The 56,503-nt window shown below is 64.7% G+C and carries 52 protein-coding genes and 1 pseudogene (2 of these 53 cut by a window edge); 30 read left to right on the top strand and 23 right to left on the bottom strand.

Going from position 1 to position 56,503, the window contains the following annotated elements:
• Together IVB23_RS25095 and IVB23_RS25090 are read left to right on the top strand one after the other, a co-directional pair.
• Positions 1-581: the final stretch of an ABC transporter substrate-binding protein gene (locus IVB23_RS25095; protein WP_194390000.1), read on the top strand. It extends 649 nt beyond the left edge of the window; the window shows 581 of its 1,230 coding nt (coding positions 650-1,230); its start codon lies off the left edge, out of view; its stop codon occupies positions 579-581.
• Between the two features lie 193 nt (positions 582-774).
• Positions 775-2,058 (top strand): glycerate kinase, encoded by a 1,284-nt coding sequence (locus IVB23_RS25090; RefSeq protein ID WP_247800427.1) that lies wholly within the window; start codon positions 775-777, stop codon positions 2,056-2,058.
• A gap of 73 nt (positions 2,059-2,131) precedes the next feature.
• Here the strand turns inward: IVB23_RS25090 and nuoB are convergent, their stop codons facing one another.
• The 8 genes and pseudogenes from nuoB to IVB23_RS25050 form a co-directional block, all read right to left on the bottom strand.
• The gene (gene nuoB / locus IVB23_RS25085; RefSeq protein WP_247800426.1) at positions 2,132-2,656 is read right to left on the bottom strand and encodes an NADH-quinone oxidoreductase subunit NuoB; all 525 of its coding nucleotides are present in this window, start codon (positions 2,654-2,656) and stop codon (positions 2,132-2,134) included.
• A 3-nt stretch (positions 2,657-2,659) separates the two neighbouring features.
• Positions 2,660-4,174, bottom strand: a complete 1,515-nt coding sequence (locus tag IVB23_RS25080; protein WP_247800425.1) for an NADH-quinone oxidoreductase subunit C — start codon at positions 4,172-4,174, stop codon at positions 2,660-2,662.
• A 3-nt stretch (positions 4,175-4,177) separates the two neighbouring features.
• A complete protein-coding gene (locus tag IVB23_RS25075; RefSeq protein ID WP_247800424.1) occupies positions 4,178-5,617 on the bottom strand; it encodes a hydrogenase 4 subunit F in 1,440 nt (479 codons plus the stop codon).
• Positions 5,614-6,276 (bottom strand): hydrogenase-4 component E, encoded by a 663-nt coding sequence (locus tag IVB23_RS25070; protein WP_028138582.1) that lies wholly within the window; start codon positions 6,274-6,276, stop codon positions 5,614-5,616. Before IVB23_RS25070 ends, IVB23_RS25075 begins: the two co-directional genes overlap by 4 nt.
• Position 6,277: 1 nt before the next feature.
• Positions 6,278-7,234 (bottom strand): NADH-quinone oxidoreductase subunit H, encoded by a 957-nt coding sequence (locus tag IVB23_RS25065; RefSeq protein WP_247800423.1) that lies wholly within the window; start codon positions 7,232-7,234, stop codon positions 6,278-6,280.
• A complete protein-coding gene (gene hyfB, locus IVB23_RS25060) occupies positions 7,231-9,231 on the bottom strand; it encodes a hydrogenase 4 subunit B (protein ID WP_247800422.1) in 2,001 nt (666 codons plus the stop codon). Before hyfB ends, IVB23_RS25065 begins: the two co-directional genes overlap by 4 nt.
• Positions 9,232-9,271: 40 nt before the next feature.
• Complete coding sequence (locus IVB23_RS25055; RefSeq protein WP_247800421.1) at positions 9,272-9,541, bottom strand: helix-turn-helix transcriptional regulator; 270 nt, start codon at positions 9,539-9,541, stop codon at positions 9,272-9,274.
• A gap of 130 nt (positions 9,542-9,671) precedes the next feature.
• Positions 9,672-9,982 (bottom strand): annotated as a pseudogene (locus IVB23_RS25050) (transposase); the annotation flags it as partial.
• A 296-nt stretch (positions 9,983-10,278) separates the two neighbouring features.
• Between IVB23_RS25050 and IVB23_RS25045 the strand changes: the two are divergent.
• A complete protein-coding gene (locus IVB23_RS25045; protein WP_247800420.1) occupies positions 10,279-11,232 on the top strand; it encodes an ABC transporter substrate-binding protein in 954 nt (317 codons plus the stop codon).
• Positions 11,233-11,441: 209 nt separating this feature from the next.
• Here the strand turns inward: IVB23_RS25045 and IVB23_RS25040 are convergent, their stop codons facing one another.
• Positions 11,442-11,963 carry a MarR family transcriptional regulator gene (locus tag IVB23_RS25040; protein WP_061881025.1) on the bottom strand — a complete coding sequence of 174 codons (522 nt, stop codon included), beginning with the start codon at positions 11,961-11,963 and terminating at the stop codon, positions 11,442-11,444.
• A 178-nt stretch (positions 11,964-12,141) separates the two neighbouring features.
• On the opposite strand from IVB23_RS25040, the gene IVB23_RS25035 reads away from it, so the two are divergent.
• The 3 genes from IVB23_RS25035 to IVB23_RS25025 are packed head-to-tail and all read left to right on the top strand — an operon-like array spanning position 12,142 to position 15,687.
• Positions 12,142-13,182, top strand: coding sequence for a branched-chain amino acid ABC transporter permease (locus IVB23_RS25035; RefSeq protein WP_247800419.1), 1,041 nt, complete (start codon positions 12,142-12,144; stop codon positions 13,180-13,182).
• Between the two features lie 7 nt (positions 13,183-13,189).
• Positions 13,190-14,959 carry a branched-chain amino acid ABC transporter ATP-binding protein/permease gene (locus IVB23_RS25030; protein WP_247800418.1) on the top strand — a complete coding sequence of 590 codons (1,770 nt, stop codon included), beginning with the start codon at positions 13,190-13,192 and terminating at the stop codon, positions 14,957-14,959.
• Positions 14,956-15,687 (top strand): ABC transporter ATP-binding protein, encoded by a 732-nt coding sequence (locus tag IVB23_RS25025; RefSeq protein WP_061881028.1) that lies wholly within the window; start codon positions 14,956-14,958, stop codon positions 15,685-15,687. The genes IVB23_RS25030 and IVB23_RS25025 overlap by 4 nt, the downstream gene beginning before the upstream one ends.
• Positions 15,688-15,871: 184 nt before the next feature.
• Here the strand turns inward: IVB23_RS25025 and IVB23_RS25020 are convergent, their stop codons facing one another.
• Positions 15,872-16,495, bottom strand: a complete 624-nt coding sequence (locus IVB23_RS25020; RefSeq protein WP_247800417.1) for a pyridoxamine 5'-phosphate oxidase family protein — start codon at positions 16,493-16,495, stop codon at positions 15,872-15,874.
• A 120-nt stretch (positions 16,496-16,615) separates the two neighbouring features.
• Here IVB23_RS25020 and IVB23_RS25015 point away from each other — a divergent pair, with 120 nt between their 5' ends.
• On the top strand, positions 16,616-17,500 hold the full coding sequence (locus IVB23_RS25015; protein ID WP_247800416.1) for a LysR family transcriptional regulator: 885 nt from the start codon (positions 16,616-16,618) through the stop codon (positions 17,498-17,500).
• A gap of 110 nt (positions 17,501-17,610) precedes the next feature.
• On the opposite strand, the gene IVB23_RS25010 is transcribed toward IVB23_RS25015, so the two are convergent.
• Together IVB23_RS25010 and pobA are read right to left on the bottom strand one after the other, a co-directional pair.
• The gene (locus tag IVB23_RS25010; RefSeq protein ID WP_197964847.1) at positions 17,611-18,030 is read right to left on the bottom strand and encodes a PaaI family thioesterase; all 420 of its coding nucleotides are present in this window, start codon (positions 18,028-18,030) and stop codon (positions 17,611-17,613) included.
• 233 nt (positions 18,031-18,263) lie between these two features.
• Positions 18,264-19,433, bottom strand: a complete 1,170-nt coding sequence (gene pobA / locus IVB23_RS25005) for a 4-hydroxybenzoate 3-monooxygenase (RefSeq protein WP_247800415.1) — start codon at positions 19,431-19,433, stop codon at positions 18,264-18,266.
• A gap of 264 nt (positions 19,434-19,697) precedes the next feature.
• On the opposite strand from pobA, the gene IVB23_RS25000 reads away from it, so the two are divergent.
• From IVB23_RS25000 to IVB23_RS24960, 9 genes are all read left to right on the top strand, one after another.
• A complete protein-coding gene (locus IVB23_RS25000) occupies positions 19,698-20,714 on the top strand; it encodes a TRAP transporter substrate-binding protein (RefSeq protein ID WP_061881033.1) in 1,017 nt (338 codons plus the stop codon).
• Positions 20,715-20,987: 273 nt separating this feature from the next.
• On the top strand, positions 20,988-21,497 hold the full coding sequence (locus IVB23_RS24995) for a TRAP transporter small permease (protein WP_028180703.1): 510 nt from the start codon (positions 20,988-20,990) through the stop codon (positions 21,495-21,497).
• A gap of 2 nt (positions 21,498-21,499) precedes the next feature.
• Entirely contained in the window at positions 21,500-22,819 is a 1,320-nt protein-coding gene (locus IVB23_RS24990; protein ID WP_197964844.1) for a TRAP transporter permease, read from the top strand.
• Positions 22,820-23,034: 215 nt separating this feature from the next.
• Positions 23,035-23,493, top strand: a complete 459-nt coding sequence (locus tag IVB23_RS24985) for a DUF3237 domain-containing protein (protein ID WP_247800414.1) — start codon at positions 23,035-23,037, stop codon at positions 23,491-23,493.
• Between the two features lie 251 nt (positions 23,494-23,744).
• A complete protein-coding gene (locus IVB23_RS24980) occupies positions 23,745-24,554 on the top strand; it encodes a crotonase/enoyl-CoA hydratase family protein (protein ID WP_197964843.1) in 810 nt (269 codons plus the stop codon).
• Between the two features lie 10 nt (positions 24,555-24,564).
• The gene (locus tag IVB23_RS24975; protein WP_247800413.1) at positions 24,565-26,448 is read left to right on the top strand and encodes a feruloyl-CoA synthase; all 1,884 of its coding nucleotides are present in this window, start codon (positions 24,565-24,567) and stop codon (positions 26,446-26,448) included.
• 233 nt (positions 26,449-26,681) lie between these two features.
• A complete protein-coding gene (locus tag IVB23_RS24970) occupies positions 26,682-27,443 on the top strand; it encodes an SDR family NAD(P)-dependent oxidoreductase (protein WP_061881038.1) in 762 nt (253 codons plus the stop codon).
• Positions 27,444-27,453: 10 nt separating this feature from the next.
• Positions 27,454-27,873: a thioesterase family protein gene (locus IVB23_RS24965; protein WP_061881039.1), complete on the top strand. Its 420-nt coding sequence runs from the start codon at positions 27,454-27,456 to the stop codon at positions 27,871-27,873.
• A gap of 91 nt (positions 27,874-27,964) precedes the next feature.
• Positions 27,965-29,116 (top strand): ABC transporter substrate-binding protein, encoded by a 1,152-nt coding sequence (locus IVB23_RS24960; protein WP_061881040.1) that lies wholly within the window; start codon positions 27,965-27,967, stop codon positions 29,114-29,116.
• A gap of 201 nt (positions 29,117-29,317) precedes the next feature.
• Here IVB23_RS24960 and IVB23_RS24955 read toward each other — a convergent pair whose 3' ends face one another.
• Together IVB23_RS24955 and IVB23_RS24950 are read right to left on the bottom strand one after the other, a co-directional pair.
• On the bottom strand, positions 29,318-30,046 hold the full coding sequence (locus IVB23_RS24955; protein ID WP_061881041.1) for a glutathione S-transferase family protein: 729 nt from the start codon (positions 30,044-30,046) through the stop codon (positions 29,318-29,320).
• Positions 30,047-30,084: 38 nt separating this feature from the next.
• Complete coding sequence (locus IVB23_RS24950) at positions 30,085-30,375, bottom strand: hypothetical protein (protein WP_197964840.1); 291 nt, start codon at positions 30,373-30,375, stop codon at positions 30,085-30,087.
• Between the two features lie 128 nt (positions 30,376-30,503).
• Between IVB23_RS24950 and IVB23_RS24945 the strand changes: the two genes are divergently transcribed.
• Together IVB23_RS24945 and IVB23_RS24940 are read left to right on the top strand one after the other, a co-directional pair.
• Entirely contained in the window at positions 30,504-31,202 is a 699-nt protein-coding gene (locus tag IVB23_RS24945; RefSeq protein WP_061881043.1) for a YafY family protein, read from the top strand.
• Between the two features lie 5 nt (positions 31,203-31,207).
• Complete coding sequence (locus tag IVB23_RS24940) at positions 31,208-31,522, top strand: YkgJ family cysteine cluster protein (protein ID WP_061881044.1); 315 nt, start codon at positions 31,208-31,210, stop codon at positions 31,520-31,522.
• Here IVB23_RS24940 and IVB23_RS24935 read toward each other — a convergent pair.
• A complete protein-coding gene (locus IVB23_RS24935) occupies positions 31,519-31,917 on the bottom strand; it encodes a hypothetical protein (RefSeq protein ID WP_061881045.1) in 399 nt (132 codons plus the stop codon). The genes IVB23_RS24940 and IVB23_RS24935 overlap by 4 nt on opposite strands.
• Before the next feature lie 275 nt (positions 31,918-32,192).
• Positions 32,193-32,540 carry a DUF3307 domain-containing protein gene (locus IVB23_RS24930; RefSeq protein WP_050995144.1) on the bottom strand — a complete coding sequence of 116 codons (348 nt, stop codon included), beginning with the start codon at positions 32,538-32,540 and terminating at the stop codon, positions 32,193-32,195.
• 389 nt (positions 32,541-32,929) lie between these two features.
• On the opposite strand from IVB23_RS24930, the gene IVB23_RS24925 reads away from it, so the two are divergent.
• Both IVB23_RS24925 and IVB23_RS24920 read left to right on the top strand, forming a co-directional pair.
• Complete coding sequence (locus IVB23_RS24925; RefSeq protein WP_247800412.1) at positions 32,930-34,375, top strand: TAXI family TRAP transporter solute-binding subunit; 1,446 nt, start codon at positions 32,930-32,932, stop codon at positions 34,373-34,375.
• A gap of 192 nt (positions 34,376-34,567) precedes the next feature.
• The gene (locus tag IVB23_RS24920) at positions 34,568-35,353 is read left to right on the top strand and encodes an enoyl-CoA hydratase/isomerase family protein (protein ID WP_247800411.1); all 786 of its coding nucleotides are present in this window, start codon (positions 34,568-34,570) and stop codon (positions 35,351-35,353) included.
• Positions 35,354-35,578: 225 nt separating this feature from the next.
• Here the strand turns inward: IVB23_RS24920 and IVB23_RS24915 are convergent, their stop codons facing one another.
• A complete protein-coding gene (locus tag IVB23_RS24915) occupies positions 35,579-36,223 on the bottom strand; it encodes a glutathione S-transferase family protein (protein WP_247800410.1) in 645 nt (214 codons plus the stop codon).
• 85 nt (positions 36,224-36,308) lie between these two features.
• On the opposite strand from IVB23_RS24915, the gene IVB23_RS24910 reads away from it, so the two are divergent.
• Together IVB23_RS24910 and IVB23_RS24905 are read left to right on the top strand one after the other, a co-directional pair.
• Positions 36,309-37,289 carry a YafY family protein gene (locus IVB23_RS24910; RefSeq protein ID WP_247800409.1) on the top strand — a complete coding sequence of 327 codons (981 nt, stop codon included), beginning with the start codon at positions 36,309-36,311 and terminating at the stop codon, positions 37,287-37,289.
• A 137-nt stretch (positions 37,290-37,426) separates the two neighbouring features.
• Positions 37,427-37,675, top strand: a complete 249-nt coding sequence (locus tag IVB23_RS24905; protein ID WP_061881237.1) for a hypothetical protein — start codon at positions 37,427-37,429, stop codon at positions 37,673-37,675.
• Positions 37,676-37,732: 57 nt separating this feature from the next.
• Here IVB23_RS24905 and IVB23_RS24900 read toward each other — a convergent pair whose 3' ends face one another.
• The 3 genes from IVB23_RS24900 to IVB23_RS24890 all read right to left on the bottom strand — a co-directional run bounded on the left by IVB23_RS24900 (position 37,733) and on the right by IVB23_RS24890 (position 40,678).
• Positions 37,733-38,680: a fatty acid desaturase gene (locus IVB23_RS24900; protein ID WP_247800408.1), complete on the bottom strand. Its 948-nt coding sequence runs from the start codon at positions 38,678-38,680 to the stop codon at positions 37,733-37,735.
• A gap of 14 nt (positions 38,681-38,694) precedes the next feature.
• Complete coding sequence (locus tag IVB23_RS24895) at positions 38,695-39,711, bottom strand: alpha/beta fold hydrolase (protein WP_247800407.1); 1,017 nt, start codon at positions 39,709-39,711, stop codon at positions 38,695-38,697.
• A 163-nt stretch (positions 39,712-39,874) separates the two neighbouring features.
• On the bottom strand, positions 39,875-40,678 hold the full coding sequence (locus IVB23_RS24890; protein WP_197964830.1) for an MBL fold metallo-hydrolase: 804 nt from the start codon (positions 40,676-40,678) through the stop codon (positions 39,875-39,877).
• 173 nt (positions 40,679-40,851) lie between these two features.
• Here IVB23_RS24890 and IVB23_RS24885 point away from each other — a divergent pair, with 173 nt between their 5' ends.
• Both IVB23_RS24885 and IVB23_RS24880 read left to right on the top strand, forming a co-directional pair.
• Positions 40,852-42,054, top strand: coding sequence for an MFS transporter (locus IVB23_RS24885; RefSeq protein WP_247800406.1), 1,203 nt, complete (start codon positions 40,852-40,854; stop codon positions 42,052-42,054).
• A 155-nt stretch (positions 42,055-42,209) separates the two neighbouring features.
• The gene (locus IVB23_RS24880; protein ID WP_197964828.1) at positions 42,210-43,160 is read left to right on the top strand and encodes an AraC family transcriptional regulator; all 951 of its coding nucleotides are present in this window, start codon (positions 42,210-42,212) and stop codon (positions 43,158-43,160) included.
• Between the two features lie 35 nt (positions 43,161-43,195).
• On the opposite strand, the gene IVB23_RS24875 is transcribed toward IVB23_RS24880, so the two are convergent.
• Both IVB23_RS24875 and IVB23_RS24870 read right to left on the bottom strand, forming a co-directional pair.
• Positions 43,196-44,809: an acyl-CoA synthetase gene (locus IVB23_RS24875; protein ID WP_247800405.1), complete on the bottom strand. Its 1,614-nt coding sequence runs from the start codon at positions 44,807-44,809 to the stop codon at positions 43,196-43,198.
• 53 nt (positions 44,810-44,862) lie between these two features.
• Positions 44,863-45,642, bottom strand: coding sequence for an FCD domain-containing protein (locus tag IVB23_RS24870; RefSeq protein ID WP_131872037.1), 780 nt, complete (start codon positions 45,640-45,642; stop codon positions 44,863-44,865).
• 153 nt (positions 45,643-45,795) lie between these two features.
• On the opposite strand from IVB23_RS24870, the gene IVB23_RS24865 reads away from it, so the two are divergent.
• From IVB23_RS24865 to IVB23_RS24850, 4 genes are all read left to right on the top strand, one after another.
• On the top strand, positions 45,796-47,001 hold the full coding sequence (locus IVB23_RS24865; protein WP_247800404.1) for an ABC transporter substrate-binding protein: 1,206 nt from the start codon (positions 45,796-45,798) through the stop codon (positions 46,999-47,001).
• Between the two features lie 235 nt (positions 47,002-47,236).
• Positions 47,237-48,304: an HlyD family efflux transporter periplasmic adaptor subunit gene (locus IVB23_RS24860; RefSeq protein ID WP_247800403.1), complete on the top strand. Its 1,068-nt coding sequence runs from the start codon at positions 47,237-47,239 to the stop codon at positions 48,302-48,304.
• Positions 48,301-51,075, top strand: a complete 2,775-nt coding sequence (gene rbbA, locus IVB23_RS24855) for a ribosome-associated ATPase/putative transporter RbbA (RefSeq protein ID WP_247800402.1) — start codon at positions 48,301-48,303, stop codon at positions 51,073-51,075. Before IVB23_RS24860 ends, rbbA begins: the two co-directional genes overlap by 4 nt.
• Before the next feature lie 2 nt (positions 51,076-51,077).
• Positions 51,078-52,190, top strand: a complete 1,113-nt coding sequence (locus IVB23_RS24850) for an ABC transporter permease (RefSeq protein ID WP_247800401.1) — start codon at positions 51,078-51,080, stop codon at positions 52,188-52,190.
• A 184-nt stretch (positions 52,191-52,374) separates the two neighbouring features.
• Here the strand turns inward: IVB23_RS24850 and IVB23_RS24845 are convergent, their stop codons facing one another.
• Complete coding sequence (locus IVB23_RS24845; RefSeq protein ID WP_197964822.1) at positions 52,375-55,428, bottom strand: adenylate/guanylate cyclase domain-containing protein; 3,054 nt, start codon at positions 55,426-55,428, stop codon at positions 52,375-52,377.
• Between the two features lie 290 nt (positions 55,429-55,718).
• On the opposite strand from IVB23_RS24845, the gene IVB23_RS24840 reads away from it, so the two are divergent.
• Together IVB23_RS24840 and IVB23_RS24835 are read left to right on the top strand one after the other, a co-directional pair.
• A complete protein-coding gene (locus IVB23_RS24840) occupies positions 55,719-56,219 on the top strand; it encodes a hypothetical protein (protein ID WP_028179950.1) in 501 nt (166 codons plus the stop codon).
• A gap of 33 nt (positions 56,220-56,252) precedes the next feature.
• Positions 56,253-56,503 carry the 5' portion of an MATE family efflux transporter gene (locus IVB23_RS24835; protein WP_247800400.1) on the top strand. Its footprint extends 1,153 nt past the window's final position, so the window shows 251 of its 1,404 coding nt (coding positions 1-251); the start codon lies at positions 56,253-56,255; the stop codon falls past the right edge of the window.

The following is a 56,503-nucleotide window of genomic DNA, read 5'->3' as shown; positions in this document are numbered from 1 at the left end:
CGGAGCCGACCATCGACAATCACATCGTCAAGCTGAAGGCGACCGGCGCCGACGTCTTCATCAACATCACCACGCCGAAATTCGCGGCGCAGGCGATCAAGAAGAATGCCGAGATCGGCTGGAAACCGATCCACTTCCTCAACAACGTCTCGGCCTCGGTCGGAAGCGTGATCAAGCCGGCGGGCTTCGAGAACGCGCAAGGCATCATTTCGGCGGCCTATCTGAAGGACACTACCGACGCGCAATGGGCCAATGACGCGGGCATGAAGGCGTTCCTCGACTTCATGACGAAGTACTTCCCCGAAGGCGACAAGACCGACGGCGGCACGATCGTCGGCTACGGCGTCGCGCAGACGCTGGTCCAGGTGCTGAAGAACTGCGGCGACGACCTCACGCGCGCGAACGTCATGAAACAGGCCGCGAGCCTGAAGGACTTCCGCACCGAGGCGCTGCTGCCCGGCATCAAGATCAACACGTCGGCGACCGATTTCGCCCCGATCAGCTCGCTGCAGCTGCAACGCTTCAAGGGCGAGCGATGGGAACTGTTCGGCGACGTCATCAATGCGGAAGCCGGCGGCTAGCTGGCGCCTGAAAGGCACGACGGGAAATCCCCTGCGCCGGTCGCGCAGGGGATTTCTGCTTGCGCGGCGGTTTTGATCACGCGATTGCACAATCGAATGATGGCAGAGGCCGCTTACGCTTTGGCGCACGATGCGGTAGGCAGATGACCGGCGACCTCATCGCCGCCACTTCAGTCTGCCGAAGGCCATCGTCATGACCGACCGACGTCCCCTGCTCCGCGCGCTCTACGACGCCGCCGTTGCCGCCGCCCATCCGAATACGATCCTGGCGCCGCATCTGCGCCCGGCGCCGAGGGGACGCGTGATCTGCCTTGCCGCGGGCAAGGGCGCAGGCGCGATGGCCGCGGCGGCCGAGCGGCATTATCTCGACGCGCTCGAGCTGCCGCCGGAGCGGCTGGTCGGCATCGCCACCACGCGCCACGGCTACGGCGTGCCGACCCGCCGCATCCGCGTGGTCGAGGCCGGCCATCCCGTGCCTGACGAAGCCGGCCTGAAAGGCGCCGCCGACACGCTCGCGCTCGCGGGCGAAGCCGGGCCTGACGATCTGCTCCTGGTGCTGCTCACCGGCGGCGGCTCGGCCAACTGGATCGCGCCGGCGAATGGCATCAGCTTCGCGCAGAAGCAGGCGGTCAACAAGGCGCTGCTGCGCTCGGGCGCGCCGATCGGCGAGATGAACATCGTCAGGAAACATCTGTCGCGGATCAAGGGCGGGCGGCTGGCGCGCGCCGGCAGAAACGCCGCCGAGATCGTCACGCTCGCGATCTCCGACGTGCCGCATGACGATCCTTCGGCGATCGCCTCCGGCCCCACCGTGCCGGATCCGACGACGCTTGAGGATGCGCGCGCGATCGTGGCCAAGTACAAGCTCGACATCGACGATGCGGTGCGCCGCGCGCTCGACGATCCCGCCAATGAGAGCTGCAAACCAGGTGACGCGGCCTTCGGGCGCGCGACCTTCGAGCTGATCGCGCGGCCCAGGCAGTCGCTCGACGCTGCAGTGCAGATGGCGCGCGCCTCCGGCTACGAGACCATCGATCTCGGCGCCGATCTCGAAGGCGAGGCGCGCGAGGTCGCCGCCGATCACGCCAGGCTGGCGCTCGAGGCGCGTGCACAAGGCAAGCGCATCGCCATCCTCTCAGGCGGCGAGCTCACGGTCACCGTGCGTGGCCAGGGGCGCGGCGGACCGAACCAGGAATACGCGCTGGCGCTCGCCGGCCTGTTGCAGGACACCGCCGGCATCTCGGCCCTCGCCGGCGACACCGACGGCGCCGACGGCGGTGCCGGCAACCCCACCGACCCGGCCGGCGCGGTGATCGACGCGGCAACGTTCGCAAGGATGAAGGCGCAGGGACTGCAGCCGCAGGCCTATCTCGACAACAACGACGCGACCTCGTTCTTCGAGGCGACGGGGGATCTGCTGCAGCCGGGGCCGACGCTGACGAACGTGAACGACATCAGGGTGATCCTGGTGGATTAGGACTCGCTTTGTTCGATGCCATCGCGGGCGCGGATTCCAGTATGCCGGCAATGACGGAGTGTGTGAGCGCGGCTTAGCGCTTTCCGCTGACGTGCTCCAGCAGCGCCAGCAGGCCCTTCAACAAGTCCGTCGGCGACGGCGGGCAGCCCTTGATGTGCAAATCCACCGGAACGATCTCGGACACGCCGCCGACGCAGGCGTAGCTGCCTCTGAAAATGCCGCCATCGATCGCGCAGCCGCCGATCGCCACGACCCATTTCGGATCGGGCGTCGCGTTGTAGGTCCGCTCCAGCGCCTGTCGCATGTTCTTCGTCACCGGGCCCGTGACCAGCAGCACGTCGGCATGGCGCGGCGAGGCGACGAAGCGCAGGCCGAAACGTTCGATGTCGTAGAAGGCGTTGGACAGCGCATGGATCTCCAGTTCGCAGCCGTTGCAGGACCCGGCATCGACCTCGCGAATGGCAAGAGAACGCCCGAGCCGGGCCTGGGCAGCACGGTCGACCTTCGCTGCAAGCTCGGCCAGCGCCGAACCGTCCGGCGCCGGCGCGGGCTCCGTCAGCGAACCATGGGTGAGGCTTTCGAGCAGGGTCTTGCGCATGGCTTAGAGGTCCACGCCAGAATAGGAACAGTTGAACGATTTATTGCAGAGCGGGAAGTCGGCAATGATGTTGCCCTCGATCGCGGTTTCCAGCAGCGGCCACTGGAACCACGAGGCGTCGCGCAGGTGGCAGCGTTCGACGCGCAAGTCGCCGTCGAGCCGCAGCCACACCAGTACGTCGCCGCGGAAGGCTTCGGTGAGCGCCATGCCTTCACAGGCACCGCCGCCGCTCCTGGCTGGCAGCGCGGTTTCGAGCCCGCCCGGCCCAAGCTGGTCGAGAATCTGCTCGATCAACGCGACGCTCTGCTCGACCTCGCGGATGCGGATCCAGACCCGTGCGTTGACATCGCCGGCTTCCAGCACCGGCACCTCGAACGACAATTGATCGTAGGGCGCGTAAGCAAGCGTGCGTCGTGCATCGAAATCGCGGCCAGAGGCGCGGCCGACATAACCGCCGGCGCCAAACTGGCGCGCATACTCCGCCTTCACGATGCCCGTAGTGACGGTGCGGTCCTGCAAGGACGCCGTGTTGTCATAGAGCTCGATCAAGCGCGGAAAGACCTTTCGTAGCTCCGCGAGCAGCGCGCGTAGCGCGGAAACGCCTTCCGGCGCGATATCTCGCGTCACACCACCGGGCACGATGACATCCATCATCAGGCGATGGCCGAACGCGACGTTCGCAGCGCGCAAACAGCGCTCTCGCAAGATGCCGGTTTGGGCATGCATCAGCGCGAACGAGGCGTCGTTGCAGATGGCACCGATGTCACCCAGATGGTTGGCGAGCCGCTCCAGCTCGGCCATCAGCGCCCGCAAGAGGGTCGCTCGCCTCGGCGCCTCGATCTGCAGCGCGGCTTCCGCCGCGCGGGCAAAGGCGAAGGCATAGGCGACGGCGCTGTCGCCGGAGGTGCGGTTGGCGAGCTTTGCCGCAGCCTCGAGGCTTGCGCCCTGCATCAACGACTCGATGCCCTTGTGGGTGTAGCCGAGCCGCTGCTCCAGCCGCACCACATGCTCGCCATTGGCGGTGAAGCGGAAATGGCCGGGCTCGATGATCCCGGCATGGACCGGGCCGACCGCCACCTGGTGCAACGCCTCGCCCTCAGCCGGCAGGAATCGGTATGGCCGCACGTCGCGCGATGCGTTGCGGCCGGAGAGCGGACAGGATTGGCCCCAGGCATCGTGATCGAGCCACGGCCGCAGATCGTGCGCAGCGGTCGGAACAAGCCCGAACAGATCATGGATGGTCCGCTCCAGCCGAAGCGCCGGTGGATGACGGTTGGCGACGCTTGGAAATGTGCCGGCCGTACACGCGTAGGTGACGACCGCGATCGCGGCCGAGCCTGCATCGAGCATCGCCATATGCACCGCGGTCGGCTCGCCCCAGAAGCCGAGCAGTGTGAGGCCCCCCTCGACGAGCCGATCGATCGCCACCTGCCAGCCCGCTTCCGTCACGACCGCGCGCGGCCAGGGCCGGTGCGACGGCACCACATTGACATGGGGGATGCTGTCGAGGATGCCCATCGCTTATCCCAGGAGCTTCGCGACGTTCTGGAAGCCGGTGACCAGCACCGGCGGCAGATAGATGCCGGCCATCAGCACCAATCCGAGGTGTGTGAACATCGGCACGTAGGAGGCTTCGGCGGGTGCGGTCTTGCCTTTGGGCTCGCCGAACATCACCACGCCGACCCGCAAGAAAAGCCCCCCGAGCGCGACGATGATACCGAGCACCAGGATCACCGTCAGCCAGGGTGCGCGGGCGAACGTCGAGCTCACCACCAGAAACTCGCTCATGAAGATGCCGAACGGCGGGAGCCCGACGATGGCGATGACGCCGAGCATCAGGCCCCAGCCGAGCACGGGGTTGGTCGTCGTGAGGCCGCCGATCTCGGCGATCTTCTGTGTGCCCTTGACCTGTGCGATATGACCGACGGCGAAGAAGATTGCCGACTTGGTCAGCGAATGCATGGCCATGTGCAACAGAGCGGCGAAATTGGCGAGCGGGCCGCCCATGCCGAAGGCGAAGACGATGATGCCCATATGCTCGATCGAGGAATAGGCGAACATCCGCTTGATGTCGCGGCGCCGGTACAGCATCAGCGCGGCGAAGATCACCGAGATCAGGCCCATGGTCACCATCAGCGGACCCGGCGCGATCGCCTCGGAGTTGACCGCAAGCATCATCTTGAAGCGCAGCAGCGCATAGAGCGCGACATTGAGCAGCAGACCGGACAGCACCGCCGAAATCGGTGTCGGGCCCTCGGCATGCGCGTCCGGCAGCCAGGCGTGCAGCGGCGCGAGGCCGACCTTGGTGCCGTAGCCCAGCAAGAGGAAAACGAAGGCGACGTTGAGCAACGCCGGGGCGAACTGTGCGGCGTGCTTCACCAGCACCGTCCATACCATACCGTCCAGCCCCTCACCCACCGCAGGGCGCGCCGCCATATAGACCAGGATCGTGCCGAACAGCGCGAGCGCGATGCCGACGCTACCGAGGATGAAGTATTTCCATGCGGCTTCGAGCGCCTCATGGGTGCGGTAGATGCCGACCATCAGCACGGTCGTCAGCGTCGCCACCTCGACCGCGACCCACATCAGGCCGATATTGTTGGCGACGAGCGCGAGGTTCATCGCGAACATCAGCACCTGGTACATCGCGTGATAGAAGCGCAGGAAGGCCGGCGTCAACCGCCCGATCTCGATCTCGTGGTGGATGTAGCTCGCGCTGAAGACCGAGGTCGTGAAGCCGATGAAGGTCGTCAGGACTATGAAGACCTTGTTGAGGTCGTCAAGCAGCAGATATTGCCCAGACGTCGGCTCGATCACGAACAGGGACAGCGAAGTGAGGAAGGTCGCGAGCGCCGCGACGATATTGAGCTTCGCCGCCAGCATGTAGCCAGGCAGGATCGCGAGCAGAGCGGCCGAAAGGGACGGGATCAGCAGGATCGCACCGAGCGCATCGATCGTCATCGCCGCTCTCCCCGGAAGCGATCGAGCGCCTGCACGTCCACGCTGTCAAAACGCTCGCGGATACGGAACAGGAATATCCCGATCACGATGAAGGCGATCAGCACCGAGAAGGCGACGCTGATCTCCACCACCAGCGGCATGCCCTTGGCTCCGGTTGCCGCCAGCACCAGCCCGTTCTCCAGCGACATGAAGCCGACGACCTGGCTCACGGCGTTGCGTCGCGTAACCATGATCAGGAGCCCGAGCAGCACCACCGACAGCGCGAAGGCGAGGTCCTCGCGCGCGAGGGCATCGGCGCCCGGCGTCACCCGCAACATCACCACCATCGACAGCGCGACGAGGCCTATCCCGGCCATCATGGTCAACCCGATGCCGATCACGTTCTCGATCTCGCGGTGGATACCGAGCCGCTTGATGATCCGGTGCAGCGCCACGGGGATGATGATGGCCTTGAAGACCAGCGCGATCAGCGCCGTGATATAGAGATGCGGCGCTTGCTGCACATAGGCCTGCCAGCCCACCGATAGCGCCAGCACACCGGCATGCAGCGCATAGACGTTGAGTAGCGCATAGAGCCGATCCTGGTAGAGCATCATGAAGCTCGCCAGCACGAGGGAGCCGGCGAGCAGATGGGCGATGTCGAATTGCAGGCTGCTCATCTCAGAGGCTCCCCGACACGAAGCGCAACAGCGTGGCAAGCAATGCCAGCATCAGCGCCGCGCCCAAGAACTCCGGAATCCGGAACACGCGCATCTTGGCGATCGCGGTCTCGAACACGGCAAGCAGGAAGCCGAGGACCGCCAGCTTGCCGAGATAGACCAGCGCGCCAAGAGCGAGCCTTGCAACGCTCGCATCCGCGGTCGCCGTGCCCCATGGCAGGAACACGCAGGCGATCAGCGAGACGTAGAGCAGAAGCTTGAGCTGCGACGACAAATCGATCAGCGCGAGATGCCGCCCTGAATATTCCAGCACCATGGCCTCGTGCACCATGGTGAGCTCGAGATGGGTGGCGGGGTTATCGACGGGGATACGGGCATTCTCCGCCAGCGCCACGATGGTCAGCGCCACGAACGCCATCCCCAACGACACGCGCAGGCCGACCGCGTCCGAGCCCATGAACTCGGCCACCGTGGGAAGCTGCGTCGAGCCGGCGATCATTGCAACCGAGAACGCGGTGATCAGCATCGCGGGCTCGGCGAGGGAGGCTATCATCACCTCACGGCTGGAGCCGATGCCGCCGAAGGCGGTTCCAACGTCCATGCCGGCGAGCGCCTGGAAGAAACGGGCGCTGCCGAGCAGCGCAGTGATGGCGATTAGATCGGCGGTCCAGGAGAACAACAGTCCATTGCCGAAGGTCGGCACCAGCGACGCGGCGACCCAGGTGCCCGCGAAGATCAGATACGGAATGACGCGAAACAGCCAGGATGCGGTGTCCGCGAGCACGACATCCTTGCGCATCAGGCGAATGAGGTCGCGATAAGGTTGGAGCAGCGGCGGTCCGCGCCGGCGTAGCAGCCGAGCCTTCACCTTCCGCACGAAACCCGTCAGCAGCGGCGCGAGTCCCAGCACCAGCGACATCTGCGCGCCCTGGGAGAGGATGTCGCGCAGCTCGTTCATAGGGCCACCACCAGCAGCAGCACGACCAGGGCCACGAACACCAGCGTCAGGTAGCGGCGAATGCTGAAGAACTGCAGGATATTGATGCGGTCGGTCGCAAAGCCGATGGCCTTTGCGATCGGCGCGTACAGCCCGTCCCAGATCAGATCGTGCAGTTCGACCTGGAGCCGCGCAGGAAGCGGCGAGGACGGCGGCGGCATCTCGCCGATCTCGCGTGCGCCAAAGATGACGCTGCCGAACACGCGGCGGATCGGCTGCGAGAAGCTGGAGGCCGAGTACTGGATCGCGGGGTCCGCGTCGGGATAGCCGCAATCCCAGGCCGGCGCACGGCGTAAGCGGTCGGAGGCGAGACGGTGAATGGCTGTCGCCGCCGTCGTGCCGCAGAGTGCCGCGAACAGGAACACCAGAAGGCCGTTATAGGAGCTGCGGCTTTCCGCGATCGGCACGATGGTGAGCCACTGCAATCCGACCTGATGCGGCATGATGTTGCCGACCATATCCTTGCTCACCGGCGCCAGTGCGTCGATGAACAGCCCGGGCAGGATACCGGCAATGAGGCAGAAGGCGGCAAGCGCGAACATTGCGGTCAGCGAGAAGCGGTCAGTCTCATGCGCTGACGCCGCGACATCCGAGCGCGGCCGACCGAGGAAGCTGATGCCATAGAGCTTGACGAAGCAGGCCGCGGCAAAGGCGGCCGCGAGCGCCAGCAAACCGCCGACCGCCGGGATGACCAGCTTGAGGCCCCAGGAGGGCAGTTGCGGTGAAAGCAGGATCGCCTGGAAGGTCAGCCATTCCGAAACGAAGCCGTTGAACGGCGGCAATGCCGAGATCGCGACGCAGCCGACCAGCATCGCGAACGCCGTCTTCGGCATGCGATGGATCAGGCCGCCGAGCTTCTCCATGTCGCGCTCGCCGGTCGCTCCCAGCACCGCGCCGGCGCCGAAGAACAACAGGCTCTTGAACAGCGCATGATTGAAGACGTGCAGCATCGCCGCGGTGAAGGCGAGCGCTGCCACCCAGTCGAGCCCTTCCGCCTTGAAAGCCAGCGCCAGCCCGAGGCCGGTGAAGATGATGCCGATGTTCTCAATCGTTGAATAGGCGAGCACGCGCTTGATATCGCGCTGCATCAGCGCATAGAGCACGCCCAGCGTCGCCGTCGGACCGCCGACCAGCAGCACCACCATGCTCCACCACCACACCGGTTCGGGCACGAGATCAAAGACGATGCGCACGAAGCCGTAGACGGCGACCTTGGTCATGACGCCGCTCATGAGGGCGGAGACGTGGCTGGGCGCGGCGGGATGGGCGAGCGGCAGCCAGGCGTGCAGCGGCACCAGGCCAGCCTTGGAGCCGGCGCCCAGCAGCACGAGGATCACCACAACGCCGCTCAGCGCGGCGGAAGGATGCGAGGCTCGGATCGCATCGAAATCGTATCCGGCGCCGCTGGCGAGCAGGCCGAAGGCGAGCAGCAGCGCCAGCGTGCCGAAACTTGCCATCAAGAGATAGATGTAGCCAGCGCGGACATTCTGGGCCTCCCGGTGATGCGACACCACCATCGCCCAGGAGGTCAGCGACATGAATTCCCAGGCGACCAGGAAGCTGAAGGCGTCGTTTGCCAACACGACGACGTTCATCGCCGCGAGGTAGGCGGGATAGAATGGCAGCACGCGGCCGGGGGAGTCCTCGTGCCTGAAGTAGCCGAGCGCGAACAGGCTCGCAGCGGCGCCGCCGAGATTGACGACGACGAGGAAGAAGGCCGACAGCGCATCGAGCCGAAAATGCGCACCGAGCCAGGGCAGGCCGATCGGCAGTGTCGCGCTCGACGCCAGATGAGGGAAAAAGAGCAGACCGGACAGCGCCGTGACACAGAGCGTCGAAGTGGCGATCAGGCATCCGCCGTAAAGGATGAGCGAGCCGCGCGGGCGCGTCGACAGCACGATTCCCGCAGGCGCCAGCGCCAGCAGAGCCGCCACCGACCATAGCGCAACGGCGATCATGGCCGTTCCTCGATCATGATTTGTGCGCGGGCTGTCATCGCTATTGGTCGCCCGCGCCCGGAGGTGGAGACTTCAGCCGCACCCCGCGGCCCCCGGCGCTCGACACCGCCCCCTCGCCGATCAACTCGATGCCGGCAACCGACAGCGCGTCAACCAGCTTCACCAGAGAATCGACATTGCCGCGGATCACCCCTTCGGAGGCTTCCATGCGCTGGATGGTGGGCAGCGACAGTGAACAGCGCTGCGCGAGTTCGCGCTGGTCAATCCTGAGTAAGGCACGGGCGGCTCGAAGCTGCGCGGCGGTGATCACGGCGAATGTCCGTGGCAGGTACAGTGATTGATCTGCCAAGCTTAGGACGCGCAAAATGATGTTTCAAGCATCATTTTCTAGATGCAACGCATCATTTCGTTCGATGTCCCCCGAGCTTCCGCCTCCCCCCGATGCAGGCTCCATGCTGATGCACGCGAACGATGGAGGTGTCGATCATCTGAACAGCGGCGTCATGGGTAGCGGCAAGTGCGTCTATGATGCGGCTCCAGACACCAGCCCGCCGCCAGCGGATGAACCGGTTGTAGCAGATCGTGTAGGGGCCAAAATGATCCGGCAAATCGCGCCAAGGTGCCCCAGATCGCAGCACCCGGAAAATACCTTGAGGACACGTCGGTCGTTTACTCGAGGAACGCCAAGCGGCTTGTTCGGCGGCATGGGCTTGATGGCAACCCATTCATAATCAGCGAGTTCGTAGCGCATGATTCGAGCCCCCAATTTGGGGGGTGAATACAAGGGTCTGGCCAATCGCAACGCTTCTGGCTCGGCCCGGTTCGGCGATTTCGGGTGGAAGCGGACATTAACCTGCCGACAATCCCCGATGAAGTCGTCGAAAATGACCCATTGCTGCCATAGCCTCCTCTTATATTGCACTGCAGCATTCGTGTGTGCGACAATCCGCATCGCGCGCGGCGAAGAGCTTACCTTATATTCGCCTAATCGTTCGCACTTACGACGTTGGGGTCCCAATGAAGTGGCGAGGATTGATTGCGCTTTTCATGATCGCGGCAATCATCTCTCCTTGTGCGGCATACGCACAGAAGGGCGCGCTTTCAACCATTGGCTATCTTGGCTTCGACTCAGCCGAGAAAAGTAAGGAGTTGCTCGTCGCTTTTCGGGATGGTCTCCGCACCAGGGGCTTTGTAGAAGGCCAGAACGTTGCGATCGAATACCGGTTCGCGGATGGAAAGTATGATCGTTTTCCTGAACTGATCGCAGGTCTCATTCAGGATCGCGTTCAAGTGATTGTCGCCGCCACGGGTACTAACGGAGTTTTGGCGACAACGGCAGCGACTAAGGCGATTCCGATCGTGTTCGCAATTGCCATGGACCCCGTGCATCTTGGCATCGTTTCCAGTTTGAACAGGCCGGGAGGCAATGCGACTGGCGTGAGCATGTACACTCCGCAACTGACCGCCAAACGACTTGAGTTATTGGCAGAGTTAACGCCGGGAGGCGGAACAATCGCCATGCTGGTAAATCCAACGAATCCAAACGCGAATGTAGTGGTCTCGGATGCCGAAGCTGCGGCCAAGTCACTTGGCCGAGAGATTCACGTCCTGAAAGCGAGCACTGACGAGCAGATTGCTGCTACCTTCGACGAAATCAGAAACCGGAAGCATGCCGCGCTTCTTGTCAGTCCGGATGCGTTTTATATTGCACGCCGAGAGCAACTCGCAGTGTTGTGTGAGCAGTATCGGGTACCCGCGACTTATGAATGGTCCTTCTTCGTCAAATCCGGCGGACTAATGAGTTACTCGCCTCGCATCACAGATGTCTCCCGCCAGCTTGGCATCTATGCTGGAAAGATCCTGAGCGGCACTGCTCCTGCAGATCTTCCCGTCGAGCAACCGACCAAATTCGAGTTGGCGATCAATTTGAAAGCTGCGAAGGCAATCGGCCTCTCGATCCCGGCCAATCTGCTCGCTCGCGCCGACGAAGTAATCGAATAGAGCGGGATCTGCTGCGATGCATGAGTCCGGCAGTGGCCCATCGCTACAATTGCTGCCGTTGCACAAAGGCGATCGGTGTCGGGGCGAAGCGGACATCACCGACGATTTATGAGTGCGCGCCCTGGTCAAGCCCGGGCATGACGACCGCACAAATGCAGCGTGACATTCCTGGGTGTGCGCTCGCACACACCCAGGAATGATTGTCCGCCTCAAAACTCGTTGGCGATCTTCGAGAGCATTCCGATCAGGGCTTCGCGGTTGGCCTGGCCGAGCAGATCGTTCAGCCGGGCCTCGTGCTTGGTGGCAACCAGCTTCTTGGCGCGGGCCAGCACGGCCTTGCCCTTGTCGGTCAGCACCAGGATGTGCGAGCGCCGGTCGTTGGTGGAGCGGATCCGCGCGCAGAGGTCGCGGCTTTCGAGATTGTCGAGCATGGCCACGAAGTTCGGCCTGAGGATGCCGAGCGTGGAGGCGATCTCGGTCTGGTTGCGGCCGGGGTTCTTCTCGACCAGGAGGAGGACCGAGAACTGCGCCGGCGTCAGTTGGAGCGAGGCCATGCAGCGCAGAAAGTTCTCGAACACCTTGAGCTGGGCCCGCTTCAGGACATAGCCGAGCTGTTCGGACAGCTCGCCCAGCTGGAGCGCTTCGGTTTGGACCTCGCCCGCGTCCTTGCGGCCCTTGCCCGCGTCGGCCGGTTTTTCGGAGGACTTTTCAGCGGTTCTGGAAACGGTCATCGCCTCGTGCTCGTAATCCCGCTAAATTCGGGACGGGTCGTTCCCCCACCCTTGATGTTATATTTGATAATTGTTATGGACCATATCAAATATCGTCAGCGTATTTCAATGGCTGTGAGGGGACCATCCACCGCAATTGCGGAGACCGGTCCTCAATTTTGAGGGGGAGCGTCCGGTCTTGAATACCACCATCATGCTGTTCCTGGTACAGGACGGCATCACCAATGGCGCGATCTACGCGCTGCTCGGCCTGGCGCTGGTGCTGGTGTTCGCCGTCACCCGCGTCATCCTCATTCCCCAGGGCGAATTCGTCACCTACGGCGCGCTGACCTATGCCTCGCTGGCCGCGGGCCAGATGCCGGGCACGGCAAAGCTCGCGCTCGCGCTCGGCATCGGCGCCTTCGGCTTCGACCTGTTCGTGGCGCGCAAGGCGTTGCACGGCCGCCTGGTCCTGCGCAGCCTCGTCACCAACATCGTGCTGCCGGCGATCGTGCTGGCGCTGACCCTGTACTTCGCCGCCCAGAAGCCGCCGGTCGCGATCTGCATCGCGCTGTCGCTGGTGATCGTGGCGATGATCGGCCTGTATCTCTACCGCATCGCCTTCCAGCCGCTGGCGCACACCTCCGTGCTGGTGCTGCTGATCGCCTCGGTGGGCGTTCATCTCGCGCTGCAGGGACTCGGCCTGTTGTTCTTCGGCGCCGAGGGGCAGCGTGGGCCTGCCGTGCTGTCCGGCGCCTTCACGGCCGGCGCGCTGCGCTTCACCGGCCAGAGCATCACCGTCTACGCCATCACCATCGCCTTCATCGTCGGGCTCTGGCTGTTCTTCGGCCTGACGCTCTACGGCAAGGCGCTGCGCGCAACCGCCGTGAACCGGCTGGGGGCGCGGCTTGCCGGCATCCGCACCACGCTGTCCGGGCAGATCGCCTTCCTGCTGGCGTCGGTGATCGGCGCGCTGTCGGGCATCCTGATCGTACCGATCACGACGCTCTACTATGACAGCGGCTTCCTGATCGGCCTGAAGGGCTTCGTCGCCGCGATCATCGGCGGGCTCGTCAGCTATCCCCTCACCGCCGTCGCGGCACTGGTCGTCGGCATCGTCGAGGCGTTCTCGTCCTTCTATGCCTCCAACTACAAGGAGGTCATCGTTTTCATGCTGCTGATCCCCGTGCTGCTGCTGCGCTCGCTCGCCGCGCCCGCGGTCGAGGAAGAGAAGGACTGACGCCAAGATGCAGAGCCGGCTTCCCATCCTCATCTTCGCAGCTCTCATGGCGGCCGTCCCGTTCGTCCCGGGCATGCCGCCGTTCTGGATCGTGCTGCTCGACAATATCGGCCTTGCGGCGCTCGTCGCGATGGGCCTCGTGCTGCTGACAGGGGTCGGCGGCCTGACCTCGTTCGGGCAAGCGGCCTTCGTCGGCTTCGGCGCCTACACCACCGCGGTGCTGTCGACGGCCTACGGCCTGTCGCCGTGGTTGACGCTGCCGCTGTCGCTCGTGGTCAGCGGATCGCTCGCGGTGCTGCTCGGGCTGATCACCGTCCGTCTCTCGGGCCATTATCTGCCGCTCGGCACGCTCGCCTGGGGGCTCGGGCTGTTCTATCTCTTCAGCAAACTGGAATTCCTGGGGAGAAACGACGGCATCTCGGCGATCCCGCCGCTGTCGATCGGCTCGTTCAAGATGCTCTCGCCCGGCTCGATCTATTACGCGATCTGGGTCGCCGTGATCCTCTCTGCCCTGCTGACGATGAACCTCCTGGACTCCCGCACCGGCCGCGCCATCCGCGCGCTCAGGCGCGGCCATGTCGCGGCGGAAGCCTTCGGCGTGCACACGCCGCGCGCCAAGCTGCTGGTGTTCATCCATGCCGCCGTGCTCGCCGGTCTTTCGGGGTGGCTCTACGCCCATCTCCAGCGCGCGGTGAACCCGACGCCGTTCGGCGCGCATATGGGCATCGAGTATCTCTTCATCGCCGTGGTCGGCGGCGCCGGCTATGTCTGGGGCGGCGTCCTGGGCGCGGCGATCGTCGTCGTTCTGAAAGAGGTGCTGCAAAGCTATCTGCCGCTGATCCTGCCCGGCTCCGGCCAGGTCGAGACCATCGTGTTCGGCATCATGCTGGTGGCGCTGCTGCAGCTCGCGCCCGGCGGCCTCTGGCCCTGGCTGATGTCGTTCCTGCCCGAGCGCAACAGTGGCAGGAAGCCGGACACCGCGCTGAAGCTGGAGCATCGCGCCCGCGCCCCCGCCGAGACCGGCGTCCTGCTTCAGGTCGAGAAGGCGCGAAAACAGTTCGGCGGCGTGGTCGCGGTCAACAACGTTTCCTTCGACGTCAAGGCCCGCGAGATCGTCGCGCTGATCGGCCCGAACGGCGCCGGCAAGAGCACGACGTTCAATCTGATCACCGGCGTGCTGTCGGCGACCTCGGGCTCGATCTCGGTGCTCGGCAGGAAGGTCGACAACGCGCCGCCGCAGGAGATCGTCAAGCTCGGCATCAGCAGGACCTTCCAGCACGTCAAGCTCGTCCCCGACATGACCGTGCTGGAGAACGTCGCGATCGGCGCGCATCTGCGCGGCCATTCCGGACCGATCTCCTCGATGCTGCGCCTCGACCGCACTGATGAGGCCAAGCTGCTCGCCGAGGCCGCCCGCCAGATCGAGCGCGTCGGCCTCACCGAGCAGATGCACCAGCTCGCAGGCAGCCTTTCGCTCGGCCAGCAGCGCATCGTCGAGATCGCCCGCGCGCTCTGCGTCGACCCGATGCTGCTGCTGCTCGACGAGCCGGCCGCGGGCCTGCGCCACATGGAGAAGCAGCGCCTCGCGACGCTGCTGCGCGAGCTGCGCGACGGCGGCATGAGCGTGCTCCTGGTCGAGCACGACATGGGCTTCGTCATGAACCTCGCCGATCGCATCGTGGTGCTCGATTTCGGCACCAAGATCGCGGAGGGCACCCCCGCCACGATCAAGACCAATCCCGAAGTGATCAAGGCCTATCTCGGAGTGGCGGCATGAGCGCGCTGTTGTCCGTCACTGACGCACATGTCGCCTATGGCAAGGTCGAGGCGGTGCGTTCGGTTTCGCTCGAGGTCGGGGCCAACGAGATCGTCACCATCGTCGGCGCCAACGGCGCCGGCAAGACCACGCTGCTTTCGGCCATCATGGGCATTCTGCCGCTGAAAGGCCGCGTCGCCTTCGCCGGGCAGGATCTCGCCCGGCTCGACATCGAGGACCGCGTCGCGATGGGCCTCGGCCTCGTCCCCGAGCACCGCGAATTGTTCGTAACCATGAATGTCGAGGACAATCTCGAGCTCGGCGCCTTCCGCATCGAGCGGAGCCGGGCGAAAGCCTCGATGGAGCGGGTCTACACGCTGTTCCCGCGGCTGAAAGAGCGGCGCAAGCAGCTTGCCGGCACGCTCTCCGGCGGCGAGCAGCAGATGCTCGCGATGGGCCGCGCGCTGATGGGCGAGCCAAAGCTCCTGATGCTGGACGAGCCGAGCCTCGGCCTCGCTCCCATCATCGTCGCCGACATTTTCCGCATCGTCACCGAGCTGCGCGCCGCCGGCGTCTCCGTGCTGCTGGTCGAGCAGAACGCGCAGGCCGCGCTGAAGATCGCGGACCAGGCCTATGTGATGGAGCTCGGCGAGTTCGTGCTCAGCGGCAAGGCCAGCGACATCGCGGCCAACGAGCGGGTGGCGGCCAGCTATCTCGGCTTCCAGCACGAAGGCGAGAGCGTGATTTAACGCTGGCGTGCTTCCCTTCTCCCTTGTGGGAAAAGGTGGCGCGAAGCGCCGGATGAGGGGTTCCCTCCGCGCGTGAGACCGTTCATGAGGATAGAACCCCTCACCCGGCTTCGATGCTTCGCATCGAATCCACCCTCTTCCACAAGGGGAGAGGGTGCACCGAGTGCGCGGCGCATACCCGCAACTAACCTCCCGTCACCTTCTCCTTCAGCGCCGCCACCTCGGCCTCCAGCTCTGCGATCCTCGCATCCCGCGCCGCAAGTGCCGCGGCAACATCGTTTGCGTCGAACTTCTGCTGGATGTGCTGCGGGCAATTGGTGTCCCAGGCCGCGATCTTGAACAGGATCACCTGCTCGGGCCGCGCGCGGTAGCCTTTCGGCATCAGCGACGCGGTCAGCGCTTCGTCGTCCTCGACCACTCGCGCCTCGCCCCAGATCTTCACGCGGCGGCGATGGGCGTAGTCCATCACGAAGATGTAAGCCTTGGGGTTCTCCGACAAATTGCCCTGCGTGATGAATTGCTGGTTGCCGGCATAATCGGTGAACGCCAGCGTCTGCTTGTCCAGCACCTTGAGAAACCCCTTCGGTCCGCCGCGGTGCTGGATGTAGGGCTGGCCGTCGGCTGAAGCGGTGGCGAAATAGAAGCTGTTGGCGTCGGCAAGGAAAGCTTCGAGGTTCTCGTCGACCTCGGTGCGCCAGCCGCGCTGCTCGCTACGCGCATAGGCCTCGCGCGAGCCCTTGCGCGCCTGGATCGCCTTCACCGCCGGCGAGAAGGCGACGTCGCTGGCATAGGTGTGAATTTCTGTCATCGGAACGTCTCCTGAAATTCCGGCGCATTGCTGCGTCTTCGCCGACAAAGATGGACCTTCCACCCGCCAAAACAATCTGGCCACTTGACACTTCATCATTGCAATATATGCAATAATGCCATGGACCGGCTCGAAGCCATGCACGTGTTCGTCACCGTCGCCGATCTGCGCGGCTTCGCGCCGGCGGCGCGCAAGCTGCGCCTGTCGCCTTCGGCGGTGACCCGGCTGATCGCCGCGCTGGAGGAGCACCTCGGCGCGCGGCTGCTGCAGCGAACCACGCGGCAGGTGACGCTGACCGACGTCGGCGCACGCTATCTCGAGCGCGCGCGGCGCATCCTCGCCGATGTCGAGGAGGCCGACGGCTCGGCGCGGCAGGAGCGCAACCGGCCGAGCGGGCGGCTGGTGGTGTCGGCGCCGGTCGGCTTCGGCCGGCTCCATGTCGGGCCGGTCATGACCGCCTATCTCAAGCGCTATCCCGAGGTCGCCTGCGAGCTCAGACTGTCGGATCATCTGGTCAATCTCGTCGAGGACGCCGTCGATGCGGCCGTGCGGATCGGCCATCTCGCCGATTCCTCGCTGGTGGCGCGCCAGGTCGGCGCGATGCGGCGGATCGTGGTGGCCGCGCCCGGCTATCTCAAACGACATGGCGAGCCGAGGACACCGGAGGCGCTTCGCGAGCACCAGACCATCCAGTTCGGCCCCTGGTCCGAATGGCGCTTCCAGCGCGACGGCCGCGACATTGAGGTGACGCCGTCACCCCGTTTCACCAGCAACAGCGCCGACGCGGCGCTGCAATATGCCGAGGCCGGCGGCGGCGTGACGCGGGTGCTGGCCTATCAGGCCGCCGAGGGCTTGAAGCGCGGGCGGCTGAAGACCGTGCTGGCGAAATATGAGCAGCCGGCACTGCCGATCCACATCGTCTATCCGACCTCGCGCCTGCTCTCGGCCAAGGTGCGGGCGTTCGTCGATCTCGTGGTGGAGACGGTGGAGTGGAGGTTCGGGTGATGCTTTCCGTCATGGCCGGGCTTGTCCCGGCCATCCACGCGCCTCCTCACATGAAGCGCGAAAAACGTGGATGCCCGGGTCAAGCCCGGGCATGACGACGGAGAGAGAGCTCACCCCTTCTTCGGCACCACGCGGAACGTCCCGCTCGCCCGCGCGATCACGACGTCATCGGCCTTGACCAGGCATTGCGCGAAACAGATCGTGGAGCCGGTTTTGAGCGCCTCGCCCTCGACCGCGAGCCATTGGCCGATCTCGGCGGCGCCGACATAGTCGACCGACAGCGAGATGGTGACGAACGACGTCGTCCATGCCGTCGCCTGCGCGCAGCTATAGCCCATGGCGGCATCGGCCAGCGCCGCGATCAAGCCGCCATGGATCAGCCCGCGCGCATTGGTGTGCGGCGTCGCCAGCCGCAATCCCACGGTGACGCTCTTATCGGCCTTCTTCGAATAGAGCGGCTCCCAGGGATCGGTGAGCGGGGATTTGCGGAAATGCGGCTCGAAGCCGGCGGGGATGTCGATGGAGGTCATGGCTGTCTCGCGTTGCTGATTGCCGGCATTGAACGCGATGTGGATGACGGTTGCATCAATTACAAAGTTTCAAACGGAATTTGCGCGGGCGTTTGAAACGGACGCGCCGTCGCACCCAACGACACTGTCATCACCCGCGAAGGCGGGTGATCCAGTATTCCAGAGGCGGTTTTGACTAAACCGAGGGGCCGCGGCGTACTGGATGCCCGCCTGCGCGGGCATGACATCTGTGGTCAAAACGGCAGCCCCACGTAGTTCTCCGACAGCGACGTCATCGCGGCCTGCGACTGCGTGACGTAGTCGAGCTCGGCGAGCTGGATGCGGGCGCCGATCGTGCCGGTGTCGGGGAATTTGTGCAGCATCGAGGTCATCCACCAGGAGAACCGCACGGCTTTCCAGACCCGCGCCAGCGCCTTGGTGGAATAAGCATCGAGGCCGGCGCTGGATTTCTCGTCGTAGAACTCGCGCAGCGCGCTCGACAGATAATGCGCGTCGCTGGCAGCGAGGTTCAATCCCTTGGCGCCGGTCGGCGGCACGATGTGGGCGGCGTCGCCGCACAGGAACATCCGGCCGAAGCGCATCGGCTCGGCGACGAAGCTGCGCAGCGGCGCGATGCTCTTCTCGATCGACGGGCCCGTGACGAGGCTGTCGGCCGCCTCCTGGTCGAGCCGGCGCTTCAATTCATCCCAGAAGCGGTCGTCCGGCCATTGGTCGACATGATCGTCGAGCGAACATTGCACATAGTATCGGCTGCGCTTGGTCGAGCGCATGGTGCACAGCGCAAAGCCGCGGGCGTGGTTCGAATAGATCAGCTCGTGGCTGACCGGCGGTGTGTCGGACAGGATGCCGAGCCAGCCGAACGGATAGATCCGCTCGAACTCCTCGATCGCCGAAGACGGGACGCTGGCGCGGCTGACGCCATGGAAACCGTCGCAGCCGGCGATGAAATCGCAATCGATGGTGTGGCTGACGCCGTCCTTGGCATAGGTCACGCGCGGGTGACTGCCGTCGAAATCATGCGGCTGCACATCCCTAGCCTCGTAGACGGAGATGAGACCGGCGGCCTTCCTCGCATTCATCAGGTCGAGCGTGACCTCGGTCTGGCCGTAGATCATCACCGTCTTGCCGGACGCGCCCTTCATGTCGATACGGTGACGGCGGCCGGAGAAGGCGAGCTCGATGCCTTCGTGCACCAGGCCTTCGGCATGGGCCCGCGCGCCGGCGCCGACCTGGTCGAGCAGCGCGACGGTTCCTTCCTCCAGGAGACCGGCGCGGATGCGGCCGAGCACGTAATCCGGGCTCTGCCGCTCCAGGATGACGTTGTCGATGCCGTAGGTGTGCAGAAGTTGCCCTAGCAACAATCCGGCCGGCCCGGCCCCGATGATTGCGACCTTTGTCCGCAATAATTGCTCCTCCCGATCCTGTAGGCTTTCGTCGCAGCCTGCTTGTGGCAAGGCCTCGCAAACGATAATTATATCATATAACGTTTACGCAAAAGGGGAGCGGTCGTCGCCCGGCAGCGACAAATCCATGCAACATGGTTGACGTAGATGACGCTGCACGGCGCGCGTCAGTTCCGGCTTGAATGCGCCGGCCAGTTAGATAACATGTTAATTAAAGAGACCGGGCCATCGAAGCCCGCCGTCGACAACAGGGAGAGACGTGTGATGAGGAAAGCCTGTCTGGCGTTGCTGCTGGCAGCAAGCATGACGCCTGCGTTTGCGCAGGACAAAGCCATCGACCTGAAGGTCTCGCACTGGGTGCCGGCCTCGCATCCGCTGCAGAAATCGCTGGAAGACTGGGTCGCCGCGGTGAACAAGGATTCCGGCGGGACCATCACCGGCAAGGTGTTTCCGGCGCAGCAGCTCGGCAAGGCCTTCGACCATTACGACATGGCGCGCGACGGCATCGCCGATGTCACCTATGTCAATCCCGGCTATCAGCCCGGCCGCTTCCCGATCATCGGCGCAGGCGAGCTGCCCTTCCTGATCTCGGACGCCAAGGGCGGCTCGATGGGGCTCGACGCCTGGTATCGCAAATATGCAGAGAAGGAGATGAAGGACGTCAAATACTGTCTCGCCTTCGTCCACTCGCCCTCCTCGTTCCACTCCAAGACCAAGAAGATCGTCAACCCCGAGGACGTGAAGGGCCTGAAGATCCGCCCCGCGCACGCCACCATGGCGAATTTCGTCACTTCGCTCGGCGGCACCAATGTGCAGTCCTCCGCACCCGAAGTGCGCGACATCATCGAGCGCGGCGTCGCCGACGGCGTCACCTTCCCCTGGGGCTCCCTGGTGCTGTTCGGCATCGACAAGGTGACCAAATACGACATGGAGGCGCCGCTCTACACGACGACCTTCGTGTTCGTGATCAACAAGGACAAGTACAATGCCATGTCCGACAAGCAGAAGGCCGCGATCGACAAGAATTGCACGGTCGAGATGGCGGGCGCGGTCGGCGAGCACTGGGGCAAGTTCGAGGATGCCGGCATCGCCAAGGTGAAGGCGGAGTCGGGTCACGAGGTCTACAAGCTGACGACCGAGCAGACCGCCGCCTGGAAGAAGGCCGCCGAGCCGCTGGTCAAGACCTGGAGCGATAATGCCAAGAAGGCCGGCGCCGATCCCGATGCGGCGCTCGCGGACCTGAAGGCATCGCTCAAGAAGTACAACGCGCTGGCGGAGTAGCCTTCGTCGAAGGAAACGCGGCGGCGAGGGGCATCTCGCCGCCGTTGCCCTGCAAGGTACCGTTAGCAGCGCACGACGCTTCGTCCCCCTCTCCCCGCTTGCGGGGAGAGGGTCGGGGTGAGGGGGAGTCTCCACGGGGACGGAGACAGCGGGACTCGCGGAGAGTCCCCCTCACCCGCCACGCTTCGCGTGTCGGCCTCTCCCCGCAAGCGGGGAGAGGCGAAGGGCTGCAGCCGGGTCGAGCACAAGAATGACATCACACAGGACACACCCATGAAGCGCTCCTGGATGGATCGCGTGATCGACTCGATCGAATGGATCGCGGCCGGCTTCGTCGGCATCGTCGCGCTCGACATTTTCCTGTCGGTGCTGCTGCGCAACACGCTGAACTATTCGATCCCCGACAGTTTCGACATCGGCCGCATGCTGCTCGGCATCCTCATTTTCTGGGGCATCGCGGCGACCTCCTATCGCGGCACTCACATCACGGTGGACCTGGTCTGGGGCAATGTCGGCCCGCGCTATCAGCGCTGGATCGACGTGTTCGCGACGCTGGTGCTGCTGTTCGTCGTCACCGTGCAGACCTGGACGCTGTTCGACAAGGTGCGCGGCACCTACAACGACAACGTCCAGACCTTCGACCTGCACATGCCGACATGGCCCTTCTTTCTCGTCGCCTGGATCGGCGACGTCTGCGCCGTGCTGCTGATCGCGATCCGCACCTACCGGCTGATCTTCCATCCCGAAGAGATGCACGACCCCAAGATCAAGGCGACGGAGTAATCATGAGCACCGATGCCGTCGCCGTTATCGGCTTCGTTTCCCTCTTCGTCCTGATGCTGCTGCGCGTGCCGGTCGGCATGGCCATGGGCCTCGTCGGCGTCTCCGGCTTTTCCTATCTGGTCGGCGCGACGCCGGCGCTGAAGCTGGTCGGCCAGACCTCGATGCGAACGGTCACCGATTATACCTTCGGCGTCATTCCGATGTTCCTGCTGATGGGCTCCTTCGTCAGCAATTCCGGCATGAGCCGCGAGCTGTTCCGCGCCGCAAACGGCTTTGTCGGCCATTTGCGCGGCGGGCTCGGCATCGCGACCGTCGGCGCCTGCGGTGGCTTTGCCGCGATCTGCGGGTCCTCGGTCGCGACGGCCGCGACCTTCTCCGCGGTCGCCTACCCCGAGATGCGCCGGTTCGGCTATCCGCAATCCTTCGCCACCGGCGTGATCGCGGCCGGCGGCACGCTGGGCGCGATGCTGCCGCCCTCCACCGTGCTCGCGGTCTACGGCATCATCACCGAGCAGGACATCGGAAAGCTCTTCATCGCCGGCATCATCCCGGGCCTGCTCGCGATGACCATGTACATGATCACGATCTTCCTGATCGGCTATTTCCGCCCCGACTTCCTGCCCAAGGGCAAGGTGACACCGTGGCGCGAACGCTTCGCCGGATTGAAGGACATCTGGGCGCCGGTGCTGCTGTTCATATTCGTGATCGGCGGCCTCTACGGCCTGCCCTTCCTGCCGCGCTTCACGCCGACCGAGGCCGGCGGCGTCGGCGCCACCGGCGCCTTCATCATCGGCGTGCTGACCGGCCGCCTCGACCGCGAGAAGGTGCTGGCCTCGCTGCTGCAGGCCACGCGCACCGCGGCCGCCGTGTTCACCGTGCTGATCGGCGCGCTGATCTTCGGCTATTTCCTCACGGTGACGCAGACGCCGCAGAAGGTCACGGAATTCCTCACCGGCCTCGGCCTCGGGCCCTACGGCGTGCTGGCGCTGATCATGGTGATGTATCTGGTGCTCGGCTGCCTGATGGACGCCATGGCGATGATCATCCTGACCGTGCCGATCATCTTTCCCGTGATCATGCATCTCGGCTTCGACCCGATCTGGTTCGGCATCATCATCGTGATGACCGTCGAGCTCGGCCTGATCCATCCGCCGGTCGGCATGAACGTCTTCGTCATAAAAAGCGTGGTGAAGGACGTGTCGTTCTCCACCATCTTCAAGGGCGTGATCCCGTTCGTGGCGACCGACCTCGTGCGCCTCGTGATCCTGATCGCCTTCCCGCTGCTGGCGACCTGGTTGCCGACGCGGATGATGGCGAATTGAGGCTGGACAGCCGCCGCGGCGATGGTCAGCCCCCTCGCCCCGCTTGCGGGGAGAGGGTTGGGGTGAGGGGGAGTCTCCGCGAGAACGGTGAGAGTGAGACTCGCGGAGAGCCCCCTCACCCGGAATCCGCGCCTTCGGCGCGTATTCCGGCCTCTCCCCGCGAGCGGGGGGAGGCGAAGACATCGGCGCCTTCTGACAGATAGTTGGAGCAATCCATGGCCCCCACCCTCGAAACCAGATACGTCTTCACCATCACCGCCCGCATCGGCGACGTCATCACCGCTGGCGAGACCGGGATCGGCGTCCGGCGCATCATCCCGATCATCGGAGGCGAGGTGACGGGCGCGATCACGGGCAAGGTGCTGCCGTTCGGCGCCGACTTCCAGACCATCCGCCCCAACGAGCTGATCGACCTCGAAGCGAAATATGCCTTCGAAACCGACGACGGCGCCGTCGCCTATGTCGAGAACAAGGGCATGCGCTTCGGCCCGGTCGAGCTCCTGCAAAAGCTCAAGCGCGGCGAGCCGGTCGATCCCAAGCTGATCTATTTCCGCACCGTGCCGAAGTTCGAGACCGGGCACGAGAAGTATCGCTGGCTGATGGAGCACATTTTTGTCGGCTCGGCCGCGCGCCATGCGGACCGCGTGGTGATCGACGTGCACCAGGTGATGTGAGGAAGACTCTCACCGCGTCATTGCGAGCGCAGCGAAGCAATCCAGAGTCCCTCCGCGGAAAGATTCTGGATTGCTTCGCTGCGCTCGCAATGACGGAGGATGTGGCAACAGCAGCATGTCAAATACTCCCTGAAGCCTCTGACCGCCGGGTCAGGCCCCCGGCAATCCAATCCCTGCCCCGGGGGTGATATCGTCCACCTTGACTCCCCCAGAATTCGTTATACAACATAACTATTCTGATAAGGACGCAAATGACACAGGGAAACGCCGAGACCGCCAACGCGGGCACCTCCGGGCTGTTGAGGATCGAGCGGGCGGACCGGGTTCTGACCGTGGGTCTGAACCGGCCGGCCAAGCGCAATGCGCTCAATGACGGCATCATCCTGGAAATCGGCGAGTGTTTTGCATCCCTGCCCGAGGACATCGGCGCGGTCGTGATCCACGGCATTGGCGACCACTTTTCCTCAGGTCTCGACCTCTCCGAACTGACCGAGCACGATGCGACCGGCGGCCTGCTCCATTCCCAGATGTGGCACCGGGTGTTCGACCGCATCCAGTACAGCCGCGTGCCCGTGATCGCGGCGCTCCGGGGTGCCGTGATCGGCGGCGGGCTGGAACTTGCCTGCGCGGCGCATATCCGCGTCGCCGAACCCTCGACCTATTTCGCGCTGCCGGAAGGGCAGCGCGGCATCTTCGTCGGCGGCGGCGGCTCGGTGCGGCTGCCGCGGCTGATTGGCGTCGCCCGGATGATGGACATGATGCTGACCGGGCGCGTCTATAGCGCGACCGAGGGCGCATCCTACGGCTTCGCGCAATATCTGACGGAAGCCGGCAACGGGCTCGGCAAGGCGCTGGAGCTTGCGACCAAGATCGCCTCCAACGCGCCGCTGACCAATTTCGCCGTGCTCCAGGCGCTGCCGATGATCGCGGAGGCCAATCCGCAGACGGGTCTGTTGATGGAATCGCTGATGGCCACCGTCGCGCAGAGCGACAAGGAGGCCAAGCGCCGGATCCGCGAGTTCCTCGAACACAAGACCGCGAAGGTAAAGCCCAAATCATGAGCGCAAAGTCATGAGCGCACAGCCGTCCTCTTCCAGCACGGAGCGCGGCGCGAGCACTTTCCCGCTGCGGCCGATCTCGTTCGGCGATCCCGCCGTCAACGTCGAGCGCCGCGACGATGGCACGATCTACCTCAGGCCGAAGCAGCCGCTCGGCGACTATCCCGTCCGCATCACCGATCGCCTGCATCACTGGGCGACGACGACGCCGGACCGCGTCTTCATGGCCGAGCGCGAAGGCGGCCGCTCCTGGCGCAAGATCACCTATGCCGAGCTGCTCATCGCGAGCCGGCACATCGCCTCGAGCCTGATTGCGCGCGGATTGTCCGCAGAGCGCCCGGTCGTCATCCTCTCCGGCAATTCGATCGACCATGCCCTGCTCGCCTTCGGCGCGTTCTATGCGGGCGTTCCGTTCTGTCCGGTGTCGCCGGCCTATTCGCTGGTGTCGAAGGATTACGGCAAGCTGTCTTACCTGATGAAGCTGCTGACGCCCGGCCTCGTCTTCGCCGAGGATGCCGACAAGTTCGCCGACGCACTCACCGCCAATGTCTCACTCGGCACCGAGATCGCCGCGTCCTATGGCCACGTGCCGGGCCGCGACGTCACCCTGCTCGCCGACCTCATGGCAACGCCGCTCCGCGGCGATCTCGACGACGTCCACGGCCGGATCGGCCCCGACACGATCGCAAAATTCCTGCTGACCTCGGGCTCGACCGGCAACCCCAAGGCCGTCATCAACACCCAGCGCATGATCTGCGCCAACCAGGTGATGCTGCGCGAGACGCTCGCCTTCCTCAAGGACGAGCCGCCGGTCATCATCGACTGGCTGCCCTGGAACCACACCTTCGGCGGCAACCACAATATCGGACTGACGCTCTACAATGGCGGCTCGATGTATCTGGACGCCGGCAAGCCGATGCCCGGCGGCATCGAGGAGACCGTGCGCAATCTCCAGGAGATTTCGCCCACGGTCTATTTCAACGTGCCCAAGGGCTACGAATCGCTGCTGCCGTATTTGCGCGACGACCAGGGCCTGCGCGCAAAGTTCTTCGACCGACTGCACGCGATGTTCTTCTCAGGCGCGGCGCTGTCGCCCTTCGTCTGGGACAGCCTCGACGAGCTCGCGGTGAAGGAAAAGGGTTACCGCGTGCCGATGCTGACGGGCCTCGGCGCGACCGAGACCGCGCCGTTCTTCATGTCGGTCAATCCGCGCACCAGCCGCTCCGGCCATGTCGGCCTGCCGGTCTCGGGCAACGACGCCAAGCTGGTGCCGAACAACGGCAAGCTGGAGGTCCGCTGCAAGGGGCCGAACGTGATGCCCGGCTACTGGCGCCAGCCCGACATCACGGCGAAATCGTTCGACGAGGAAGGCTTCTACAAGCTCGGCGATGCGCTCAAGCCGGCCGATCCTGATGATCTCAACGCCGGCTTCGACTTCGACGGGCGCATCGGCGAAGACTTCAAGCTCGCCAGCGGCACCTGGGTCAGCGTCGGCCCGCTGCGGGCGCGCTTCGTTGCGGCCTGCGCGCCGCTGGTGCGCGACGTCGTCATCGCCGGCATCAACCGCGACGAGATTTCCGCGCTGGTCGTGCTCGATCTCGACGGCTGCCGGCTGATCAACCCGACGCTGCCGACCGACGATCTCGTCGTCGCCACGCGCGACCGCCTGGTACGCGAGGCGTTTCGCGAGCGCCTGACCCGTTTCCTCGGCCAGGCCACGGGCTCCTCGACACGGATCACGCGCGCAATCCTGATGGACACGCCGCTGTCGATCGACAAGGGCGAGGTCACCGACAAGGGCTCGATCAACCAGCGCGCGGTGCTGGAGCATCGCGGAGAGCTGATCGAGGAGCTCTACGCTGCCAATCCATCGAACCGTGTGATATCGGTCGGATGACATGACAATCGGAATGAACCGATCGGCTGCTCCTTCACCTCGCCCCGCTTGCGGGGAGAGGTCGAATTTGCGCAACGCGCAAATTCGGGTGAGGGGGACTCTCCGCGAGTCTCACTCTCGCCGTCTCCGCGGAGAGCCCCCCTCACCCCAACCCTCTCCCCGCAAGCGGGGCGAGGGAGCGCATCGAGCGCTTGGATACGATCGCGTCTGAACTAGAATCGAAGGAGAACGCCATGTTGTTGAAGGATCAGGCAGCCATCGTGACCGGCGGTGCATCGGGGCTTGGCGCTGCCACTGCGCGAAAACTGGCGGCGCAGGGCGCCAAGGTCGCGGTGTTCGATCTCAATGCCAAGCTCGCGGAAACCGTCGCCGCCGAGATCAAGGGCGTCGCCGTGACATGCGACGTCTCCGATGCCGCCTCCGCCGAAGCCGCGATCGCGCAGGCGACGAAGGCCCACGGCCCGGCCCGCGTGCTGGTCAATTGCGCCGGCATCGGCGTTGCCAAGCGCGTGGTCGGCCGCGACGGCCCGATGGCGCTCGCCGACTTCGACAAGGTGATCAAGGTCAATTTGATCGGCACCTTCAACATGCTGCGCCTTGCCGCGACCGAGATGTCCAGGCTCGAGCCGCAGGCGACCGGCGAACGCGGCGTCATCATCAACACCGCCTCCGTCGCCGCTTATGACGGCCAGATCGGCCAGTCGGCCTATTCGGCGTCCAAGGGCGGCATCGTCGGCATGACGCTGCCGATCGCGCGCGAGCTCGCGCAGTTCGGCGTCCGCGTGCTGACGATCGCGCCCGGCCTGTTCCTCACGCCGCTGCTCGCCAACCTGCCGCAGGAAGCCCAGGACTCGCTCGCCGCCGCGATCCCGTTCCCGCGCCGGCTCGGCAATGCCGACGAGTTCGCCGCGCTCGCGCTGCACATGGTCGAGAACGCCTACCTGAACGGCGAAGTGGTGCGCCTCGACGGCTCGCTGCGCATGGCGCCGAAGTAAGGCGCCACGCATGTTCGTGAACCGGCGCGAGGTCCAGATCCAGTGGGGCGACTGCGACCCCGCCAACATCGTCTATTACCCGCGCTATTTCGCGATGTTCGACGATTCGACCTCGACCCTGTTCGAGGTCGCCGGCTTCTCCAAGCAGGACCTGGTTCGCAAGTACGGCCTGGTTGGGATTCCCATGGTCGATACGCGGGCCAAGTTCTACATCCCCTCGACCTATGGCGACTGGATCACCATCGAAACCAAGATCGAGAGCATCAAGCGCTCGAGCTTCGAGGTGAAGCACAACGTCTACAAGGGCGAGGCGCTGGCGATCGAAGGGTTCGAGACCCGCGTCCTTGTCGGCCGCGACCCCGTTAACCCCGACAAGCTGAAATCGGCACCGTTTCCGGCGGAAATGGTAGCCAAATTCACGGAGAGCTAGAACCCGGAGCTAAATCGCCGCATCACCAAAAGAGGGGGCTGAATTACCCCCCGATTTCTGCTTTCAAAGAAACTCGTCAAGGGAGGAATAGATGAAACGTTTTTATTTGACCGCCGCCATCACCGCGGCCGCGCTGGCGCTACCGGCATTGCCTGCGCTGGCCCAGACCAGCGAAATCACCATCGGCATCACCACGACCACAACCGGCCCGGGCGCAGCCCTCGGCATTCCCGAGCGCAATGCGCTGGAGTTCGTGCCGAAGGAGATCGGTGGCGTGCCGTTGAAGGTGATCGTGCTCGACGACGGCGGCGATCCCACCACCGCGACCACCAACGCCCGCCGCTTCGTGACCGAATCCAAGGCCGACATCATCATGGGCTCGGCCCTGACGCCGCCGACCATCGCGGTCTCCAACGTCGCCAACGAGGCCGGTATCCCGCATTTCGGCCTCGCGCCGTTCCCGATCACGCCCGAGCGCATGAAGTGGTCGGTCGCGATGCCGCAGCCGATTCCGATCGTGGGCAAGGTGCTGTACGATCACATGAAGTCCAAGGGCGTGAAGACGCTCGGCTATATCGGCTATTCCGATTCCTACGGCGACCTCTGGTTCAACGACCTCAAGGCCCAGGCCGTGCCGATGGGCATGACCATCGTCGACGAGGAGCGCTTTGCCCGTCCCGACACCTCGGTGACCGGACAGGTGCTGAAGCTGGTCGCCGCCAATCCGGACGCGATCCTGGTCGGCGCTTCCGGCACTGCGGCCGCGCTGCCGCAGACCGAGCTGCGCGAACGCGGCTACAAGGGCCTGATCTACCAGACCCACGGCGCTGCCAGCATGGACTTCATCCGCATCGCCGGCAAAGCGGCGGAGGGCGTGCTGATGGCCTCGGGCCCTGTGATGGACCCCGAGGACCAGCCGGACACCGCGCTGACCAAGAAGCCGGGCCTCGCGCTAAACTCGGCCTATGAAGCCAAGTACGGTCCGAACAGCCGCAGCCAGTTCGCCGGCCATTCCTATGACGCGTTCGAAATCCTCAAGCGCGTGATCCCAACGGCGCTGAAAACCGCAAAACCCGGCACGCCGGAATTCCGCGAAGCCATTCGCCAGGCGCTGCTGACGGAAAAGGAGCTGGCGGCGAGCCAGGGCGTCTACAACTTCACCGAAAAGGACCGCTACGGCCTCGACGAGCGCTCGCGCATCCTGCTCACGGTGAAGGACGGCAAGTACATGCTGGTGAAGTAGGCGCTGCGAAAGATCCGAGACGACGAGAGCCGGCCCAGTGGGCCGGCTTTTTTGTTTTGCTCCGGACTCTCAGCTCGTCATGGCCGGGCTTGTCCCGGCCATCCACGCCTTTCCGCCCCATCCAAAGAACGTGGATGCCCGGGACAAGCCCGGGCATGACGATGTGGAAGGTTCAGCGCCCGTCGCTGCAACAGCCGAACGCTACGCCGCCTGCCGCAGCGGGGTCCAGGCGAACTCCGGATAGTAATCGTCCATCATGCGATCGACATAGGCGGTGAGGTTCGGAAATGCCTCGGCGCGCTCGCGCAAAGCCGATTCGAAGAACGGCGAGAGAACGCCGGCGAGCATGCCGAAAGCGGTGGCATCGACGCCGCAGGGCTTGCTGCCCATCAAGTACGCCTTGTCGCCGAGTTGCACCGACAGCGCGAACAGCGAGCGCACCGCGAGATCGACGTCGTCGTCCGGCGCATGGCGGCCGAGGCCGGAGAGTAGATAATTCTCGGCGACGCGGAACTGCGCATCCTCGCGCAGCTTCTCGCGATTGTGCTCCGGCGCACCGTCGAAGAAATGCGCAGGCCCCTTGGCGAAATTGACCGGATCGACCCAGCGTGCGCCGACCAGCGCCCAGTAGACGTGATGCTCGATCATGCGCTCGAACGCCCAGGCCTGCGCGCGTTCCTGCAACGAGAGCCCGGCATCGAAATCGAAGCCGTAGCGGCGCTCGATATGAGCGCGGATGAAGGTGGAATCGGCCACCGCCTCGCCGCCGTCGTCGATGAAGGGCAGCTGCCCCTTGGGGGATGCGGGCGGCATCGCCCGCTCCTTCCGGTAAGGCAGCCCCGCCATCTTGAGCTGCACTTCCGTCTTGGTGACGAAGGGGCTGATTTCCGGCAGGCCGAAGCCGGCGCCAAAGCCGTAAAGCGTGATCATGCGGGCTCTCCTGAACCTGTCGAACGAATTGACGGAACCTAGCGGCCGGCTGCTGCCACCATGGTGGCAGCAGCCGTGATATCTTCTGCGAAGCGCGCCCCTCGCCAGGCGCGGCCCATCACGTGGCGGACCAGCGCATCCGCGGCATGGACCAGCGAACGCGTCATGGCGGTCGCGAGCGCAAGGCGGAGGTCGACGAGCATGACATCAAGCGAAACGAGGCGGCGGAATGCCCAGGCCTGCCACGCCTTGACTTGGAAAGGCTGGACCTGGAAAGGCTGGCTCCGCCAGAGCGGGCCGGCCGGGCCGAAATGGGTTGGAATGATCATGGACAAATCCTCTTCAGTCGATGTGTTGTCCCGGTATAGAACTCCCCTGCTGCCAACATCCTGTCAGCAGCCGCGCGCCGCCTTCTGAAAACACCACCTTAGAAAAAAGCAGCGACAAGAGACCTGTCATGAGACGCGCCGACCGGCTGTTTCAAATCATCCAGGTGCTGAGGCGCACGCGGAAGCCGCTGACGGCGGACGCGATCGCGGCCGAGCTCGAGACGTCGAAGCGTACGATCTATCGCGACATCGCGACGCTGATCGGCCAGCGCGTGCCGATCCGCGGCGAAGCCGGCATGGGGTACATCCTGGAAAAGGGCTTTGACCTCCCGCCGCTCATGCTGACACCCGACGAGATCGAGGCGGCGGTGCTGGGCGCGCAATGGGTCGCGGGCCACGCCGACTCCACGCTGGCGCGCGCGGCCGAAGACTTGATGGCCAAGATCGCCGACACCGTGCCTGAGCGCCTGCGGCCCTTCGTGCTGGAGCCGGCGAGCCGGGCGCGGCCGAGCTGGAACAGGGAGCCGGACCGCCTGGACATGGCGCGCACCCGCACCCAGATCCACGAAGGCAAGAAGATCATGCTACGCTATCGCGACGAGCAAGGTCGTCCCAGCGAGCGCATGATCTGGCCGATTTCGGTCGGCTATCTCGAAGCAGTCCGGCTGCTGGCGGCCTGGTGCGAGTTGCGCAGCGACTTCCGCAGCTTCCGCACCGACCGCGTCGTCGAGGCGACCTATCTCGACGAGAAATATCCGGAGCGGCGCGACGTGTTGCGCGCCAGATGGCGGCAGAGCCTGGTCTGGGGTCCGCCAAAGGACACGTGAGGACGATGGAAGAGATCGACCTGTCGAGTTGTTGCCAGGGTTGCGGCGCCTGCTGCGGCTATTCGCAAAACTGGCCGCGCTTCTCGATCGAGAGCGACGAGGAACTCGCCGCGATCCCCGAAGGGCTGGTCAATGCGCGCCAGTCTGGCATGCGCTGCGACGGTGATCGCTGCTCGGCGTTGCAGGGAGAGATCGGAAAGAGGACGGCCTGCGGCATCTATGACGTGCGGCCGGAGGTGTGCCGCACCTGCATGCCGGGCGACGCCGAATGCGCGATGGCACGCCGGAAGTTCGGCTTGCCGATGATTGAGGCCGCTTAGGCGGGCACCGCTTCGCTGATCTCGTCGTCGAGCTCGTCATCGAGCGGTGCGAGCACCGAGAGCGGCTTGGTCGACAGCGTGATCGGCTTGCGGCCGCCCGACAGCGACGGTGAGGATTTCACCGCGCGTTCGCGCGACAGCGCATAGAGCGTCGAGCCGACGCGGCCGCCGTTCTCGACCAGGTCGCGCTCGCTGCAGCTTGCCGCGACCGCGACCGCCAGCGAGTGCAAATGGCTGCGGCGATAGCAGAACAGCGCCAGCCTGGCGCGCGCGTCAGGGGCAACACTCTCAACCAGCCTCGGCAGGCCACTCTCGCTGGCGCGATACATTTCGCCAAGGAGCTCGTCGCGGACCGGGCAGAAATCGCTTTCAAAGGTGTCGCGGCTTGAAAACATTGCAGTTCTCCCTCGTGTGCGGAAGATGCAGCGCAATTCTCTAACGAAAGGTTAACCACACCCGGCGGTAGTCGCCCGGGGTGCTTGCGTGTGGGCCGCGAATTGGTGGGCGCGGGAGCGCAAATGCTCTCCCAGCGTCATGGCCGGGCTTGTCCCGGCCATCCACGGAGAACCAAGCGGCACGAAGAACATTGATGCCCGGGACAAGCCCGGGCATGACGACCTTTCGTGATGCAAGCGATTGCTTCCAGCAAGAGGCCGCAGAAGGGCCGCAGTCAGTTCGCCGCCATGAAGATGGAGAGGCCGAAGCCGGTCAGGTGGTGCAGCGCCTGGTCGACGCCGATCAGGGTCCAGAACCAGGGATGCGCAAGGTCGACGCCGAAATTGGCGGAGACGAACCCCTTGGCGCGGTCGATCGTGATGTGGATCGCGAAGTCGATCAGCGCCACGAACCAGAATCTCGGCGCCACGATCAGGATCAGCGGCAGCGCAACGGCAAGGTGGATCAGGCAGTGCACCAGAAGCGGCAGGGCCCAGCCATGCTTCTGGTCCTTGCCGTGCGCCATCCAGGCGGTCTGGAGAACGAAATCGGCGATGATGTGCTTGAAGGTGAGCAGCAACATCCAGCCAATGAGCGCTTCAACCGGAATCGCCGATGACATGGGTGGAAACGACAAGCTGACGCCCTCATTGACGTGACGAGAAGAATTGGAGCGTTCAGCGCAACTTCTTCTTGGACCGGTCAAATCGCCGGGACGCGCGATTTATGACATTTCCAGCGGCGGAATGCAGCCGGGGGAACCGGAAAATCGTCAACTGTGGCTAACTGGTGATAGGATGACCAATCGCCGCGGACGTGTCGCGTCCGGTTACCTCCGGCTCGAAATTTGCGTTCTGTTACCGTCGCGCTATCATCGGCGACAGAGAATATCTTTCTTTTTTCAGACATTTACGAATCGCAGGGCGCCCGCCGCGAGCCGACCGCCATCCGAGACTAAGGCCAGGTGCTGCCATGAGTACTGAAGGCCCCACCTCATCGCCGACCGAACCGGCGCCCCGGCGCCCCAAGGTGATCAAGACAAACCAGCAGCAGGTTTTCCTGTACGTCGTGCTGACCCTGCTGTTGTCGTTCGCCACCGTCTGGGGCGGTCGCGCCTTGCTGCACAATTCGGAGACGCTGACCTTCGCCGTCGGTGCTCCCAACAGCGACGAGGCGCTGTTCGCGGCCAAGCTCGCCACTGTGGTGAAGGACAACGGCTCCCGCGTCCGGATCGAGATCGTCAACAACGCGGATAACGCCAAGGCGCTCGCCCAATTCGACCGCAAGCAGGCTGACCTCGCCGTCTTACGCAGCGACTCCAAGGTGCCGCTGCGCGCGCGCACGCTCGCGATCCTCGAGCGTGATCTCGTGCTGCTGCTCGGGCCCGGCAACAAGAAGATCAAGTCCCTCTCCGAGCTCAGGAAGAAGAAAGTCGCGGTCGTCGCCGAGAACGAAGCCTCACTCGCCTTCGTCCGCAGCATCCTCGAGGTCCCGGACGGCCCCGAGGCTGCGAGGGTCCAGATGGCGCCGCAGGGCGCAACGCTCGACAGGCTGTTTTCCCCGCCGAACGGCTTTGGCGCGGTGGTCGCCGTCGTCCACGCCTCCAGGGCCGTCAGGGACAAATCCTATGAGCAAGTCGCCGGACGCGGCGGCTTCACGCTGAACGCGATCGACGAAGCGAAGATGCTGGCCCGCAAATTCCCGGGCATCTCCGGCGAGACACTGACGGCAGGCACGTTGTCGGCTTCGCCGCAAATTCCCGACGACGATCTCGACACGATCGGGCTCGAATGGCTGCTGGTCGCACAATCCAGAATGTCCCCGACGACGGCAGGCGAGCTCGCGCGTATCATCTACGAGAACAAGTCCGCGCTCGGCCTCGACAACGGCTTCGCCACCAGGATAGAACCCGCCTCCGTCGAGAAGGATGCGTTCGTGATCGCGCACCGGGGCGCCGCCGATTACATCAACGACGACACCAAGTCGTTCATCGATAAGTACAGCGACCTGATGTATGTGGGCGTGGCCGCGCTCAGCATCATCGGTTCGATCTTCGCGGCGATCTACGCCAAGATCACGAGGATCGCGCCGGAGAAGGCCAGCGAGCTCTCCACCGCCATCCTCGACATCGGCGAGCGGATCGAGCATGCTCACTCGCTGGACCAGCTCGAATGTCTCCAGGACGAGCTGGAGGCCATCTTGCGCGGCGCCGTTATCGGCCTCAGAGACGGCACGATCAGTACCGACGGGCTCGACACCTTCAAGCTCGGCTACGAATTCGTCCGCGACGAGATCGGCATGCGCCGCGACTATCTGAAACGTCATGCCGGCGAAGCCGACAAGACGGTGCGCGATGCCGGCCCGGCCCAGCCGGACGACAGCAATGTCGTGGTGGTGAAGACCGCCCAGAGCGCCTGATCCGCCGGGTTGGGCAACCCGCTCTCGTGTCCCGGCTCTGCGGCGCATCTCGACGTGCTGCGCCGCGTCCGGGGCACGACATTGAGACTTCCCGCCCCGATCCGTTAGCCAGCCGTCTGGATGAAACAGCCCGCGCCGTCGTTGACGGCCTCTGCCGGGGCGGGCACTTTGGCGCCGACAATGGAGACAAGAATGTCGGACACCGCCGAGGCAGCCACCGGCCCCCTGATCGAGATCACCGGCGCACGCGCCACCATCCGCCTCAATCGACCGAAACATCTCAACCGGCTCCAGGCGGAGGATCTCGACGAGCTGACGAGGCTGTTCAACCGGATCGAAACCGATCCCGACATTCGCGTGCTGGTGCTGACCGGCACCGGGCGTGCCTTCTCCGCGGGCTACGATCTCAACTCGGTGGCGGAGCGCGCCGTCAGCGCGAGCGAGCAGCAGAGCGCGGGCTCGGCTTTCGAGGTGGTCGTCAACCGGCTGGAGGATCTGGGCGTACCGACCATCTGCCGGCTCAACGGCGGCGTCTATGGCGGCGCGACCGACCTCGCGCTCGCCTGCGATTTCCGGATCGGCGTCGATACCGCGGAGATGTTCATGCCGGCGGCGCGGCTTGGGCTGCATTATTACCCGAGCGGTATCAAACGCTACGTGACGCGTCTCGGCGTGGACAATGCGAAGAAACTGTTCCTGACCGCACAGAAGATCGGCGCGCCGGAGATGCTGCGTATCGGCTATCTCACCGCGATGGTGCCGGTGGAATGCCTCGACGAGGAAGTCGACAAGCTCGCCGGCGTCCTCGCCGGCAACGCCCCACAGGCGATGCGCGGCATGAAGCGCGCCATCAACGAGTTCGCCCGCGGCGAGTTCGATGAAGCCGCCGCCGACCAGCGCCACCGCGACAGCATGCGCGGCGACGAGATCAGGGAAGGCATCAGGGCGTTTGCGGAGAAGCGGGCACCACAGTTCTGAGGGATCGGGACGCGCCTCATACTCCGCTGTCGTCCCGGACAAGCGCGCCTCAAGCGCGCGCCGATCCGGGACCCATGGCCACAGGCAGAAGTTGCGGCGCGAGGCTGATAACTCCGAGTCTTCGCAAAACCAAATCCTGTGGTTATGGGTCCCGGGTCTGCGCTTACGCTTGCCCGGGACGACACCCAATGTGGGGTGTGCCTCTCGCCATCAGCACGAACGCCTTTACGAACCAGCCGCAGCTACATGCTGCGCCGCCATCTCGGCGTCGGCTACCGTGATACGCTGGAACGCCGGCCGCGCCGTCATGCGTTCGGCATAACGGACGAACACGTCCTTCTTCGGCACGATGCCGAACATCATGGTCCAGCTGAAGGCGACGCCCCAGAGCACATCGGCGGCCGTCATGCGCTCGCCGAGCAGATAGGGGCCCTTCGACAGCTGTGTCTCGAGCGCACCCAGCATGGTGTCGTAATCGGCATAGGGCGATTGCGTGATCGGCGCCGGCTCCCGCTGCATGAACTTGTCGATCAGGGCCGGCTCGAACGACGACCCGTAATATGCGATCCAGCGCAGATAGGGGCCGCGCAGCGGATCGTTCAGGGCGGGCGTGAGGCCGGCCTGCGGAAACAGGTCGGCGAGATAGATGGTGATGGCGACCTGCTCCGTCACCAGCGCTTCGCCATGGCGGATCGCCGGCACCTTGCCGAGCGGGTTGATGGCGAGATAGGCGGGCATGCGCTGCTCGCCGGCCTTCATGTTGAGGACGTGGAGATCGTAAGGAGCGCCCAGTTCCTCCAGCAGCACCCGCGTGCCGGTGGCGCGCGTCTGCGGCGAATAATACAGCGTGATGCGGTTCGGATCGGTCATGGCAGTCTCCCTCTTGCCGGCTGGCGCAGGGCTGCTTGTAGCGGACCATACCTGACATCTTCTGTCAGGTATGGTTTAAGGGATCATGCGCGCGAGCCGGATGCTGTCGATCCTCACCACCCTCCAGGCCAGGGGACGGGTCACCGCGCCCACGCTCGCGGAGGCCTGCGAAGTCTCGGTGCGAACGATTTATCGCGACATCGACGCGCTCGCGGCGTCCGGCATTCCGGTTTACGCCGACCGCGGCGCCGAAGGCGGCTATCGCCTGCTCGACGGCTATCGCGTGCGGCTGAACGGCCTGTCGCAAAGCGAGGCGGGCGCGCTGTTCCTGGCGGGATTGCCCGGCCCGGCGGCCGCGCTCGGGCTCGACGCCGCGATGATCGCCGCGCAGAACAAGCTGATGGCTGCCCTGCCCGAGACTCTGCGCGAAGACGCCGGCCGGATGCAGGAGCGTTTTCACCTGGACGCACCGGGCTGGTTCGGCCAGGCGGAGGACCCAAAGCACCTGCGCGCCATCGCCGGCGCCGTGCTGCGCGGGACGCTGATCAGGATCCGCTACCAGAGCTGGCGCGCGGAGAAGCAACGACGCGTCGCGCCGCTCGGCCTCGTGCTGAAGGGCGGCAGCTGGTATCTCGCCGGCCAGGTCGACGGCAGCGTGCGCACCTATCGCGTCGCGCGCGTGCTGGATTGCACGGCGCTCGACGACCGCTTCGACAGGTCCGCCGGCTTCGATCTCGGCGCCTATTGGCAGGCCGCGACGCTGCGCCTGGAAGCCGAGATGCATCCCAATGTCGCGACGGTGCGGCTGTCGCCGTTCGGCGTCAAACTGCTCGACGCGCTGAGCCAGCCCTACGTCAAGGCACGCACGCAGCTTGAAGAGACCATAGATGCCGATGGCTGGCGCATTGCGCGAGTCCCGGTCGGCAAGACGTCGTGGCACGCCTCGGCCGAATTGCTGCGGCTCGGCCCCGAGGCCGAAGTGCTGGAGCCTGCCGATCTCCGCGACAAGATGGCGGAGCTGACGCAGGCGATGGCTGTGCGCTATCGCGCGATGCGAAAAGCCTGACGGCAGCACACTTTGTCGCAGCCCACGAAACAATCCTGAAACACGATTCTCCGCATCCCGTGTGAACGCGATCGCATCTCATCTCGACCGAGATGCAGGGACACAACAATGGCCCCTGCGCCAAATGGAGAATGAAGATGTTTCGTAAGCTTGCTCTCGGTCTGATCGCTGCCGGCTCGCTCGGTTTTGCCGCCCTCGCGCCCACCGCGGCCTCGGCGGGCGGCTTCCATCACCATCACGGTCATCACCACTGGGGTCCCGGCTGGGGCGTTGGCGGTATCTACCTCAACACGGGCGTCAGCAACTGCTACCAGGAGCGCCTCGTCCGCACCCGTCATGGCCTGCGCGTGCGCGTCGTGAACGTCTGCGCCTACGGGATCTACTGATATCTCCCCTCGCGGCAAAGCCCCGATCGCAAAGCGATCGGGGCCTTTTGCGTCTGGCTAGCCGGCCTGCCGCTGCCGGCGAAACCAGGCCCAGGTCTCCCGCGTCGTTCTGATGTAGCCGCGGCCGCGATGCACGATCTCGCCGTCGACGATCTCGTTCAGCTTCGGCAGCGCGTGAAAGGGGATCGAGGGATAGGCGTGGTGCTCGACATGGTAGGGCATGTTCCACGCGAACCATTTGACGACCGCGCCGGTGTAGGTGGTGCGGGTGTTGTGGAAGGCGCTACGGGCTTGGTCACAGCCGGTATGCTCGGCGTAGAGGTAGGGCCGCAGGAAGAACTGCCCGATGATCAGCGGCACGATCCAGACCCAGAGCAGCAGCGCCGAGGAAAACCAGAGTGAGAGCGCGAGCAGCAGCACATAGAGGGACACATGGATCCGCGCCTCCGTCACGATGACGGCGCGCTTATTCTCGGGGATCCAGGGCACGGTGACCTTGCCGGTGAGCGCATGGCCGAGCATCAGCCGCAGCCGGCCGGCGACCTGGAGCAGGCCGCTATAGGCCAGCGCAAGCTGCGTGTCGGATGCCGGCTTCACCCCGACGATCAGCTCGGGATCCCTTTCCGGATCCTGCGTGTAGCGGTGATGGTCCCAGTGAAACAGGCAGTAATATTCGTAAGGCAGTCCGATGATGAAGGCCGAGAGATAACCCACCGTGAGATTGAGGCCGCGGCTCCTGAACGCGGTCTTGTGCGCGGTCTCGTGCACCGCCATGAACAGGAAGGCGACGACATAGCCCTGCACCACCATCAGCGGCAGCGCCCAAAGCACGCCCCATGTCGACGATACCTTCCAGATTAACGCGCCCACCAGCAGGATCACGCCGTAATGGCCAAGGCTCTGCGCCGCACCCCTGATATTGGAGCGAACCGACAATTCGCGCAGCATGGCCGGTGTCAGCGGCTTCAGGCGATGCCCGGGTTCTGAAATGGTTGCGTCGCTCATGATCGGTGCCTGCCCTATTTGCTGAGAAGCGCGGCGATCTCGGCCTTGATGAAGGCCTGGTCGCGCGGATTGTTGACGGGGTTGCCGGCGCGATGACCATGCAGCGATGGGATCGGATGCAGCACGGCTGATGTCGCGCTGACGAGCCGGCCGAGTTCGTCCTCGTTGTCGCGGACGTCGAAATAGCGATCGGTCGCGCCCGGCATCAGCAGCATGTGTGCCTTGATCGCCGCCAGCGCTCGATCGAAATCGCCCGCGAACGTCGGACAGCGGCTGACGTCGCCATTCTGCCAGATCACGATCTGCGCCAGGAGGTCGTTGGCGTCGCGCCGCGCAAACGTCGCGTCCCAGGCGCGGACGAGATAATCCTCCAGCGAATTGAAGCCGGCCTCGCGCCAGAGCTCGTCGCGATAGAAGCCGTGCGACATCGCCCAGCCGGCATAGACGCGCCCCATGGCGCGATAGCCGGCAACGGGTCTTTCAGCGAAACGGCCGTCGCGGAAGGCCGGATCGGCCGTGAGCGCGGCCTTCACACTTTCCAGGAAGACGTGGTTGTAGGGCGCACAGCGGGCACTGCCGCAGACGACCGCGGCACGCTCGACCATGTCGGGGTGCAGCGCCGCCCAGTGATAGGCCTGCATACCACCCATCGACCAGCCATAGACCAGCGCAAGCTTGGAGACGCCGAAGCGTTCGGTAAGCAGCCGGTGCTGGACCGCGATGGCATCGTGATAGGTCACCTCGGGAAATGGCGCGGGCGTATTCGACGGCGAGGACGACAGGCCGTTGCCGAACAGGTTCGGGATGATGACGAAGTAACGCGTGGCATCGAGCACGCCGTCGGGCCCGATCAGCCATTCCGTATCGGTGTGCTGCGCACCGAACGAGGTCGGATAGAGGATGACGTTGTCCCGGGCCGGACTCAGCGTGCCGTAGGTCTTGTAGGCGAGCTTCATGGCGGGAAGGACGGTCCCGGACCGGAGCAGGACGTCGCCGGCCTCGAAGATCTCGTAGTCGCGCTGCGCCGTCATGCATTCAGCTCCCGCTCACGGAGGCCGCAAAACCCCACGGCTTCCGCGATGCATCGATCATGCCGGCCCCCGCAGATACGTCGTTTTGCGGCAAGACCTCAATAATTGTACTTTTAGTACAGTTATTGATATCCGGCAAGATAAATCCGATTCGCAGACCAGCTCAGGCGATGGCCGCCAGATAACGCGCGACCGACGCAGCAAATGCCGCCTTGGCGCCGCTGGCGATGTTGCGGCCCCACCAGGCGCCGTAGATCCGGTCGAAGGCGAGCGGCTCGACGGCTGCCGCGATCCGCCGCACCGCGGCGGCGCCCAGCGGCATGTAATTCGGATAGGAGTACATGAAGCTGACGAAGCGGCGGTCCATCGTCACCTGCGCGATGTCCCCGGTGAGCAACGCGCCCTTGCCGTCCGCACCACGCCTATAATGCAGCATGGTGGCGCCGGCGAAGTGGCCGCCGGTGCGCAGCAGTTGCACGTCATCGGTGATGCGATGGCGCTCGCCGGTCCAGTGCACGATCGCCGGATGAGGCCGAGTGACGAAGGCGCTGTCATCGGCGTGCAGGTACACCGGCACGCCGCCGAACGTTTCGCTCCAGTCGGCGACCGCGCCGTAGTAGTGCGGATGCGAGATCGCGATGGCCTTCAGCCCGCCGAGTGCCGCGACATGCTGGATGGCCTCGTCGGTCGCAAGCGGAATGCAATCCCACATCACGCAGCCATCGTCTTGAGGCACCAAAAGTGCGCGCTGCCCGATGGCAAAGCTCGGCTCCATCCCGATCCCGGTGAGGCCAAGATCGTCGCGGCCCACCAGTCGATGCCTCCGCGCGAGCTCCTCGCGCGCGAGAAAGGTCTGCCCTTTCCAGTTCACAAACTGTCGCTCGTCCTCGCAAATCGGGCAGGAGTCGGGCGGCGCTCCACGTGAGGGAAATTGAGCACCGCAGGTTTCGCAGGTCCAGAGAGGCATGACTCGGGCTCCGTGGGAAGGTCCAGGATGACATTGCGGACAAGCTCCCGGCAAGATCGATGGCCGGCAACAGTGGCTGGAACCAACGCGGTGAGCGCCCGTTACGTTCAGGTCCACGCCAGAACGATTTGGCCAAGGGGATCACGACACACGAAGAGCATGTTCGAGTATCGATGGCATCGCGGTCTCCCACCTCTCCCCGTATCTGGCCTTTGTTCGCGCTCAACTTCTTCATGGCCGACATGCAGTCGGGCATCGGGCCGTTCGTGGGTGTCTTCCTTCAGGAACGCGGCTGGGCGACCGGCCTGATCGGCACCGCCATGACGATCGGCAACGTCGCGGGCATGCTGATCACCACGCCGATCGGGGGCTTCATCGATGCCAGCCGCAACAAGCGGCTTTGGGTCGTCATTCCCGGCATCTGCGTCGTTCTCGCGTCCGGGATCATCCTGATCTCGCAGAACTTCTGGGCAGTGACGTTCTCGCAGGTCGCACAATCGCTGGCGAGCGCCGCGATCGTGCCGGCGGTAACGGGCATCACGCTCGGCATCGCCAAGCAGAAGGGCTTCAATGCGCTCAATGGCCGCAACCAGGCCTACAACCATGCGGGCAACATGGTCGGCGCCGCGTTGTCGGGCTATCTCGGCTACAAGTTTGGCTATGTCGCCGTGTTCGCGCTGGCGGCCGTGTTCGGTGCCATCGCCATCGCCTGCGTCCTGATGATCCCCGCAAAGGCAATCGACGACCGCGCCGCGCGCGGCAGCAAGGAGGACGACTCCAAAGCTCCGCCGGATGCGATGACGATGCTGCTCAAGCACCGGGCGCTGCTCGTGCTGGCTCTCACCCTCGCGCTCTTCCATCTCGGCAACGCCGCCATCGTTCCGCTCTACGGACTAGCCGCGGTGGCCGAAGGGCAGGCCAACGGCCCGAGCTTCGTCGCGACCACCGTAGTGATCGCGCAAGGCGTGATGATCGTGACATCGCTGATCGCGATGAAGGCCGCGAGCAAGCGCAACTACTGGCCGGTGATCCTGGTCTCCTTCATGTTCTTACCCGTCCGCGGCGTGCTCGCCTTCTTCGTCACGGGATGGTGGGGCGTCGTGCCGATGCAGGTGCTCGACGGCATCGGCACTGGGCTGCAGACTGTCGCCGTCCCGGGCATGGTCGCGCGCTCGCTCAACGGCACCGGCCGCATCAATCTCGGCCAGGGCGCTGTGATCACGGTGCAGGGTATCGGCGCGAGCCTCAGTCCCGCACTTGGCGGCTGGATCGCGCAATGGATCGGCTACGGACCGACCTTCCTGCTGCTCGGCGGCTTTGGGCTCGCGTCGATCGCATTGTGGCTGGCCTTCGCGGCGGCGGTGAAGGAGTATTGAGCTTCAGCGGCGCGGAGTGTCCTATTGCGGCACCTGGTCACTGGTTCAACGCGCGATTGCGAGTGGTTTTTCACGCAATTCAGCGCTTTTCTCGTTGCCGCACCTCGGTGACCCGATCAGGATATGGATCGTCCACCCACGTTTACGGCCGACCGATGACCCCGCCTCAGCTCTCATTCAACGGCGATCCCACGGGGCCGGCCTATGAGGGCTGGCGCGAGCAGTTCTGCCGGCAGGTGATGGGAACCGATTTCGTTCCCATCGGAGACGGCCCGGTGCACCGGACAATCACTCCCGCCATCCTTCCGCGCATCAGACTGTCCGCCTCGTTCGGCACGCCGATGAGCTTCGTGTCCATGGGCACGAACGACGAATTGGTCGTCGTCATGTCACCGAATTCGGCCCTGAGCGGGGCCATGGGACGTCGCGCGCTGAACGTTGCCGCCGGCGACCTCACCATCGGAGATCCGTCGATCAAGGGAGCCCGCGTCACTCAGACCGCGTACGGCAACTTCCAGACCGCGTTGTTGCCCCGCAAGGCGCTGCTGCGCGCCTGCCCGAATGCCGAGGACCTGATTGCACGACCGATCGACGGCCTCAAGCCGATCGCATCGATGTTCCTTCGATATTATGACCTCGCACATGCGCATGCTGCCGGGCTCGGAGCCTCGGAGCTCGACGCGGTTTCGCAGCACCTGTTCGATCTTTCTGTGTTGATGATCGGAGCCCGCGGCGATGCCGCCGAGGAGGCGCGGACGCGCGGCCTTGCCGCGGCGCGTCTCGAAGCCCTGAAGTCCGACATCCTGGCGCAGCTGGACAGCCCCGCCTTGTCGCTGTCCGATCTTGCCGCCGCGCACCGGATCAGCCCGCGCACCATCCAATTGCTGTTCGAGCGCGCCGGCATCACCTATAGCGGTTTCGTGCTGGAGCAGCGGCTGCTGCGGGCCGAGCGGTTGCTGCGAAATCCCGCCATGCGCACACGCAAGATCATCGAGATCGCGCATCTGGCGGGATTTCACGACGTATCCTATTTCCACCGCGCGTTTCGCCGCCGTTTCGGACAGACGCCGGACGACGTGCGAAGGCTCGCCGACGACCCCGGCTAGCGAAACTTCGCCCGTGCGCGCAGCCGCGCGCGGCCTCACGTCCCGAAATTCTTCTGGATCGCCTTGTCGAGCGTCTCGCCGCCGACGAAGCGCTGGCGCAGCTCGCGCTTCAGCAGCTTGCCGCTCGGATTCTTAGGCAGACTGTCGACGAAGATGACGCGCTTGGGCACCTTGAAATGCGCCATCTGGCCGGCGCAGTGCTTGATAACGGCGTCCTCGTCCAGCGTCTCCCCGCTCTTGACCACGACGATTGCGGTCACCGCCTCGATCCAGCGCGGATCGGGCAGGCCGACCACGGCGACCTCGGAGACGGCGGGGATGCGATAGACCATCTCCTCGACCTCGCGGCTCGCGACGTTCTCGCCACCGGTCTTGATCATGTCCTTGACGCGATCGACTACGGTGATGTGGCCCTCGTCGTCGACCGTAGCGAGATCGCCCGAGTGAAACCAGCCGCCGGAGAACGCCGCCGCGGTCTTGACGGGATCGTTGTAGTAGCCGGACAGCAGATGCGGCGAGCGGTGCACGATCTCGCCGACTTCGTCCACCTTGACATCCTCCATCGCCGTGTTGACCACGCGCGTCTCGACATTGAGCACGGGCTTGCCGGCCGAGCCGGCCTTGCGCAGCTGGTCCTCCGGCCGCAGCACGGTCGCGAGCGGTGCGATCTCGGTCTGGCCGTAGAAATTCCAGAACTTGACGTTGGGCAGGCGACGCTGAAGCTCGAGCAGGACTTCCACCGGCATGATCGAGGCGCCGTAATAACCCTTCTGCAGAGTCGACAGATCGGTCTTGTCGAAGTTCGGCGAGCGCAGCATCGCGATCCAGATCGTCGGCGGCGCGAAGAAGGACGTGATCCTGTGTGCCTCGATCAGCGCCAGGATATTGTCGGCAGTCGGCTTGCCGGTGATCACGCCGGAGGCGCCGAGATAGATCTGCGGCCCCAGGAAGACATCGAGCTGGGCGCAATGATAGAGCGGCAGCGCGTGCAGGAACTTGTCGTCCGCGCTCATGCCGCCGTCGATGATGGAGCTGACATACTGCCACATCACGGCCTCGTGGGTCAGCATCGCGCCCTTGGGCAGGGATTCCGTGCCGCTGGTGTAGACGATCTGCGCGAGATCGCGGCTGTCGACCGATGCGTCCAGGAACGAACCGTCGGCGTCGAGGAGATCGTCGAAGGTGGTGAGCCCCGCAGGCGCCGTGGCCGCATCCTCGCCCGGCAGCCAGATCATCTTCTCGACCGCGCAATCCTTCGCGCTGGCCGCGCGTGCCTGCTCCACGAAGTCCGATCCGGTCGCGAGCAGTTTCGCGCCGGAGCTCTTCAGGATGAAATTGATCTCGTCCGGATTGAGCATGAAGTTGATCGGCACCAGCACGGCGCCGATCCGCGCCGCCGCGAAGCGCAGCGCGGCGAAGGCGTGCGAATTGCGCGACAGCACCGCGACTCGGTCGCCCTTCCTGACGCCAAGCCCGAGCAGGCCGCGGCCGAGCCGGTTGCAGATCGCGTCCATTTCGACAAAGGTCCAGCTCACACCGCCGCAGCTTACCGCGAGCTTGTTCGGCTCGCGGCCCGCCGAGCGGCGCAAGAGATCGCCGATCGAATGCTCGCGCGCTTTCGAGATGGTAGCTGCGGTGTCGCCAGTCATGTGTTCCTCCGTGTGATATCTTTGTTCGTTGTGCTGCACGAATTCCAAAGGCGCTATCTGCGGCGGGTCGCCTGCGCGTGCTCCATGTACATGTGCTCGACCGAGCGATCGAGCGACGCGATCTTCTCGAAGCCGCGCCGCCAGTCCTGCAGGTGCCGGCGCGTCCACAGCACGCCGGCTTCCCGGTCGCGGCGGCGGATCGCATCGATGAGATGGCGGTGCGCCGCGACGAGACGCGGGCCGCCTTCGGCGACACCTGTCACGATCATCTCAGTGGTCGGATAGAACAACTGCGCTGCCGGCTCCCGCGCGAGCTGGAGCACGCGGTTCTGCGAGGCCTTGGCGACCAGAACATGGAATTCGGCATCGCATTCGGCAAGCATCGCGGCGTCGCCGACTACGGCCTCGCTGCGCGCGAGATTGCCGGCGAGCTCGGCGATGTTCTCCTCCGTCGCCCGTTCCACCGCGCCCTCTATGCTGGCGACTTCCAGCGTCATCGAGGCCTCGTACAGTTCACGGAAGGTGACCTCGTGCAGGACCAGCGCGCGGCTGAGACGGCTCGCGAGCTTGCTGTAGCGCGGCAGGCAGGCGTGCAGGCGGCGCGAGGAATCGCGCCTGATCAGCCCGCCTTCCTCCAGCACGCGGATGCCCTCGCGAATGGTCGAGCGATTGACGCCGAATTGGCGGACCAGATCGTGCTCGGTGCCGATGGGATCGCCCGGCTTGATGCGGCCATTGACGATCTCGCGCTCGATGGCGTCAGCAACCTTCTGATAGGCGGGCGCGACATCGATCGGACGAAACAGTGGAGCGACAGGCAAATCAAACTCCATTGGCGATTGTCCGACAAACCTTATGCTTGACCGGAGAATGCGTCAAACTCCCGCATTTCAGCCTCCGGTGCAAGAAATTGACTCTGCCGGAACCTGGCTCTAGCTTTGTCGGACAAAGGGACAGAATAGCCCCGTTATGAGGAAACGTATCCAATGAGACCTATCGCGGCACTCGTGTCTGCGGCCGGATTGCTGTCGGCTGCCTTGATCGCCCCCACCTCGGCCCAGCAGGCACCGCTCAAGATCGGCGTGCTCTCCGACTTCTCGTCCGTCTATTCAGACATCGGCGGCATGGGGAATGTCGAGGCCACCAAAATGGCGATCGAGGACTTTGGCGGGCAGATGTTCGGCAAGCCGATCGAGATGCTGAGTGCCGACGTGCTCAACAAGCCCGACGTCGCCTCCACCATCGCCCGCAAATGGTGGGAGACCGAAGGCGTCGACATGATCATCGATCTGCCGACATCGGCGACCGCGCTCGCGGTGATGGAGCTGTCGAAGCAGTACGAGAAGATCATGATCGTGACGGATGCGGCGAGCTCCGACATCACCGGAAAGTCCTGCTCGCCCTACACCGCGCACTGGACCTACGACACCTATGCCAACGCGCACACCGTCGGCAGCGCCATCGTCAAGAACGGCGGCGACACCTGGTTCTTCCTGACCGCGGACTACGTGTTCGGCCATTCGGTCGAGCGCGACACCGGTGACGTGGTAAAGGCCTCCGGCGGAAAGGTGCTGGGCAGCGTCAAGCATCCCCTCAACACGGCGGACTTCTCCTCGTTCCTGCTTCAGGCCCAGGCTTCCAAGGCCAAGATCATCGGCCTCGCGAACGGCGGCGGCGACACCATCAACGCGATCAAGCAGGCCGGCGAGTTCGGCATCGTTGCCGGGGGCCAGAACCTGGCTGCGATCGTGATGTTCATCTCCGACGTGCACAGCCTCGGGCTCAAGCTGGCGCAAGGGCTGATCGTCACCGAGGCCTACTATTGGGACCTCAACGACAGGACTCGCGCCTTCGGCAAACGCTTTCTGGAACGCGTCAAGCGCATGCCGACGATGAACCAGGCGGCGACCTACAGCGCGACGCTGCATTATCTCAAGGCCGTGCAGGCTGCCGGCACCAGGGACACCAAGACGGTGATGGCGAAGATGCGCGAGCTGCCAGTGCGCGACGCCTTCACCGACAACGGCACCTTGCGCGAGGACGGCCGCATGGTGCACAGCATGTACCTGTTCCAGGTGAAGAAGCCCGAGGAATCGAAGGGGTCCTGGGATTACTACAAGCTGCTCGCCGAAGTTCCCGCGGACCAGGCGTTCCGGTCGCTGAAGGACGGCGGCTGCCCGCTGGTGAAGTGAGGCGGCCCGGGTCGCGTCGAAAGCAATTCGTTCGGCAAGCCCCGCTCGTCCGCCCGACCAATCAGGGCGGACGAGCGGTGACGAGATGCGCAGGCCCAAAATTGAGGCAGGACACCGCGCGCGCGGTCTGATCTGCATCAAGCTGCGGCGCAAAATTCGCTGCAATGTTGAGTGCGCCCAGCAGCCGGGCGCTCGTGTCTCAACAGTGGACGCCGCCGCGCGGCGTTAAGAACAGATGAACTTCACACCGGGTCGCGTCGTCGCCGTGATCGCCGTCCTGCTCGCGGGCGGCGGCTATTATTATTGGCAGCACCGTGATGCCGACGCGCTGCCACCGGGTTTCGCCCGCGGCAATGGCCGCATCGAGGCAGTCGAGATCGACATCGCCACCAAGACGCCGGGACGAATCCGCGAGATCCTGGTCAACGAAGGCGATTTCGTCAGCGCGGGCCAGGTTCTGGCACGCATGGATACCGAGCAGCTGCAGGCCCAGCGCCGCCAGGCCGAAGCGCAGCTCCAGCGCGCAATGATCAATGTGGAGACCGCGAAGAGCCTGGTGAACCAGCGCGAGGCCGAACGCAAGGCCGCCGAAGCCGTGGTCGACCAGCGCATCGCCCAGCTCGACACCACGAGCCGCAAGCTGGACCGGTCCGAACAATTGATCAAGACGAGTGCGGTGTCCCAGCAGGTCCTGGACGACGACCGCTCCGCCAATGCCACGGCGAAAGCGGCGCTGGCCGCGTCCCATGCCCAGGTCGCGGCATCGGAAGCCGCAATCAGCTCCTCCCGCGCCATGGTGATCGACGCCGGCGCCGCCGTCGACGCGGCAAAGGCCGCGATCGAAAGCATCAATGCCGACCTCAACGACAGCGTGCTGAAGGCGCCGCGCGACGGCCGCGTGCAGTATCGCGTGTCGCAGCCCGGCGAAGTGCTCGCTGCCGGCGGCCGCGTCCTCAACATGGTCGATCTCGGCGACGTCTACATGACGTTCTTCCTGCCGACGGCCGAGGCCGGCCGCGTCGCGATGGGCGCCGAGGTCCGCCTCGTGCTTGACGCCATCCCGCAATACGTGATCCCCGCCAAGGCCACCTTCGTCGCCGACGTCGCACAATTCACGCCCAAGACCGTCGAGACCGAGGAGGAGCGCCAAAAGCTGATGTTCCGCATCAAGGCGCATATCGCGCCCGACCTGCTGCGCCAGCACATCGAGCACGTGAAGACCGGCCTTCCCGGCATGGCCTATGTGCAGCTCGATCCGGCGGCGCAATGGCCCGACAACCTCAAGATCAAGTTGACGAGATGAGCACGACTGCCGCAGCCGAAGCACCGGCTGCCGTCGGCAGCGTGGTGCATCTGGAAGGCGTGGGCCTGAGCTACGGCAAGACCCGGGCGCTCGAGGCCATCACGCTCGACCTGCCGTCCGGCTGCATGGTCGGGATGATCGGCCCCGACGGAGTCGGCAAATCGAGCCTGCTCGCCCTGATCGCGGGCGCGCGCGCGATCCAGGAGGGACGCATCCACGTGCTCGGCGGCGATATGGCGAGCGCGCGCCACCGCCGCAACGTGTGCCCCGACATCGCCTACATGCCGCAGGGCCTCGGCAAGAATCTGTACCCGACACTGTCGGTGTTCGAGAACATCGACTTCTTCGGTCGCCTGTTCGGGCACGACAAGGCGGAGCGGAACAGGCGGATCGCGGGCCTGCTGCGCGACACCGGCCTGACGCCCTTTGCCGACCGGCCGGCGGCAAAGCTCTCCGGCGGCATGAAGCAGAAGGTCGGCCTGTGCTGCGCGCTGATCCACGATCCCGAGCTCCTGATCCTGGACGAGCCGACCACCGGCGTCGATCCGCTGTCGCGCCGCCAGTTCTGGGAATTGATCAACTCGATCCGCGACAGCCGGCCCGGCATGAGCGTGATCGTCTCGACCGCCTACATGGAGGAGGCTGCGCAGTTCGATTTCCTGATCGCGATGAACGCCGGCCGCGTGCTGGCGACCGGAACGCCCGCCGAACTCAAGCGGCAGACCGGCGCCGATACGCTGGATGACGCCTTCATCCGTCTTCTGCCCGAGGCCGAGCGCAGCAACCATACCAAGGTGGTCATCCCGCCGCGCGACGAGGACCACGCGGAGATCGCGATCGAGGCCGACCACTTGACGCGGCGGTTCGATGGTTTCGTTGCCGTCGACGACGTCAGCTTCCGCATCAGGAAGGGCGAGATCTTCGGCTTTCTCGGCTCGAACGGCTGCGGCAAGACCACGACCATGAAGATGCTCACCGGCCTCCTGCCCGCGAGCGAAGGCACCGCGCGGCTGTTCGGCAACACCATCGATGCCGGCGACATGTCGGTGCGGCGGCGCATCGGCTACATGTCGCAGGGCTTCTCACTCTATTCCGAACTCACGGTCACGCAGAATCTCGATCTGCATGCGCGCCTGTTCGAGCTGCCGGCAGACACCATCGCCGCGCGCATCGACGAGATGATCGCCCGGTTCGATCTTGCCGACGTCGTCGATGCCCTGCCCGACGCCCTGCCACTCGGGCTGCGGCAGCGGCTGTCGCTGGCGGTCGCCATGATCCATGCGCCCGACATCCTCATCCTCGACGAGCCGACCTCCGGCGTGGATCCGGTCGCCCGCGACCGCTTCTGGCAGATCCTCGCCGAGCTCTCCCGCAAGGACAACGTCACCATCTTCGTCTCCACCCATTTCATGAACGAGGCCGAGCGCTGCGATCGGATCTCGCTGATGCATGCCGGCAAGGTGCTGACGTCGGATACGCCCGCCGCGATCGTGGCCGCGCGCGGCACCGCCACGCTGGAGCAAGCCTTCATCGCCTGCCTGGAAGAGGCGATCGCGGACACGACGGAGCCGGCCCGCCAGCCGGCGGCCGCCTCGCCGCCGCCCGCATCTGCGAGCCCCACAGCGGTCCGTCGGCACAGCGCCGCGTTCAATCCGACGCGCATGCTGGCCTATTCCCGTCGCGAGACGCTCGAGCTGCGGCGCGATCCGATCCGCGCCACGCTCGCGATCCTCGGCAGCGTGCTGCTGCTGTTCGTGCTCGGCTACGGCATCAGCATGGACGTCGAGAATCTGACCTTCGCGGTGCTCGATCGCGACGACAGCACGATCAGCCGCGACTACAGCCTTCAGATCGCGGGCTCGCGCTACTTCACCCAGAAATCTCCGATCACCGACTACGCCGATCTCGACCGCCGCATGCGCGCCGGCGAGATCGGCCTCGCGATCGAGCTGCCGCCGGGCTTCGGCCGCGACGTCAGCCGCGGCCGCCATGTCGAGATCGGCGCCTGGGTCGACGGCGCCAATCCGACGCGGGCCGAGACGCTGCGCTCCTACGCCCAGGCGATCCACGCGACCTGGCTCGCGCAGAAGGGCCGCGAGCTCTATGGCGATGCGGCGATCGCCGGCACCTATCAGCTCCAGGTGCGCTACCGCTACAATCCTGATGTCATCAGCGTCGTCGCCATGGCGCCGGGCATCATCCCGCTGCTGCTGATCATGATTCCGGCGGTGCTCGCGGCGCTGGCGGTGGTGCGCGAGAAGGAGCTCGGATCGATCGTCAATTTCTACGTCACGCCGGTGACGCGGCTGGAATTCCTGCTCGGCACGCAGCTGCCCTATGTCGTGCTGGCATTCGGAAACTTCCTCCTCCTCGTCGGCTTTGCCCTCGCCGTCTTCCGCGTGCCTTTCACCGGGAGCTTCCCGACCTACGCGCTGGCCGCGCTGCTCTACGTCACGGCCACGACCGGCATGGGGATGGTGATCTCGGCCTTCATGAACAGCCAGATCGCGGCCCTGTTCGGCACCGTCCTGATCACGCTGATCCCGGCCATCCAGTATTCCGGGCTGATCGATCCGGTCTCGTCGCTGCAGGGACTGGGCGCCCTGATCGGGCGGCTCTATCCCACCACCTATTTCGTCACGATCTCGCGCGGCACGTTCTCCAAGGCCTTGGGGTTCGACACCCTCCACAACGATCTCCTGGCGCTCGCCGTCATGGTCCCCGTCCTGGTGATCGCCGGCACGATGCTGCTGAAGAAACAGGCCCGCTGACCATGCGCTTCGACAATGTGTTTCAGCTCGGCATCAAGGAATTGCGCGGCCTGGTGCGCGACCCCATGCTGCTGGTGCTGATCGTCTATTCGTTCACGCTGGCGGTTTATGCCGGCGCAAAGGCGCTGCCGGAAACCCTGAACCACGCGGCGATCGCCATCGTCGACGAAGACCATTCGCCGGTCTCGACCCGGATCGGGATGGCGTTCACCCCGCCTTATTTCTCGACGCCGCGCTTGATCTCGCAATACGAGATGGACCGCAGGATGGACGCCGGCCTCGACACCTTCGCGCTCGACATCCCGCCGGATTTCCAGCGCGATCTGCTGGCGCGCAAATCGCCCACGATCCAGCTCAACATCGATGCGACGCGCATTTCGCAGGCGTTCAACGGCGGCGGCTATATCGAGCAGATCGTCAGCGCGGAGGTCGCGGAGTTCCTGGCGCGTGCGCGCAATGCGCAGGCCGCGCCGATCGAACTGGCGCTGCGGGCAAGGTTCAACCCCGAGCTGAAGAAGTCGTGGTTCGGCGCCATTGATCACGTCATCACCTCGATCACCATGCTCTCGATCATCCTGACCGGCGCCGCGCTGATCCGCGAGCGCGAGCACGGCACGATCGAGCACCTCCTGGTGATGCCGGTCACGCCGCTCGAGATCATGGTGAGCAAGGTCTGGTCGATGGGAGCGGTGGTGCTGATCGCCTCGGCGCTGTCGATCGCCTTCGTCGTCAAGGGATGGCTGGCGGTCACGATCGACGGCTCGCTGGCGCTGTTTCTGGTCGGCGCGGCGCTGCAGCTGTTCGCCACCACCAGCATGGGCATCTTCCTCGCCACCGTCGCCGGATCGATGCCGCAGTTCGGACTGCTGCTGATCATGATCCTGCTGCCGCTGCAGACCCTGTCGGGCAGCATGACGCCGCGGGAGAGCATGCCGCAATTCGTCCAGGACATCATGCTGGCGGCGCCCAACACGCATTTCGTGATGCTGGCGCAGGCGATCCTGTTCCGCGGCGCGGGCCTGGAGGCGGTGTGGCCGCAGCTTGCCGCGCTCGCCGTGATCGGCGGCGTCTTCTTCGTGATCGCGCTGCGGCGGTTTCGGGCGTTTCTGGCCTGATTGGCCCTCCGCCACGCGGCTCGGAGCCGGTGTCCGGGCACGGCTTCGATCTGCCCCAACCAAAAAGGGCGAAAACAACCCCATGCACAGTAGCGATCCCCTTGTTTTAGCTACGGGATTTATTTGACGCGTCGGGCAGGTTCGTGGGGGCGCGGCGCTGTCGCCAGACCGACCGGGAGCAGGCTCAGCTGAGCCGATTGTCCCGGGCGACCATCCCGGTCAGCATCGCCTCGGCTTTCTGCTTCAGCGGCAGCGCGCCGCTTTCGGAGGCGATGGCGATGGCGGCGCGCAGGGCGACGACGATGGCGGCCTTGTTCGCCGCGTCCGATGGCGGCGTCACGACGGCCTCGCCGAACAGGGCCTCGGCCTCGAGGCCTGAAAACCCCTGCTGGCGGGCGGTGTTGCGGGCCTCGCGCAGCATGTTCTGCGCGGCCCTGACATCGCCGAGGCGATGGGTGGCGAGCGCCAGGTAGATCGAGCTGCGCAGCACCGCCGAGGTGTAGCCGACCGCCTTCGCTTCCTCGCGCGCCTCCGTCAGCATGCCGCGCGCCCGGTCGAACAGGCCCTGCTCGAGATAGGCGATGCCGAGGTGGCAGGCCAGCACTGGCACGAACAGCCGGATGCCGTGCTTCTGCGCGAGCACGAACCCCTCTTCGAGGATGGCGGCGGCGGCCGCGGGATCGTTCTGCCCAAGCTTCAGCCAGCCGCCGCTATAGGCGGCGGCGACGCGGTCGTAGGGACGGCCGGTCTCCTCGGCGATCTCGGCGGCCTGTTGCTGGAGCTGCTCGGCGGCGTCGAGCTCACCCATGACGGTGTGGGTGATGCTGCTCATCATGCGGCATAGCAACAGCGCGTATTTCGGCGTGGAGCCGAAAGGAGCACTGGCTTCCGGCCCCGACAGTTGCGCGCAGGTCCGTGCGAAAAACCGATCGGCGTCCCGATAGCGTCCGGCAAGAAAATACACCTGGCCAAGGCCGTATTGTGCAGCATTGAGCCAACCCGGATTGCCCCACTCCTGCGCAAGGCGCACCACTTCCTCACCGACGGTGACCGCTTCGATCGGTGTCCCGTAGAAGTTCTGTGCAGCCGCCATGACCGTCATGGCAGCGACCTTCCGGCCGATGTCGTTGATCGCATCGGCACGGCGCTCGGCCTCCTTGCCGAGGTTCAGCCATTCGGCAATCTGGCCGGATGCGATGAACGCCGCACGCGCCTCGATGCGAATATCCACGGCATTCGTCTCCCTCGAGGGATTCGCCGGTGTCATATCCAAAGAACGCATCGCGGTCTCGAAATAGTCAGCCGCATCGGTAAATGCCGACCGCGCCAGGCATCGTCTCGCCGACGCCCTGCCATACGTGAACGACTTGCCCCAATCCTTCGCCCGCATGGCGTGATAGCAGAGCTTGTCGGGATCGTCGGCACCGCCTTCGCTGCTCTCCAGGACAGCAAGTACGCGCGCATGAATGTCTTCGCGCACCTTTTCGACCATCGAGTCGTAGGTGACCTGCCGGACCATTTCATGCCGGAACTCCAGCGAATTCTCCAATTCGCTATCGATCCTGACGAGCAACTCGGCGCGATCCAGCGCGGCGAGGCAACCCTGTAGAACCTCGTGAGACAGGATCGCAATCTTCGCCAGCATCGCTTCGTTCGATCTCGGCCCCAAAGTAGCGGCTATCTGCAGAACAGATCGTTCTTGCTTCGACACCCGATCGAGACGCGCTGCAATAACGCCCTGGATACTGGTGGGAATACCGAGTTCGTCGATTGGACGCACGAGCGCAAGATCGCCCCATTGGCCGCGAAGCGTGCCGCTGTCCTTCAATCCGCGGCAAACCTCTTCGATGAACAGAGGAACGTTTGCGGTATGCGATATGATCCGGCTCTTCAGGTCGGAGTTCGTCGCGGAGGAGCCAAGCATGTCTGCCAGCATGGCCAGCCCCGAATCGTCGTCGAGGGGCCGCATCGCGACGATCTCAGCGTGGCAGCGCGCGATCCAGACCGGCATCCCATTGGGGCGCGAGGTGAACAGCACAAGCAGACCGGCCGCCTGTAGCGACGCAATGGCGGCTACGACGATATCGCTGGCCCGGTCTATCCAATGCAGATCCTCAAGCAGAATCACCGTTTGCTGCCGACTGGCCAAGCTTTTGATGATCGCACAGCTCGCATCGGAGATCGCTCGTCCCCGTGCATGAGGCTCCAGCTCGTCCCAGTGTGGACTCGATATTGGCAGATCGAGCACCGCGTCGAGCGCGGTTTGCTGAATCGCCGACAGATCCTTCCGAGGATCCCCCGGGCTGCCGGGGTCCTTAGCTGCTGCATCCATTGCCGACAGGAGGATCCGCTTGAGTGTGTTGAAGGGCGCACTCTGAAGATTCGGGCTGGCCTCGGCGTCGATCAACCGCCAGCCATCGGCCTTCAGTTCCTGGGCAAACTCATGCGCGAGTCGCGACTTGCCGATGCCCGCATCGCCGAGCAGCAGAACCGTCTGCCGGCTTGCCCTGGCGTTTCGGGCTGTACGCTCCAGCAGAGCCCGCTCGGCAGTGCGATCGACGAAGCGAGAGACACTGCGCGCCCGCCGCACCCGCCAACTCGACAGGTCGCTCGCGCCTACGATCCGATAGACCGGCACGGGCTGGCTAAAGCCGCGCAGCGACTTGCTGCCCAGCGATTCGAACCGGACATGTCCCTCAGCAAGCTTTTGGCAGGCTTCCGAGGCGTAGATCTGGTTCGCCTCGGCCGCCGCTTCCAGCCGCGCGGCCAGGTGCTGCGCGGCACCACCGATCTCGTAGACCTTGGAGAACTCGCTGGCGACCATGTAGGCAACGACATGGCCGGAGTGCAGGCCGACCCGCACTTGAAGACCGGGGTCACCCAGGCTTGCGACTCGCCGCACGAGTTCGATCGCCGCGTGACAGGCCATCGGCGCATGATTGTCGTCCGCAATGGGAGCGCCGAACACCGCCGCAAGCCCATCGCCCAGCTCCTTGCTGACGATGCCGCCGAACTGCCTGACCGCCCCTCTCATCGCCGCCAGCGCCGGCTCCAGGCGTGAGACCGCCTCCTCCGGGTCCAGCTCGGCAACGAGCCCGGTGGAATCGATCACATCGGCCCGAAGGATTGTGACAAACCGTCGTTCACTGTCGGGATCGGAGCGGCGCACGCGTGCGCCGCAATTGGGGCAGCGGCTGTCGCCTGGGTCGATCGTCGACTGACACGCCGTGCAAAGCATTCCGTACTCTCAAGACCTTGCAGCGGTATGGTCGGTGGCCACTGCGAACGAGGGCGATAAGATCGCTTATGAAAACCTGCTTAGCAACGGGGATGCAGTTCATCCTGGGCATAGAGCTCCCCAGCCGTTTGCTGATCTGGACGATTCACAGCTCCAAGTGTTAGCTTGCCAAGAGCGGCGCGAAAAAGTGGCTGCGAACGACGAGCCGCCAGGCTCTTGTTTTCGCCGTCAAGCTTCGCAGAGCTGCATATTTCCCGGGGAAGCCAGGCACTGATTGAGGGGCAGAATACATGGGCATGATAGTCTATTCCGGTAAGCCGTTTAAAGACCTGATGAACAGCAATTACTATCCGCTGGCGAACATGAAGAAGAGCGTGGCCAAGCTCAAGGCCTCGGAAGACATCGATCTAGCGACTTTGGAATACGGCCAATACCACCTGATCTTGAACCCGCCGTCGAAATGGCCGCAAGGCAGCGCCAAGTACTGGCACAAGGAAAAGGGCCGGGCTCGCGTCGACCTCAGTACCCAACCTAACACGGTTCCGCTGTCCAGGGATGAGCCCGGCGTCATCCCGCTGACGCGATGCGATCTGCTCGATGCCTGCGTCCGGAAATGCTTCAATTCCGAGCCGCCGATCCCGATGAAGACCAACATCATCACCCACGCGCCAAGCGATGCCTACGCCCACCGGCACGAGATTCGGCTGGAATGGGAATACAAGAAGGGCTCGGACAAGCCGACGCTGCTCTATCTAACGATGGTCTGTCCGCATAGGCCTTCCAAATCCTGATCCGGACCTGACGGGTCGACGGAGGAAGGCCCGATGTCATCGCCACCTCGCCCGGCCGCGAATGCGTTGCTCGACGGACCGATCCTCCGCACGCTGCTCTCGCTTGCCTGGCCGAATGCGCTCGCGTTTTCGGCCGGCACTTTGGTTGCGATTGCAGAAACCTCCTACATCGGCAGGCTGGGAATCGAGGCGCTGGCGGCGATGGCGCTGGTGTTTCCCTGCGTGATGCTGACCATGAGCATGTCCGGCGCGGCCATGGGCGGGGGCGTCGCCTCGGCCATTGC

Source organism: Bradyrhizobium sp. 191, from assembly GCF_023100985.1.
GTDB classification, from domain to species: Bacteria; Pseudomonadota; Alphaproteobacteria; order Rhizobiales; family Xanthobacteraceae; genus Bradyrhizobium; species Bradyrhizobium diversitatis.
This window is presented reverse-complemented; position numbering and strand designations above follow the sequence as displayed.

Coding starts and splice junctions, on each gene's coding strand:
- IVB23_RS24930 (WP_050995144.1), bottom strand. CDS start 32,540: ATGTTGCTGCTCACCTTCAAGCACATCATCGCCGATTTCGTTCTCCAG.
- IVB23_RS24875 (WP_247800405.1), bottom strand. CDS start 44,809: ATGACTGGCGACACCGCAGCTACCATCTCGAAAGCGCGCGAGCATTCG.
- IVB23_RS24985 (WP_247800414.1), top strand. CDS start 23,035: ATGGCCCCCACCCTCGAAACCAGATACGTCTTCACCATCACCGCCCGC.
- IVB23_RS25040 (WP_061881025.1), bottom strand. CDS start 11,963: ATGACCGTTTCCAGAACCGCTGAAAAGTCCTCCGAAAAACCGGCCGAC.
- IVB23_RS24870 (WP_131872037.1), bottom strand. CDS start 45,642: ATGGAGTTTGATTTGCCTGTCGCTCCACTGTTTCGTCCGATCGATGTC.
- IVB23_RS24990 (WP_197964844.1), top strand. CDS start 21,500: ATGAGCACCGATGCCGTCGCCGTTATCGGCTTCGTTTCCCTCTTCGTC.
- IVB23_RS24915 (WP_247800410.1), bottom strand. CDS start 36,223: ATGACCGATCCGAACCGCATCACGCTGTATTATTCGCCGCAGACGCGC.
- IVB23_RS24865 (WP_247800404.1), top strand. CDS start 45,796: ATGAGACCTATCGCGGCACTCGTGTCTGCGGCCGGATTGCTGTCGGCT.
- IVB23_RS25020 (WP_247800417.1), bottom strand. CDS start 16,495: ATGACAGAAATTCACACCTATGCCAGCGACGTCGCCTTCTCGCCGGCG.
- IVB23_RS24840 (WP_028179950.1), top strand. CDS start 55,719: ATGGGCATGATAGTCTATTCCGGTAAGCCGTTTAAAGACCTGATGAAC.
- IVB23_RS24905 (WP_061881237.1), top strand. CDS start 37,427: ATGTTTCGTAAGCTTGCTCTCGGTCTGATCGCTGCCGGCTCGCTCGGT.
- IVB23_RS24970 (WP_061881038.1), top strand. CDS start 26,682: ATGTTGTTGAAGGATCAGGCAGCCATCGTGACCGGCGGTGCATCGGGG.
- IVB23_RS25045 (WP_247800420.1), top strand. CDS start 10,279: ATGATCGCGGCAATCATCTCTCCTTGTGCGGCATACGCACAGAAGGGC.
- IVB23_RS25030 (WP_247800418.1), top strand. CDS start 13,190: ATGCAGAGCCGGCTTCCCATCCTCATCTTCGCAGCTCTCATGGCGGCC.
- IVB23_RS24940 (WP_061881044.1), top strand. CDS start 31,208: ATGGAAGAGATCGACCTGTCGAGTTGTTGCCAGGGTTGCGGCGCCTGC.
- IVB23_RS25065 (WP_247800423.1), bottom strand. CDS start 7,234: ATGAACGAGCTGCGCGACATCCTCTCCCAGGGCGCGCAGATGTCGCTG.
- IVB23_RS24950 (WP_197964840.1), bottom strand. CDS start 30,375: ATGATCATTCCAACCCATTTCGGCCCGGCCGGCCCGCTCTGGCGGAGC.
- rbbA (WP_247800402.1), top strand. CDS start 48,301: ATGAGCACGACTGCCGCAGCCGAAGCACCGGCTGCCGTCGGCAGCGTG.
- IVB23_RS24955 (WP_061881041.1), bottom strand. CDS start 30,046: ATGATCACGCTTTACGGCTTTGGCGCCGGCTTCGGCCTGCCGGAAATC.
- IVB23_RS24885 (WP_247800406.1), top strand. CDS start 40,852: ATGGCATCGCGGTCTCCCACCTCTCCCCGTATCTGGCCTTTGTTCGCG.
- IVB23_RS24995 (WP_028180703.1), top strand. CDS start 20,988: ATGAAGCGCTCCTGGATGGATCGCGTGATCGACTCGATCGAATGGATC.
- IVB23_RS24980 (WP_197964843.1), top strand. CDS start 23,745: ATGACACAGGGAAACGCCGAGACCGCCAACGCGGGCACCTCCGGGCTG.
- IVB23_RS24975 (WP_247800413.1), top strand. CDS start 24,565: ATGAGCGCACAGCCGTCCTCTTCCAGCACGGAGCGCGGCGCGAGCACT.
- IVB23_RS24910 (WP_247800409.1), top strand. CDS start 36,309: ATGCGCGCGAGCCGGATGCTGTCGATCCTCACCACCCTCCAGGCCAGG.
- IVB23_RS24845 (WP_197964822.1), bottom strand. CDS start 55,428: ATGCTTTGCACGGCGTGTCAGTCGACGATCGACCCAGGCGACAGCCGC.
- IVB23_RS24925 (WP_247800412.1), top strand. CDS start 32,930: ATGAGTACTGAAGGCCCCACCTCATCGCCGACCGAACCGGCGCCCCGG.
- IVB23_RS24880 (WP_197964828.1), top strand. CDS start 42,210: ATGACCCCGCCTCAGCTCTCATTCAACGGCGATCCCACGGGGCCGGCC.
- IVB23_RS25015 (WP_247800416.1), top strand. CDS start 16,616: ATGGACCGGCTCGAAGCCATGCACGTGTTCGTCACCGTCGCCGATCTG.
- IVB23_RS25075 (WP_247800424.1), bottom strand. CDS start 5,617: ATGACGATCGATGCGCTCGGTGCGATCCTGCTGATCCCGTCCCTTTCG.
- IVB23_RS25090 (WP_247800427.1), top strand. CDS start 775: ATGACCGACCGACGTCCCCTGCTCCGCGCGCTCTACGACGCCGCCGTT.
- IVB23_RS24965 (WP_061881039.1), top strand. CDS start 27,454: ATGTTCGTGAACCGGCGCGAGGTCCAGATCCAGTGGGGCGACTGCGAC.
- IVB23_RS24900 (WP_247800408.1), bottom strand. CDS start 38,680: ATGAGCGACGCAACCATTTCAGAACCCGGGCATCGCCTGAAGCCGCTG.
- IVB23_RS24895 (WP_247800407.1), bottom strand. CDS start 39,711: ATGACGGCGCAGCGCGACTACGAGATCTTCGAGGCCGGCGACGTCCTG.
- IVB23_RS24890 (WP_197964830.1), bottom strand. CDS start 40,678: ATGCCTCTCTGGACCTGCGAAACCTGCGGTGCTCAATTTCCCTCACGT.
- IVB23_RS24920 (WP_247800411.1), top strand. CDS start 34,568: ATGTCGGACACCGCCGAGGCAGCCACCGGCCCCCTGATCGAGATCACC.
- IVB23_RS24860 (WP_247800403.1), top strand. CDS start 47,237: ATGAACTTCACACCGGGTCGCGTCGTCGCCGTGATCGCCGTCCTGCTC.
- IVB23_RS25025 (WP_061881028.1), top strand. CDS start 14,956: ATGAGCGCGCTGTTGTCCGTCACTGACGCACATGTCGCCTATGGCAAG.
- IVB23_RS24960 (WP_061881040.1), top strand. CDS start 27,965: ATGAAACGTTTTTATTTGACCGCCGCCATCACCGCGGCCGCGCTGGCG.
- nuoB (WP_247800426.1), bottom strand. CDS start 2,656: ATGCGCAAGACCCTGCTCGAAAGCCTCACCCATGGTTCGCTGACGGAG.
- IVB23_RS25070 (WP_028138582.1), bottom strand. CDS start 6,276: ATGAGCAGCCTGCAATTCGACATCGCCCATCTGCTCGCCGGCTCCCTC.
- IVB23_RS25000 (WP_061881033.1), top strand. CDS start 19,698: ATGAGGAAAGCCTGTCTGGCGTTGCTGCTGGCAGCAAGCATGACGCCT.
- hyfB (WP_247800422.1), bottom strand. CDS start 9,231: ATGATCGCCGTTGCGCTATGGTCGGTGGCGGCTCTGCTGGCGCTGGCG.
- IVB23_RS24945 (WP_061881043.1), top strand. CDS start 30,504: ATGAGACGCGCCGACCGGCTGTTTCAAATCATCCAGGTGCTGAGGCGC.
- IVB23_RS24935 (WP_061881045.1), bottom strand. CDS start 31,917: ATGTTTTCAAGCCGCGACACCTTTGAAAGCGATTTCTGCCCGGTCCGC.
- IVB23_RS25080 (WP_247800425.1), bottom strand. CDS start 4,174: ATGGGCATCCTCGACAGCATCCCCCATGTCAATGTGGTGCCGTCGCAC.
- IVB23_RS25010 (WP_197964847.1), bottom strand. CDS start 18,030: ATGACCTCCATCGACATCCCCGCCGGCTTCGAGCCGCATTTCCGCAAA.
- IVB23_RS24850 (WP_247800401.1), top strand. CDS start 51,078: ATGCGCTTCGACAATGTGTTTCAGCTCGGCATCAAGGAATTGCGCGGC.